At 40.8% G+C, this 57,671-nt stretch carries 44 protein-coding genes (2 of these 44 running past the window's edge); 25 read left to right on the top strand and 19 right to left on the bottom strand.

Going from position 1 to position 57,671, the window contains the following annotated elements; translation table 11 throughout:
* Window positions 1–928, bottom strand: the 5' portion of a protein-coding gene (locus PSH48_RS08875) for a COG3014 family protein (RefSeq protein WP_273611375.1). 437 nt of this gene lie to the left of the window's left edge; only the first 928 of its 1,365 coding nucleotides appear in the window; it begins with the start codon at window positions 926–928; its stop codon lies beyond the left edge, outside the window.
* A gap of 383 nt (window positions 929–1,311) precedes the next feature.
* On the opposite strand from PSH48_RS08875, the gene PSH48_RS08870 reads away from it, so the two are divergent.
* Window positions 1,312–2,184, top strand: coding sequence for a DMT family transporter (locus tag PSH48_RS08870; protein ID WP_273611374.1), 873 nt, complete (start codon window positions 1,312–1,314; stop codon window positions 2,182–2,184).
* A 19-nt stretch (window positions 2,185–2,203) separates the two neighbouring features.
* Here PSH48_RS08870 and PSH48_RS08865 read toward each other — a convergent pair whose 3' ends face one another.
* The 7 genes from PSH48_RS08865 to PSH48_RS08835 all read right to left on the bottom strand — a co-directional run bounded on the left by PSH48_RS08865 (window position 2,204) and on the right by PSH48_RS08835 (window position 8,859).
* Window positions 2,204–2,890 carry a M15 family metallopeptidase gene (locus PSH48_RS08865; protein WP_273611373.1) on the bottom strand — a complete coding sequence of 229 codons (687 nt, stop codon included), beginning with the start codon at window positions 2,888–2,890 and terminating at the stop codon, window positions 2,204–2,206.
* Window positions 2,890–4,020, bottom strand: a complete 1,131-nt coding sequence (dapE, locus tag PSH48_RS08860) for a succinyl-diaminopimelate desuccinylase (RefSeq protein ID WP_273611372.1) — start codon at window positions 4,018–4,020, stop codon at window positions 2,890–2,892. The genes PSH48_RS08865 and dapE overlap by 1 nt, the downstream gene beginning before the upstream one ends.
* Window positions 4,020–4,364 (bottom strand): ArsC family reductase, encoded by a 345-nt coding sequence (locus tag PSH48_RS08855; RefSeq protein ID WP_096041847.1) that lies wholly within the window; start codon window positions 4,362–4,364, stop codon window positions 4,020–4,022. Before PSH48_RS08855 ends, dapE begins: the two co-directional genes overlap by 1 nt.
* Before the next feature lie 4 nt (window positions 4,365–4,368).
* On the bottom strand, window positions 4,369–4,866 hold the full coding sequence (locus PSH48_RS08850; RefSeq protein ID WP_121637383.1) for a PTS glucose transporter subunit IIA: 498 nt from the start codon (window positions 4,864–4,866) through the stop codon (window positions 4,369–4,371).
* Complete coding sequence (locus PSH48_RS08845) at window positions 4,867–5,256, bottom strand: ACT domain-containing protein (protein ID WP_004587776.1); 390 nt, start codon at window positions 5,254–5,256, stop codon at window positions 4,867–4,869. It lies immediately after the preceding gene.
* A 226-nt stretch (window positions 5,257–5,482) separates the two neighbouring features.
* Window positions 5,483–7,642 (bottom strand): phosphate acetyltransferase, encoded by a 2,160-nt coding sequence (gene pta, locus PSH48_RS08840; protein ID WP_004587777.1) that lies wholly within the window; start codon window positions 7,640–7,642, stop codon window positions 5,483–5,485.
* Window positions 7,643–7,644: 2 nt separating this feature from the next.
* Window positions 7,645–8,859 (bottom strand): acetate kinase, encoded by a 1,215-nt coding sequence (locus PSH48_RS08835; RefSeq protein ID WP_273611371.1) that lies wholly within the window; start codon window positions 8,857–8,859, stop codon window positions 7,645–7,647.
* A 300-nt stretch (window positions 8,860–9,159) separates the two neighbouring features.
* Here PSH48_RS08835 and yfbV point away from each other — a divergent pair, with 300 nt between their 5' ends.
* Window positions 9,160–9,606, top strand: coding sequence for a terminus macrodomain insulation protein YfbV (yfbV, locus tag PSH48_RS08830; protein WP_024034026.1), 447 nt, complete (start codon window positions 9,160–9,162; stop codon window positions 9,604–9,606).
* 132 nt (window positions 9,607–9,738) lie between these two features.
* Here yfbV and PSH48_RS08825 read toward each other — a convergent pair whose 3' ends face one another.
* The 3 genes from PSH48_RS08825 to xthA are packed head-to-tail and all read right to left on the bottom strand — an operon-like array spanning window position 9,739 to window position 11,995.
* A complete protein-coding gene (locus tag PSH48_RS08825) occupies window positions 9,739–10,539 on the bottom strand; it encodes a putative RNA methyltransferase (RefSeq protein ID WP_029772082.1) in 801 nt (266 codons plus the stop codon).
* Window positions 10,536–11,183 (bottom strand): energy-coupling factor ABC transporter permease, encoded by a 648-nt coding sequence (locus PSH48_RS08820; protein ID WP_024034028.1) that lies wholly within the window; start codon window positions 11,181–11,183, stop codon window positions 10,536–10,538. The genes PSH48_RS08825 and PSH48_RS08820 overlap by 4 nt, the downstream gene beginning before the upstream one ends.
* Before the next feature lie 5 nt (window positions 11,184–11,188).
* On the bottom strand, window positions 11,189–11,995 hold the full coding sequence (xthA, locus tag PSH48_RS08815) for an exodeoxyribonuclease III (RefSeq protein ID WP_273611370.1): 807 nt from the start codon (window positions 11,993–11,995) through the stop codon (window positions 11,189–11,191).
* A gap of 241 nt (window positions 11,996–12,236) precedes the next feature.
* Here xthA and PSH48_RS08810 point away from each other — a divergent pair, with 241 nt between their 5' ends.
* The 4 genes from PSH48_RS08810 to rluB all read left to right on the top strand — a co-directional run bounded on the left by PSH48_RS08810 (window position 12,237) and on the right by rluB (window position 15,019).
* Window positions 12,237–12,668: an exonuclease III gene (locus tag PSH48_RS08810; protein ID WP_273611369.1), complete on the top strand. Its 432-nt coding sequence runs from the start codon at window positions 12,237–12,239 to the stop codon at window positions 12,666–12,668.
* 221 nt (window positions 12,669–12,889) lie between these two features.
* A complete protein-coding gene (locus tag PSH48_RS08805; protein ID WP_004587784.1) occupies window positions 12,890–13,411 on the top strand; it encodes an EF-hand domain-containing protein in 522 nt (173 codons plus the stop codon).
* Window positions 13,412–13,562: 151 nt separating this feature from the next.
* Complete coding sequence (scpB, locus tag PSH48_RS08800; RefSeq protein WP_273611368.1) at window positions 13,563–14,153, top strand: SMC-Scp complex subunit ScpB; 591 nt, start codon at window positions 13,563–13,565, stop codon at window positions 14,151–14,153.
* Window positions 14,150–15,019 carry a 23S rRNA pseudouridine(2605) synthase RluB gene (gene rluB, locus PSH48_RS08795; protein ID WP_004587786.1) on the top strand — a complete coding sequence of 290 codons (870 nt, stop codon included), beginning with the start codon at window positions 14,150–14,152 and terminating at the stop codon, window positions 15,017–15,019. The genes scpB and rluB overlap by 4 nt, the downstream gene beginning before the upstream one ends.
* Before the next feature lie 228 nt (window positions 15,020–15,247).
* Here the strand turns inward: rluB and PSH48_RS08790 are convergent, their stop codons facing one another.
* Complete coding sequence (locus PSH48_RS08790; protein ID WP_004587787.1) at window positions 15,248–15,994, bottom strand: YciK family oxidoreductase; 747 nt, start codon at window positions 15,992–15,994, stop codon at window positions 15,248–15,250.
* Between the two features lie 227 nt (window positions 15,995–16,221).
* Between PSH48_RS08790 and PSH48_RS08785 the strand changes: the two genes are divergently transcribed.
* Window positions 16,222–18,651 carry a VolA/Pla-1 family phospholipase gene (locus tag PSH48_RS08785; RefSeq protein WP_024034033.1) on the top strand — a complete coding sequence of 810 codons (2,430 nt, stop codon included), beginning with the start codon at window positions 16,222–16,224 and terminating at the stop codon, window positions 18,649–18,651.
* 100 nt (window positions 18,652–18,751) lie between these two features.
* Window positions 18,752–19,768: a protease SohB gene (gene sohB / locus PSH48_RS08780; protein ID WP_029772521.1), complete on the top strand. Its 1,017-nt coding sequence runs from the start codon at window positions 18,752–18,754 to the stop codon at window positions 19,766–19,768.
* Between the two features lie 62 nt (window positions 19,769–19,830).
* On the opposite strand, the gene PSH48_RS08775 is transcribed toward sohB, so the two are convergent.
* On the bottom strand, window positions 19,831–21,162 hold the full coding sequence (locus tag PSH48_RS08775) for a dicarboxylate/amino acid:cation symporter (RefSeq protein ID WP_004587790.1): 1,332 nt from the start codon (window positions 21,160–21,162) through the stop codon (window positions 19,831–19,833).
* Window positions 21,163–21,350: 188 nt separating this feature from the next.
* On the opposite strand from PSH48_RS08775, the gene PSH48_RS08770 reads away from it, so the two are divergent.
* The gene (locus tag PSH48_RS08770; RefSeq protein ID WP_138611149.1) at window positions 21,351–24,656 is read left to right on the top strand and encodes an Ig-like domain-containing protein; all 3,306 of its coding nucleotides are present in this window, start codon (window positions 21,351–21,353) and stop codon (window positions 24,654–24,656) included.
* Between the two features lie 249 nt (window positions 24,657–24,905).
* Window positions 24,906–27,602, top strand: coding sequence for a type I DNA topoisomerase (gene topA / locus PSH48_RS08765; protein WP_273611367.1), 2,697 nt, complete (start codon window positions 24,906–24,908; stop codon window positions 27,600–27,602).
* Between the two features lie 119 nt (window positions 27,603–27,721).
* Here topA and PSH48_RS08760 read toward each other — a convergent pair whose 3' ends face one another.
* Window positions 27,722–27,964 (bottom strand): hypothetical protein, encoded by a 243-nt coding sequence (locus tag PSH48_RS08760; RefSeq protein WP_004587793.1) that lies wholly within the window; start codon window positions 27,962–27,964, stop codon window positions 27,722–27,724.
* A gap of 235 nt (window positions 27,965–28,199) precedes the next feature.
* On the opposite strand from PSH48_RS08760, the gene PSH48_RS08755 reads away from it, so the two are divergent.
* Window positions 28,200–28,751, top strand: coding sequence for a TIGR00645 family protein (locus PSH48_RS08755; RefSeq protein WP_055253277.1), 552 nt, complete (start codon window positions 28,200–28,202; stop codon window positions 28,749–28,751).
* Between the two features lie 126 nt (window positions 28,752–28,877).
* Here PSH48_RS08755 and PSH48_RS08750 read toward each other — a convergent pair whose 3' ends face one another.
* Window positions 28,878–30,503, bottom strand: a complete 1,626-nt coding sequence (locus PSH48_RS08750; protein ID WP_273611366.1) for an alpha-glucosidase family protein — start codon at window positions 30,501–30,503, stop codon at window positions 28,878–28,880.
* 653 nt (window positions 30,504–31,156) lie between these two features.
* Between PSH48_RS08750 and PSH48_RS08745 the strand changes: the two genes are divergently transcribed.
* The 6 genes from PSH48_RS08745 (at window position 31,157) to PSH48_RS08720 (ending at window position 43,269) form a co-directional block, all read left to right on the top strand.
* Window positions 31,157–33,943, top strand: coding sequence for a TonB-dependent receptor (locus tag PSH48_RS08745; protein ID WP_273611365.1), 2,787 nt, complete (start codon window positions 31,157–31,159; stop codon window positions 33,941–33,943).
* Window positions 33,944–34,058: 115 nt separating this feature from the next.
* A complete protein-coding gene (locus PSH48_RS08740) occupies window positions 34,059–35,552 on the top strand; it encodes a tryptophan halogenase family protein (protein ID WP_273611364.1) in 1,494 nt (497 codons plus the stop codon).
* Window positions 35,552–37,408: a glycoside hydrolase family 13 protein gene (locus PSH48_RS08735; protein WP_273611363.1), complete on the top strand. Its 1,857-nt coding sequence runs from the start codon at window positions 35,552–35,554 to the stop codon at window positions 37,406–37,408. Before PSH48_RS08740 ends, PSH48_RS08735 begins: the two co-directional genes overlap by 1 nt.
* An 88-nt stretch (window positions 37,409–37,496) precedes the next feature.
* On the top strand, window positions 37,497–39,356 hold the full coding sequence (locus PSH48_RS08730) for an alpha-amylase family glycosyl hydrolase (RefSeq protein ID WP_273611362.1): 1,860 nt from the start codon (window positions 37,497–37,499) through the stop codon (window positions 39,354–39,356).
* Complete coding sequence (locus tag PSH48_RS08725; protein ID WP_273611361.1) at window positions 39,349–40,848, top strand: MFS transporter; 1,500 nt, start codon at window positions 39,349–39,351, stop codon at window positions 40,846–40,848. The genes PSH48_RS08730 and PSH48_RS08725 overlap by 8 nt, the downstream gene beginning before the upstream one ends.
* A gap of 9 nt (window positions 40,849–40,857) precedes the next feature.
* Window positions 40,858–43,269 (top strand): glycoside hydrolase family 15 protein, encoded by a 2,412-nt coding sequence (locus PSH48_RS08720; RefSeq protein ID WP_273611360.1) that lies wholly within the window; start codon window positions 40,858–40,860, stop codon window positions 43,267–43,269.
* Window positions 43,270–43,375: 106 nt separating this feature from the next.
* Here PSH48_RS08720 and PSH48_RS08715 read toward each other — a convergent pair whose 3' ends face one another.
* Entirely contained in the window at window positions 43,376–44,392 is a 1,017-nt protein-coding gene (locus PSH48_RS08715; RefSeq protein WP_055014988.1) for a LacI family DNA-binding transcriptional regulator, read from the bottom strand.
* Window positions 44,393–44,671: 279 nt separating this feature from the next.
* Between PSH48_RS08715 and glk the strand changes: the two genes are divergently transcribed.
* The 5 genes from glk to gap all read left to right on the top strand — a co-directional run bounded on the left by glk (window position 44,672) and on the right by gap (window position 50,560).
* Entirely contained in the window at window positions 44,672–45,664 is a 993-nt protein-coding gene (glk, locus tag PSH48_RS08710) for a glucokinase (protein ID WP_273611359.1), read from the top strand.
* Between the two features lie 36 nt (window positions 45,665–45,700).
* Window positions 45,701–46,714, top strand: coding sequence for a LacI family DNA-binding transcriptional regulator (locus PSH48_RS08705; protein WP_055017807.1), 1,014 nt, complete (start codon window positions 45,701–45,703; stop codon window positions 46,712–46,714).
* A gap of 325 nt (window positions 46,715–47,039) precedes the next feature.
* Window positions 47,040–48,890: a phosphogluconate dehydratase gene (edd, locus tag PSH48_RS08700; RefSeq protein WP_138540711.1), complete on the top strand. Its 1,851-nt coding sequence runs from the start codon at window positions 47,040–47,042 to the stop codon at window positions 48,888–48,890.
* A gap of 34 nt (window positions 48,891–48,924) precedes the next feature.
* Window positions 48,925–49,545, top strand: a complete 621-nt coding sequence (eda, locus tag PSH48_RS08695) for a bifunctional 4-hydroxy-2-oxoglutarate aldolase/2-dehydro-3-deoxy-phosphogluconate aldolase (RefSeq protein WP_055014984.1) — start codon at window positions 48,925–48,927, stop codon at window positions 49,543–49,545.
* Window positions 49,546–49,555: 10 nt separating this feature from the next.
* The gene (gene gap / locus PSH48_RS08690) at window positions 49,556–50,560 is read left to right on the top strand and encodes a type I glyceraldehyde-3-phosphate dehydrogenase (protein ID WP_055014983.1); all 1,005 of its coding nucleotides are present in this window, start codon (window positions 49,556–49,558) and stop codon (window positions 50,558–50,560) included.
* 69 nt (window positions 50,561–50,629) lie between these two features.
* On the opposite strand, the gene PSH48_RS08685 is transcribed toward gap, so the two are convergent.
* The 3 genes from PSH48_RS08685 to PSH48_RS08675 all read right to left on the bottom strand — a co-directional run bounded on the left by PSH48_RS08685 (window position 50,630) and on the right by PSH48_RS08675 (window position 54,608).
* Window positions 50,630–51,925 (bottom strand): leucine-rich repeat domain-containing protein, encoded by a 1,296-nt coding sequence (locus PSH48_RS08685; protein WP_273611358.1) that lies wholly within the window; start codon window positions 51,923–51,925, stop codon window positions 50,630–50,632.
* A 73-nt stretch (window positions 51,926–51,998) separates the two neighbouring features.
* Complete coding sequence (locus PSH48_RS08680) at window positions 51,999–52,712, bottom strand: YebC/PmpR family DNA-binding transcriptional regulator (RefSeq protein WP_055017806.1); 714 nt, start codon at window positions 52,710–52,712, stop codon at window positions 51,999–52,001.
* A 114-nt stretch (window positions 52,713–52,826) separates the two neighbouring features.
* Window positions 52,827–54,608 carry an ABCB family ABC transporter ATP-binding protein/permease gene (locus tag PSH48_RS08675; protein WP_273611357.1) on the bottom strand — a complete coding sequence of 594 codons (1,782 nt, stop codon included), beginning with the start codon at window positions 54,606–54,608 and terminating at the stop codon, window positions 52,827–52,829.
* 98 nt (window positions 54,609–54,706) lie between these two features.
* Here PSH48_RS08675 and PSH48_RS08670 point away from each other — a divergent pair, with 98 nt between their 5' ends.
* The 3 genes from PSH48_RS08670 to secF form a co-directional block, all read left to right on the top strand.
* Window positions 54,707–55,168: a hypothetical protein gene (locus PSH48_RS08670; protein WP_273611356.1), complete on the top strand. Its 462-nt coding sequence runs from the start codon at window positions 54,707–54,709 to the stop codon at window positions 55,166–55,168.
* 109 nt (window positions 55,169–55,277) lie between these two features.
* Window positions 55,278–57,116 carry a protein translocase subunit SecD gene (secD, locus tag PSH48_RS08665; protein ID WP_273611355.1) on the top strand — a complete coding sequence of 613 codons (1,839 nt, stop codon included), beginning with the start codon at window positions 55,278–55,280 and terminating at the stop codon, window positions 57,114–57,116.
* On the top strand, window positions 57,109–57,671 hold the 5' portion of the coding sequence (gene secF, locus PSH48_RS08660) for a protein translocase subunit SecF (RefSeq protein ID WP_273611354.1). Its footprint extends 370 nt past the window's final position; only the first 563 of its 933 coding nucleotides appear in the window; the start codon lies at window positions 57,109–57,111; its stop codon lies off the right edge, out of view. Before secD ends, secF begins: the two co-directional genes overlap by 8 nt.

The following is a 57,671-nucleotide window of genomic DNA, read 5'->3' as shown; positions in this document are numbered from 1 at the left end:
AAACCGGCATTGCTAAACTGTAAAAACGCGCATCGCCACCGGAGGTATAAATAGGCAAGCGTAATTTAAATTCATCTTGTTTAGGCACTAAGCCTTGTTCAACCAATATAACCACTTCACCGTGATTAGCACGAAGGGGCTTTAATGGGCTAAAGCGGCGCTCAAACTCTTCTAAATCTTGGTTAAAACCTTGCTTTTTAGCTAATCGCATTACATCTTGCTGTAAGTAGTGATTGTCAGGTTGAATCTCTAATGCTTTTTTATAATCAATGTAGGCACCATCGTATTGTTTATCACTTTGGTACAACAGCGCAGATAAATAAAACGTAAAGGCATTTTGAAAACCATTTTTAATACCGCGTGTCACATTACTCATACTTGGGTAATGCTGTTGTGCTTGCTCTATTGTGTCGTTTATTTGTGTTTTATTATCTGCAAGTGCATCGACTTGTACTTTGTTAGCGCGACGTATTTCAACCAAGGCGCCTTCTAAATCACTGTTGTATACATAATTAAGTGCTTTGTAGCTATGTAGCATGCTCATTTCATATGCCGGTGGTACATAAGTAATGGCAGAGTCGTTAGTAAATAAGGCGTTACTTTGTTCAAGCCCTGCACTTAATTGAATTTTTGCTGCTTCTCGTTTTGTTTGTACCTGGGCGTATACGTTTTCAAATTGTTGTTGTGAAAGACTTTGCTCGTTAGCAAGGTCTTTTAAACGGGCTTGCTCTAATTGGTTAAGTAAATAGCTACTGTGTAACTTACTATTGTTGGCAATAAGTGATTGAGCCTGTTCAATATTGTTATTTTGAATTGCGTTTCTTACAGGCGTCATTTGGCTTGCATAGTCGTTAAATAAATCATTAAAGCCTATGGTGCTGCATCCACTTAATATAAAACAAACACTTAAAATTATACTTTGGCGCACTGAGCACTCCTATATAGTTAGGTTTTAAAGATTAACATACTCTGGTTTTGGATTTGTGTGAAATAGTGTAAAAAAGCGTAGCCTACTTTAGGGCATATAGACCTGTGAGGATTTAAAAACTATTCTCCCTAAGGTCAGCGCGAGTTAGTTAAATTACGTGTATTTAAGGTAGGCAAATCATCATGAATAGCTTGTGAATACCAGAGGGTAGACGCGTAATTACAGCAATTTAGCAGTATATAAAGTTATAATGCTGCGAATAAGATTAGAGTAATTACAACAATGCCGCTTTACAGCTAAATGGCTCAGCTGTTTAAATACAGCGCTGGCTGAGCAAGCCAATTTAAAGCATCTCATTATAAGGTTTTAGTTAAGGAGCGATTTTGAAAGCCACTTTATACACCCTCGTTGCATTAATAGCCTTTGCGGCAAATTCTTTACTTTGCCGCATGGCGTTAGCGCAAGGTTATATTGATGCGTGGAATTTTACAATTATCAGGCTCGTAAGTGGTGCCGTGTGTTTAGGCTTAATTATGGCTGTATATACGTATAACCTTAAGCGTAAGGGCGCGCTTAATAACGCTATTTTAAGTGATACCGGAAGTTGGCGAAGCAGTATTAGTTTATTGGTATATGCACTTTGTTTTTCTATTGCTTATATAGAGCTAGATACAGGCACCGGTGCGCTTATTTTATTTTCGGCGGTGCAACTTACCATGATTGGTTGGGGCATATATAAAAAAGAGCAGCTGAGTAAATTGCAGTGGGGGGCTTTTTTTGTCGCGTTAGCTGGGTTTGTGTATTTAATGTTGCCCTCTGCCGCTGTGCCTTCTTTGTTAGGGGCATCGCTTATGGCGTTAAGTGGCGTTGCATGGGGCGTTTACAGTATACGCGGTAAAGCGTGTGTATCGCCGCTGCGGACCACCGCCTTTAACTTTATTAGAAGCTTAGTGGCTATTCCTGTTTTATTACTTGCAGCAATAGGCTATTTAAAAACAGTAAGTATGCAAGGGGTGTTACTAGCGTGCGCCTCGGGCGCCATTGCATCAGGCATTGGTTACAGTATTTGGTATGTGGCCATGCCGCTACTAAAAAGCACGCAAGCGGCGGTCGTACAGTTATGTGTGCCTGTACTGGCTGCTATCGCTGGTATGTTGTTTTTATCTGAGCAGGTAACAGTGGAGTTTATTATTGCAAGCTCACTAATACTCGGCTCGGTATTGGTGTTTATATTAAATAAGCATACAGCGCGGTAATGCCAAGAAAAGCCCGCTATTAAGGCGGGCTTACATTTGTTATAAAACGTTTATATAGCGCGGGTAAATTATCTAAAATAGCTGACTTACCCTCTAAATCGCTGTTGCTTATACATTCGTAAAGCATCGCTTCGCTCAATGTGTTTACTAACCGCTGAGACTGCTTAATATGGCTAATATGCCAAAGTTCAGGTGCAACGCCGCCTAAATCCTGTTTGTAGGGGCGATAAAAACCATATTTAGCTAGATTTTTATCAAGCCACTGGCTGAGTGGCGCAAATGGCCCACCATGTTGGTATTCATCAGGGGTAAGTTGCAGCTTATAGTCATCGTTAATTGCAGCGGCATCATACACATCAAGGTCGGTACCTAAATGATGCCGACTAGCCCCTGGCAAGGCAGAGTAGAGCATAATAGCCGTGCATTTTTCCAGCTCATTTAGCTTGCTTAAATCCACTATCTGTTGCTGTTTATTAAAAACAGGGCGTATACCTAAAAACTTGTTATTCCAAATCATAGCTTGGCGATTAAAATCGCGAAAACTTGAGGCAATAGTCAACTCAAAACCAGCATTTTTAGCGCCATTTTGCAGGGCTATAAAGTCATCAATAATATCAGTATGTAACCGATGCGTTTGAATCTCAGTGAGGTGTGTATCACTTTGTCCAGTGATACACATTGCTAATGTATTGGTATCGAGTGCCATTAGGTTAACAATTGTTCTAAAATTTGCTCGTAAATATCAGCTAAAGCGATTAAATCATCGGTGCTTACACATTCATCTACTTTATGAATAGTGGCGTTGCGGGGGCCTAGTTCAATCACTTTTGCGCCTGTTTGCGCTATAAAGCGCCCATCTGACGTACCCCCGGTGGTTTCGAGGTTAGTGGTTAAGCCCGTGACGGATTTAATCGCATTTACGGTGGCATCAACTAACGGGCCATGCTCGGTTATAAACGGCAAGCCATTTACTATCCAGCTTAATTCGTAGTTTAAGTCATGCGTTTGTAAAATAGCATTAACCCGTTCTTGCAGTTGCTGATGAGTTACTTCGGTACTAAATCTAAAATTAAATTGCACCTCAAGCTCGCCCGGTATGACATTACCGGCTCCCGTGCCACCCTTTATATTTGATACCTGAAAGCTGGTTGCAGGGAAAAATTCATTTCCGTTGTCCCACACGGTTTGGCTAAGTTCAGTAATGGCCGGTGCAGCCAAATGAATTGGGTTTTGTGCTAAGTGGGGGTAGGCTACATGGCCTTGCACACCTTTTACTTTTAAAAAGCCAGTAAGGGAGCCACGACGGCCATTTTTTACTACATCACCGAGTACATCTCGCGATGAAGGCTCACCCACTAAGCACATATCAATTTTTTCACCACGTGCTTCAAGCGTGTCTATTACTTTGGTTGTGCCGTTGATAAAGGGGCCTTCTTCATCGGAGGTAATTAAAAATGAGATAGAGCCTTTATGATCAGGGTTTTTAGCCACAAAGCGCTCAGTAGCAACAAGCATTGCCGCCAGAGAACCCTTCATATCCGCTGCGCCTCGGCCATGCAGCAAACCATCTTCAATTAAGCCTGAAAATGGCGGGTGCTGCCAGTTTTGTGCAGGTCCTGTAGGGACTACATCAGTATGGCCTGCAAAACAAAAGTGTGGCGACTGGTTTCCTTTTCGGGCCCATGTATTGAGTGTATCGGTAAAAAATAATGACTCAATATTAAAGCCTAGGGCTTTTAAACGCTCGTTCATCATTGATTGGCAACCCGCATCTTCAGGGGTTACCGACTCGCGCTGAATAAGCGCTTGTGCAAGTGCAATTACTTCATGTGTCATTATTTAAATATCTCATCGTATTGCGCTGCTTTAAAGCCTAAGTGGTAGCTGTTGTTATTAACAAGTACTGGGCGCTTGATCATAGCTGGTTGCTCTACAAGTAATGTTATAGCCGTGTCTTTGCTTAGGTTTTGCTTTTGCTCATCAGCGAGTGCACGATAGGTTGTGCCACGCTTATTAACTAATTGCTCCCAGTCAATATGCTCAGCAAATTCGCTTACAAGCTGCTCGTTTACACCGTCTTTTCGGTAATCGTGAAAGGTAAAATCTATGTTGTTGTCGGCGAGGTATTTTTTGGCTTTTTTAATGGTATCGCAATTACTAATGCCGTAAAGAGTGATCATAGGTTTAGTTCTTCTTAATAATAGTTAAAAGGGGGTCTACACCCGCATTTACGTGCGTGTGTGAATAATGAAAAGTGCCTAAGTTATGGCCATTTAATAGCACCAAGCTGGCTAGTAAGGGCGATTTAAGTTCGCGTAAATCAAAGTAAGCTAAGCGCTGCCCTTTACTTATTTTGCTGCCATTTAGCTGTGCAATATGTGTGTGTGTAATAGGCTGCTGCGCCGGTAGTGACAAGTTAATGAGAACCTTTAAACCGTTATTTGCTTGGAGAATAAATTCACATCCTGCATTTTTAACCTGCACTAAAGTGCCATCAAAGGGCGCTAAAATTTTATGATTACTTAGTGCAACCAACATAGTTGGCCCAAGGGTAGAAAATTTAAAAAAGGGCTCAGGGTGCAGGTTCAAATCAATGACTTTGCCGCTAAAGGGGCTGGTAATTTTTAATGCGCTGGCGGGGAGCTTATTTTGCGCTAAAAATTCGATAGAGGCTGCTCTCATTTATTGATCTACTACTAAATTGTAGCCATCGTTTTTAAGTGCAGTGATGGCTTGCTGCGCAGTGTGTTTTTTTACCAAAATATAATCTGTGTCGTAGGTTGAGATAGAAAAAATAGAAATATTAGCCTTTGCAAGCACGCCAGATATATTGGCCATAATCCCCGTTAAAGAAAACCCCAACGGGCCAACCACTTCAAGTGCTTGCCAATCAGGCTCTGTATCTAAACACTCAATAGCAAAATGACTAGGGCAAACAATAGAAAGCTCATCGTGAGTTTTAGAAATAAAAAATAGGGGTAATTTTAATAGCGCTACAGGAATGTCTGCATCCACTTCTAAACTATGAATTGACAACAGCGTGCTGTGTAATTGTAATGTTTGTTTTGACATTAATAACCTGCAAACAGCGTATAGAGTCAGTTAATAGTATAGATTATTGGCTTTAAATTAAAGGTGTAACAGCCACTAAAATAAAGGCTGTGTGACTGTGGGTAATAAGGATTTAAAACTTACCCACAATTTCTGTGGATAAGTATGGGAATTGGTAGGTATAAATAGCCTAACTAACTAATTAATAAGTAAATATTAGCTAGGCTATAAAAAGCACTAGTTTGATTTAGGCGTTTTCGAGCGCTTCAACTTGAGCTGCTTGAATAGCCGTAAGTGCAATGGTGTACACTATGTCATCGACTAATGCGCCACGGCTTAAATCGTTAACGGGCTTTCGCATACCTTGTAGCATAGGCCCTATGCTGATTAGATCGGCACTACGTTGTACGGCTTTGTAGGTTGTGTTACCGGTATTAAGGTCTGGGAAAATAAATACCGTAGCTTTACCGGCTACTGGGCTATTTGGTGCTTTTTTAAGAGCAACATTTTCCATAATCGCAGCGTCGTATTGCAATGGCCCATCAATAATTAAATCAGGACGTTTTTGTTGAGCAATTTGCGTGGCTTCACGCACTTTTTCAACATCGGCGCCAGAGCCAGAAGTACCTGTGCTGTAGCTTATCATGGCAACACGTGGCTCTATGCCAAACGCGGCTGCAGAGTCGGCTGACTGAATAGCGATATCTGCTAATTGTTCTGCATTAGGGTCGGGGTTAATTGCACAGTCGCCATATACCAGTACTTGGTCAGGCAGCAGCATAAAAAACACAGACGATACAAGTGATGACCCTGGAGCGGTTTTAATTAGCTGTAGCGGTGGGCGAATTGTATTAGCTGTTGTGTTAACAGCGCCAGATACTAAGCCATCGACTTTACCTTGCTCAAGCATCATAGTGCCCAGTACAACATTATCTTGTAATTGCTCTTGTGCTACGACTTCTGTTAAGCCTTTGCTTTTACGAATTTCGACCATAGGTGCAACATAGTCGTTAATCACCGATTTTGGCTCAACAATACTTACATGTTCGTTAAGCTCAATACCTTGTTGCTCGGCAATACGCATTATTTCATCGCGATCGCCAAGTAATACTGTTTTTGCAATTCCACGTTGTCCACAAATAGCCGCGGCTTTAATAGTACGCGGCTCATTTCCTTCAGGAAGTACCACTGTTTTAGCTGCTTTACGGGCTTTATCTGTAAGTAAATAACGAAACGCAGGAGGAGAGAGCTTACGTGTTTTGCCAACATTTTTTGCAAGCGTATCGAGCCAATCAGAATCGATATATTCTGCGTTGTGATCTTTTACTTTTTCAATACGTTGGTCATCATCGCTTGGTACTTCCATATTAAAATTATGCAGTAGTAATGATGTACGCCAAGTATCGGCCTCTGTGGCTAAAATAGGCAAGCCTGTTTGCATTGCTTGTTCACACAGCGCCATTATACGCGGCTCTGGTTCAAAACCACCGGTAAGTAAAATAGCACCAATTTTAGTGCCGTTCATGGCCGACAAACACGCAGCGACTAAAATATCTGAACGATCGCCCGGGGTGACTAATAATGCGCCCGGTGTAAAGTGGTTCAAAATGTTTGATACGGTACGCGCACAAAACGTAATACGGCGTAAGCGACGGTGTAGCATGTCGCCTTCGTTAATTATGGTGGCTTTTAAATACGCGCTTAAATCTTTAACGCGCGGCGCAACTAAATCAAAGTCCCACGGGATGGCGCCTAACAGCATAAATGGGTTTTTTCTAAAAATAGGTAAAGAAGCTAAACGGTTTAATTCGTTATCGAGCTCTTCTGCTTTGTATGAATCGACCAAATCAGCGCGGGCGCGGCCTTCTTCATCAAGCGGGGCATTCACTTTGTTAAAAATACAGCCTAAAACACGCGGGTGATCAATGCCACCATAATACCCAGCAGCAATTTCTAAACGGTCTTCAATTTGCGTAATGGTGTAATTACCAGGGGTTAATACAAATACAATATCGGCACCCAGAGTTTGGGCTATTTCGCGGTTTACACGCCCAGCATAAGGTTGGCGGCGAGTAGGCACCATACCTTCAATAATAGCTACCTCGTCATCGTTAATTTTACTTTCAAAGCGCTCTACTATTTCTTCTAGTAAATCATCGCCTTTACCATCGCCAATCATTTGCTCTGCATAGCTTAATGCAAAGGGAGTTGGTGGGGTAATTGATGAGCCTTGCATAATAATTTGAGTCGACTTTTCAGGGCCTGTTTCACCCGTACGTGGTTGGGCAATTGGCTTGAAAAAGTTAACTTTCACGGTTTTTTGCTCAAGCGCACGCACTAACCCGACAGAAACAGATGTTAAACCAACACCCGTAGAAACCGGAATTAACATAATACGACGTGCCATAATTAAAGCTCCTTCACAATGTTAGCGGCATCAAGGGCAATTACCCATTCTTCATTAGTTGGCATTACAACCGCTTTAGTGATCGCGTTGTCAGAGCTAATAATGCCTTCATTACCAAATCGCGCATCTAAGTTGGCTTGTTTATCGCAATCTAGGCCTAAAAACGTTAGTTGTGTGATTACTTTTTCGCGGATAATATCTGAGTTTTCGCCTATACCACCGGTAAAAATAAGCGCATCTAACTGCTGTAATGGCACCATGTAGGCGGCAATTTGTTTAGCAAGGCGGTAGCAAAAAATGTCAAGTGCAAGGGCGGCTTTTTCATGGCCAGCTACAGCGGCTTCTTCTATGGTTCTGCAGTCGTTAGACAGTTCACTAATACCTAACAAACCACTTTCTTTATTAAGTAAGTTGTCGATTTGTTTTGCATCGTAATTAAGTTGTGTTGTTAAAAAGTTAAATAAACCAGGGTCGATATCACCACTGCGGGTGCCCATTACTAACCCAGCAAGCGGGGTTAAGCCCATGCTAGTATCTACACTTTTACCGCCTTTAATTGCACACACAGAACAACCATTACCTAAATGCGCACTAATAAAATTGCTTTGCTCAACAGGCTTATTAATTAATTTAGCGGTTTGGCCTGCTACATAATAGTGGCTTGTGCCGTGCATACCGTAACGGCGAACACCGTGCTCTGTGTATAGCTTGTAAGGGAGTGCATATAAGTAGGCTACTTTATCCATGGTTTGATGAAATGCAGTGTCAAAAACAGCAACCTGTGGCAAACCAGCAAACGAAGCCTGCGCTGATGAAATACCCAGTAAGTTTGCATGGCCATGTAAAGGGGCAAGGCTTGAAGCATCTGAAATACCCGCAATGACTTTTTCATCCACTAATGCAGATTGAGTAAAGTGCTCACCACCGTGTACAACACGATGGCCTACGGCAATTAAATGCTCATCTAAGTGGTGATCTTTAATTAGGCTTACAAGCGTATTAATGGCTTCACCATGCGCTTGATTAGCAGCTAAGGTGATAACGGTTTTATCACCTTGGTATTTATATTTAATAGATGGATTTTCTGAACCTAGGCGTTCAGCTAAGCCCGAAATAATTTCATGCCCGTTATCAGCATCAATAATGGCAAATTTTAAACTCGAACTACCACAGTTTAATACTAAAACGTGTTGTGATTTAGAGGGCGTAGTTGGCATAGATACAGTTTCCATAAACAATAAATTTAGTAAGTGTACGTTAAGATATGAACAATACACTTATGGTGCAAATTAAAGGTAAACTTAGCCACCATATAGGTGATAAAAAAGCGACTAAAGTCTAATTTATAAGATGAGTATTTTAACCCAGTTAATAAATTTAGTTTAGTGTTTAGTTGCTTATATATACAAAAACAATAACTTTTACTGCTAAAGTGTGAAGCTATTTATTTGTGTTACACTTACAGGCAGTGGCAAGCAGGCGCTACGGGTTTAAAAGTTTAGATGTGAGGAGTCATGATGCAAAAAAGTGTGATGTCACAATTACAAACGGGTAGGGCATATGCAAAAAAATGGCCTATGCGTAAAGAGTTAGCACCGTTGTTTAACGAATTTAAAGTAATTAAGGCAACCGAGCTGGCAATTACTGTAATGCCAATATTAGCCATGCTTACGTTATTTTTTCAGCTTAACTATTTAGGCCCCGATTTTTTACCGCAAGCGATTGCCAGTGCATTGTTTTTTTTATCGTTGCCGTTGCAAGGCTTGTTTTGGTTAGGTAAGCGAGCCGAAACACCATTAGAACCGAGCATGCAAAAATGGTACAACGAGTTATATACCAAAATGGTGGCAAATGGCTATCAAGCCCAAATAAGCGAAAACAAGCCCCGTTATATGGAACTTGCACACTTATTAAAAGACATGTTTGATAAAATGGATAAAGCGTTTACTAAAGAGCAATTTTAGAGCGCATTTATCTATAAGTGTATGAGCAGAGCGCACGCTTTGCTCTATTTATTTATAACACTCCCTCTGGCATATGAGCTGACTCAATATAGCCTGTTAGTAATTTCCTCACAAACACTCGTTATTAAAACATCAATCGGCTTTACTAAACTCGGTAATGTAAAACGATAGGGTGACGCTTTGGGCGCCTTTTTCTTCAAGAGTTTGCCAATGTTCAGGTCTAAATTTCCACGCAAATGGTGTCATCATTATTAAATTTTTAATATCTGAAAAATTAAGCGTAACCTGCTCTGTAATGAGCTTTTGATCTGCTTTTATAAAGCCGCTTGGCGTGTCAATTTCAGTGTGTTTTGCTACATCTGCATAAATATATTCTTTAAGCTCTTTTAAATGCCACGGCCCTGGGCTTGCAACTACTAATGTGGCATTTGGCGCTGCTAAACGCGCCAGCTCTTGCTCAAACAGAGGCGCAAAAACACTCAGTAATACGTCAGCAGTGCCTGACTTAAAAGGCGCCTGGCTAATTGATGCAACGCTAAAATGACATTGTGGGTATCGCTTTGCTGCATATTTTACGGCTGATTTAGAAATATCGACGCCGTATACCTGCGCCTCTATTTTATCGGCAATGGCATGAGTATAAAATCCTTCGCCGCAGCCTAAATCTATTAGCACGTTTGGTTTGCGCTCACTAATTATATTACTTAGTGCGCGCTGTAAAAATGCGTAAAAGCCTTGCTCTAAAAAAGCACGTCTTGCTTGTACCATTTCAAGCGAATCACCCGGTTGCTTTGAGTTTTTGTGTTGCACCGGTAATAAATTTACATAGCCTTCTTTGGCAAAGTCGAAGGTGTGATTATTGTCACATCTAAGTGATGAATTATGTTTTAAAAGTGCGTGGTTACATAAAGGGCATTGGTATTGCAGACTCATGAGTCTAGGTAGTCCTTATCATAAAAAGTTTTGACCCAGTGTGGCCGATAAGTGATCAAAAGCGTAATGGCCATACCGTTAAGCATTGCCTCAGGAAACCAAATGATAGCACTTAAGTATACGTAATTATCTGCCAATTCTTGCCAATTATATTGCCCTATAAGCAAATAAAACAAAGCCCCTAAGCTTATTTTTAGACATGCAATAAAGCCTGCCAATATAAAAGAGCATACAAAAATATAAACAAAAAAGTGACGCGGTAAATACTGATAACTCATTATAAAGCCAAGGTAGCTTAATAATGTAGGAATAAATGCACCAAACAGTATTTGCATGGGCAAAAGGTTAAGATCAATGTTTGCAAAAGCCGCCAATAGGGCACTGGCCAGCAGGCTACTTAAAATAGCAAGGCGCCACCCTAAAATTAGCGTTGCGGCAGTTACACCTAAAATGTGTAAATCAAGACCGCTTAAAATACCCGCTTTAATTTGCCATAACATGGCAAACACTAACGCACACGCAAGTACCCCTATTTGCCGTGCAGGCGTTTTATAAAGTGCTTTATAGGTATTTTTTTCTACGCTTATAAAGGTAATAATTAAAACAAGGGCCCAAAGTAGCCCTTGCATTTTAAGCGTTAACATAGCAATTATTTAAAAGTTGACCAAATAGGGGCATGGTCAGAGGGCTTTTCTATGCCGCGTAATTCGTAATCTATGCCGGTATCAATACAGCGCTCGGCAAGGGCATGGGTAGCAAGTACAACATCAATACGTAGGCCACGATTATCCACAAACCCTTTAGAGCGATAATCAAACCACGAGTATTTGTCGCTTGTATCAGGGTTTTGCTCTCTGAAGGTATCTTTAAAGCCCCAATTTAATAATTTAGCAAGCCATTCGCGCTCCTCTGGTTGAAACGAGCACTTACCTGTTTTAAGCCAGCGTTTAGCGTTTACTTCACCAATACCAATATCTAAATCGGTAGGCGAAATATTGATATCGCCCATAACGATAACGTCTTCATCGGGCGTGTGGTTTGTTTCTAAATGGGACATTAAATCTTTGTAAAACTGGCGCTTATAAGGGAATTTTGTTTCGTGATTTATATTATCGCCTTGTGGGAAATAACCATTCATTACTGTTAGGTCGCGGCCATTTTCTTGCTCAACTGTCACACTTATCATGCGTTTTTGTGCTTCTTCAGTGTCGCTGGCAAAACCTTTTAAGACCGATTTAGGCTCATTTTTGCATAACATTGCCACACCGTAGTGCGCTTTTTGACCATGAAAATAAACGTGGTAACCCATTTTTTGTACGTCCTCGAGAGGGAACGCCTCATCATGAACTTTAATTTCTTGCAAACCAATAATGTCTGGCTGGTGTTTATCTATAATTGCTTGTAACTGGTGTAAGCGAGCTCGCAGACCATTGATATTGAAAGAAATAACCTTCATAAAATTTACCTTTAATTAGACTCTGTTTTTATAACTAAATTGTATCAGCAAATAAGCCTACATAACATGATCGAAATGAGAAAATAGCTGCGTAAATGTTGATCAATTGGTGCGTAAAGTTTAAACATTGTAAATGCTTTATTAATTATTTAAATAAATAAAAAATTCAATTGATCTCGTAATTATTGAATATATAATGCGCAAAAATTACTTGTTTAGCCGTTCAAATAGGATCTCTCTCATGAAAACACAATTACTTTTAGCTACTGCTTTATTAGCCTCTGCGTCTGTATCAGCAAAAAGCAACACTTACTTTAGCCAAGATAATAAACTTGAATCTAAATTATGTGTATTAAGTGCAAATGAAGGCTTTAGCGTAGCGCGTAAAGAAGCAGCACAACACGGTGTATACTTATCGCGTTTTTCTAAAAGTGTTTTATGTAATGGTCAAGATATTCGCGACATTGCTAAAAAAGTAACGTCTAACCAAGCTGCTGAATCAAAAGTTGAAGTGTTTGCAAAAGATACACACCAAGAAACACAGTTATGTATCACAGCGTTAAAGCAAGGCCTTGCGCCTGTTCGCCAAAAAATTGGTAACTTAAACTCGTTAAAGTGTAACGGACAAAACGTAACTGAATTTGTAAAGCGTTACCAAAACGCAGCAATCTAATTGCGCGGTAACTTGTAGATTAAAATAATGCCCAGTTTGTACTGGGTATTTTTTTGCAAAAATTACAAGGTATGCAGCAATCATTGCAAAGCTAAGTAATTGATTAATGTATATAAAATAATCTAAACTCACGTAACTTATTGATTGTTGGCGGCTTGTGCACTTTGGCATTGGACTTGTATTAGTTAAAGTGACATTTACTAACTACAAGGATACGTCTTATGAAAAAGTTAACACTCGCAACAACTATTTTAGCTTCGTTAAGTTTAGCCGCATGTGCCTCAAACCAAGGCCTTGAAAAAATCGATAGCGATTTTGCAAGTTTAGATAACGACAGTGATGGTTATATTTCAAAAGTAGAAGCAGATGACGATAGCATCTGGGGCCACTTTTCAAATATTGATACCAATATGGATAACGAGATCAGTCGTAAAGAATTTAACACTTACATGCAGTTAAATACCGGTAAGGTAGCGACTGATAGCGAAGTAAGTGAGTCGGCATTTAAGGCTAAGATAGCTAAATTTGATAAAATCGAAAATGATTTTAGAAGTTTAGATAACGACAAAAATGGTTACATCTCAGTAGAAGAAGCTGACGATGATGATATTTCAAACCATTTTGGTTACATGGATGGCAACAATGATAAACGCATCAGTAAAGGTGAGTTTAAAGGCTACATTAGCAAATACGGCAAAGCCGTTGCTGAAGATGATGCACTAAAGCATTATAAAAATAGCTAATATTAGCTAAATACGCTACACATAAGAGCCAGCATTAATTGCTGGCTTTTTTGTGCATTTAATTTGTTTTAAAAGCAGATATATTTTCCCCCTTTTGCGATGTTCTGTCATAATAGATGGCTACGTATTTTAAAGGGCAAAGCAAAATATTATGGTGGGTCGTCGAATTAGTGATGAACAATTAATTGAGATCATTGAAGCGGCTATATTTGTCGCAGACAAACCTGTTAGCAAACGCCACTTAAAAGATACTGTATTGGCTGATTTAGCTATTTCTATGTCACGAATTAACACTGCGATAGACGCTATACATACCCACTATCAAACACGTGGCATTAAGCTAGTTGAAGTAGGCAGTGGCTATCGCTTTCAAGCGTGTAGTAGTTTAAGCCCTTGGCTTAGTAATTTATGGCAAGAACGGGCACCTAAGTACTCTCGCGCACTACTAGAAACATTGTCGTTAATTGCCTACAGGCAACCAATAACGCGTGGTGAAATAGAGCAAGTACGAGGCGTAACAACCGGAACAGCAATTATTAAAACCCTCCTTGAGCGAGAGTGGGTTAAAGTAGTAGGGCATAAAGAAGTACCTGGTAAACCAGCGCTTTATGCAACAACAAAATTATTTTTAGATTATTTTTCGTTAACCGGTTTAGATGAACTCCCTGCATTGCCAGCGCAACAGGAAAGTAAAATAAACCAGTTATTAAGTGATCCTTCTGTGAGAGAACCATCCGAATGAGTATTCAAGGTGAAAAGTTACAAAAAGTCCTAGCCCGTGCAGGGGTAGGCTCACGACGTGAAATGGAAAAATACATTGATGCAAACCGCGTAAGTGTTAATGGTAAAGTGGCTAAATTAGGTGACCGTGTTGAGGAAACAGACTTAATACGTGTTGATGGCCACAGCGTAAAAATTGAAGAAAAAGCCGACCGTATTTGTCGTGTAATTATGTACAACAAGCCAGAAGGGGAGTTAAGTACACGTAAAGACCCAGAAGGACGTCGTACTGTTTTTGACCGTTTACCACGCATAGACGGTGAGCGTTGGATTGCTGTTGGTCGACTAGATATTAACACAGCAGGTTTAATGTTATTTACCAACGATGGTGAGTTAGCGAACCGCTTAATGCACCCAAGTTATGAAGTTGAGCGTGAATATTCAGCCCGTGTATTTGGTGAAGTGACCAATGAAACCATTAAAAACTTAACGCGTGGCGTAGAGCTTGAAGATGGTCCTGCTAAATTTTTAACGGTTAAATCTTTGGGTGGTGAAGGCATTAACCGCTGGTACAATGTAACGCTAAACGAAGGACGTAACCGCGAAGTTCGCCGCTTATGGCAATCGCAGGATGTAGAAGTATCGCGCCTTATTCGTATTCGTTACGGAAAATTAGAGCTAGATAAGCGCCTTCCTCAAGGTGGCTGGGCTGAACTTGATTTAGAAACCGTTAACTATTTACGCAAAACCGTTAAATTAGGCCGCGAAACACAAACTAAACTGTCGGTTATGCCTGAAAAACGCAAAGACAAGCGTGCTAAAATTAACCAAATTCGTAAAGCGGTTAAAAAGCATAACCAACGTGTTAAGCAAACTAAGCGTAAGTAATACTAACCCGCAATAATACTTAATCATTTTGCGGGGCTAAACGTGTCGCTACCTAGGTAAAAAAATGCTCATTTAGCACAGCTAAATTGTGAATTTTTTGCCTAGCGATCAACACGTTTTTCTAGCCTTAAAATAGATAATTTAATTAAGCTAATTGGTATAATTACCAAAAATCACCGACAAAAAAGCCGCAATGTATGCGGCTTTTTTTATAATTAAAAATGTAGTTTATTTTTTTTGTTGCGCATCGAGAGATTCACCGTTTACATCACTCGAGTCATCACTCATTAAATATAAATACGTTGGCATTAAATCTTCTGGGGTAGCAAGCTTATCGCGATCCTCCCCTGGATACGCTGATGCACGCATAGAGGTACGCGTTGCGCCAGGGTTTATACAATTTACACGGATATTGGTTTTACCTACTTCGCAGGCCCATGTTTGCATCATGCCTTCAACTGCAAATTTAGATATTGCATAAGGCCCCCAAAATTCGCGCCCTTTACGGCCAACGCTTGATGAAGTGAAAACAATAGAGGCATTTTCTGATTTACGCAGCACAGGGAATAGCGCTTTGGTGATCATTGCTTGCGCAGTAACATTTACTTTCATGATATTTTCAAACGTAGAAGAGCAAAAGTGCTCAAGTGGCCCGAGCGAACCTAAAATACCGGCATTATTTAATAAGCCGTCTAATCGGCCAAATTGACTTTCGATAGTGGCTGCTAAATCGCGGTAGTTTTGTTTTGTCGCGCCTTTTAAGTCCATTGGCACAATAGCAGGCTGAGGGTAACCAGCATTGACAATCTCATCGTAAACGCATTCGAGCTTATTTGTAGTTTTACCAAGTAAAATAACTGTCGCGCCATGCTTTGCATAGGTAATTGCTGCTACGCGGCCAATACCATCGCCGGCACCTGTAATTAAAATTACTTTATTTTGAAGTGCATTTGGAGTTGCTTGATAAGTTTGCATATAAATACCAATTTATAAAATTTTTTTGATTTTAACATAGCAAATCGTCAAGTAATCGAATTTATTGAAAATTTAGGTGGCGGAATTATAAACTTTACGTTAAGTTTAACTGGTCTAATGTCTCATTAATAAACTGATTACATTGTTTTAACTTTACTACACTGATTAAACACACTTACTTTGAACGAACACACTATAAAAATAAAGATATGTGCGGAGCCAACAATATGAAAAAAATGCTACTCTCACTCTCGGTTACAGCTGCGTTAGCAGGTTGTGGCGGCGGAGAAACATTAGAAGATGTTAAAAACGATACTGCAACCATAATACCTAATGCCACGGTGACCTTTGACCCTGCGAATGGGGTTTTATCTGTCCCTAACGATTTATTAATGAGCGGCACTCAAGACGGCACAATTAATATTCCAGGTGAATTAGACGATGATAACGTCTCTGTGCCTCGCACTGCTTATGCAGATCCGCAATTAGCGCTAGGTGCGTTAGATGGCTGGTCATCGCAAGTGCCTTACAAAATTGATTTAACTTTCCCTACAGGTGTATCGCTTGATGAAACCTCTGCAGCGTCGCCTGGTACAGTAAGAATTTTTGAAGTGGTTATGGGCGCAAGCTTAACTGATGCCGAATGTGCTGTTGTTACAGCTGGTTCAGCGTGTAAATTGGTAGGTGAATTAACCTACGGCGTAGACTTCATTTCTCAAGCCTCTGGCGATGCAGTTGCTATTATCCCATTAAAACCTTTCACACCAGGAAGTTCTTACATAAATGTATTAACTACTGGATTAAAAGACTCTCAAGGGCGTTCTATTCAGCCTTCTTCTACTTACGCTTCTGTAAGTGAAGAAGCGCCATTGATTACTGATGCTCAGCTTGGTCTTCAAGCGGCAGTAAATAGCTATGAGAATGTGGTTGTAAGCTCAGGTGATATTACTAAAGATGATATTATATTTTCTGCTGCTATGACCATTCAATCAGCAGGTCCTGTGCTTGGCACAATTAAAAACTTACTGGCAGCTAGCTTACAAAATGATGCTTTGCCAACACCAATGGTAAGTGTACCTGAACAAGCAATGGTAAATGTGCAGCAAGTATTTGCAGCTGCGGGTGTTAGCGTATCGGATGCGTTCTCTGGTGTGCAATATTTAAAAGGTAGCGTTATGTTACCTATGTATTTAGGCACTCCAACAGGCACTGAAATAAGTGATTTAAATGATACATATTGGCAAGGTATGTGTGACAACGCGGTAGCTGTTTTAGGTTACAAAGCTGCAGCAGGCGAGGCTTTCCCTGCAGAGCCAATTAGCGATAATGATGGGCTTTGTGCTGCGCTAAGTGACGGACAGTTGCGTGATTTAGGTTTAGACACTACGCGTCATTTAACTAAGTATAACTCTATTCCTAAAGTGCAAAGCATGGCGAATGTGCCAGTGCAAATAACCAAACCTATTTTACCGGTTATTAATTTTATTCGTGATTCACAAGGTCTTGATCCAATTGAAATGCCAGAAACTGGTTGGCCAGTTGTTATTATGCAACACGGTATAACAACCGACAAAGAAAGCATGTTGGCACTCACTGCACAACTTTCAATTCAAGGTTTTGCCACAGCGGCGATTGACCATCCTCGCCATGGTGAGCGTGGTGTAGATGTTGATGCTGATGGAACAGATGACTTTAATGCAACGACGGGCTCAGTACTAAGTTACATGAACTTAAACTCATTATTAGTGGCTCGTGATAGCTTGCGTCAATCATCAGCAGATTTATTAGGCTTACGCTTAGGTTTAAACTTTATTAATGATGCGACGATTAACGCACAAGATGTAACCTATGTAGGGCATTCTTTAGGCTCTATTGTTGCACCTGCATTTATAGCTCAGGCTAATACTCCGCTTGCAGATACAGTTGACCCATTATTTAAGGTAAACACGGTAGCACTTGCCAGTGGCGGTGGCGGCATAGCAAGCTTTTTACTTGAATCGGCTGCGTTTGGGCCATTTATTCAAGGCTCTGTATTATCGCAAGCTGGTACAGCAGAATCGCAAGAGTTTAACGAGTTTTTACAAGCGGATGCTATTTCAAACTGTGGTACATTATTACCAGATATGGAAGCGTTTTTAACTTGTGGCTATCAGGCGTATGTAACCTCACTTACTACGGCAGGGGAAACTACAAAACTTGCCAACATCCAAGCGGTAATGACCGAGTTTGCTTTTGCAGCGCAAACAGCACTTGATAGCGGAGACCCAACAAATTACGCAGCAGCGGTAAATGCTTTAGGTACCCCTGTATACACTAATGTAGTTGTAGGCGATGGCGCAGATAACAAACCAGACCAGGTTATTCCGCCAGCGGCAGCAAATAATCCTATATCGGGCACAATTCCGTTAGCAACATTTATGGGGCTTGAAACAGTAAGCACTTCACAAGCACTAAGTGAAACCCCGGCGAGTTATTTGGTGAAATTTACAAAAGGGCACCATGGCTCAATTTTAACGCCAGCACAAGACGATGCCCAAGCGGCAACAGTTGAGGGCAGTGCAGCAGCAAACGCTGAAATGCAGCTCCAAGTAGCTACTTATTTAGCTGCACGCGGGCGTATGTTATTAGTCAGTAACCCAGAGGTTGTGACTGATTAATCAGCAAATACCTTATTAACCTTGAAAAGCCACTGTTTAGTGGCTTTTTTTTGTTATAAAGCATGATAAATTAGCTTAAATTTATAAATGGAGAGACCAGTTGGAATTTTTATACGAATACGGTTTGTTTTTTGCTAAAACGGTTACCTTTGTTATTGCTATTGCAATTATTTTAACCCTTATTGTGGGTTCAGCAGTAAAGCCTAAAGCTAAAAAAGGAGCCATAGAAATAGACGATTTGTCTGAGCAACTAGATGACTTAAAACACAGCTTTTTAGAAAATACTTTAACTAAAAAAGAGTTAAAAGCGCATCATAAAGCGCAAAAAGTCGAGTCTAAAAAAGCGGCAAATGATGAGCCGAAGCCACGCCTATATGTTATTGACTTTATAGGTAGTATGGACGCTCATGAAGTTGAAAGCCTACGCGAAGAAGTGACCGCAATTATTGCCATTGCTAATCCTGAGAAAGATAAAGTATTAGTTCGCTTAGAAAGTGGGGGCGGCGTGGTGCATGGCTATGGTTTAGCTGCATCGCAATTACAGCGTTTTAAAACTGCAGGTATTAAGCTTTCGGTTTCTATTGATAAAGTAGCAGCGAGTGGCGGTTACATGATGGCCTGTGTGGCCGATGAAATATTAGCGGCTCCTTTTGCTATAGTTGGCTCTATTGGTGTAATTGCACAAATACCTAACTTTAATAAAATTTTAAAGAAAAACGATGTAGAGTTTGAGCAAATTACAGCAGGCGAATTTAAACGTACGTTAACCTTGTTCGGCGAAAATACAGATAAAGCCCGCGAAAAGTTTCGTGATGAAATAGAGCAAACACATGGTTTGTTTAAAGAGTTTGTAAGCAGCCAACGGCCAACACTTAATATTGATAATGTGGCAACGGGCGAGCACTGGTTTGCAACACAAGCAATTGAAAAGGGCTTAGTTGATGTAATTAAAACCAGTGATGATGCGTTATTAGAGCAACAAGCTGAGCGTCAAATATATAAAGTAAAATACAAAATTAAGAAAGGGTTAAGTGATAAGTTAGCAATTGGGCTTAGTAGTTCTGTAAATAAAGCAGGCGTTAATTTAATGTCGCGTTTTAAAGCAATGAACCCATAAAACGTTATTAAAGGTAATAAAAAACCCTTGCTTAGCAAGGGTTTTTTTATGGGCTTAAATAATTACTCAGTAGATTTGTGGTAATCTTCTAAGTCTTTAGCTGCGTTCGGGTCGTTAAATATTGTTTCATCTAATTGACCTTCTGATTTAGCAACCACACAAGTTACCATACAGTCACCCGTTATATTAACGGCTGTGCGCGTCATATCGAGTAATCTGTCAACACCAATAATAATTGCAATCCCTTCTACTGGTAAACCTACTTGGTTAAGTACCATTGCAAGCATGATTAAACCCACACCAGGCACACCCGCAGTGCCTACCGAGGCAAGCGTTGCGGTTAGAATAACCATTAAGTAATCAGAAATCGTCAAATCAACAGCAAACACTTGTGCAATAAATACTGTTGCCACGCCCTGCATAATGGCTGTGCCATCCATGTTAATGGTAGCGCCTAGTGGAATAGTAAAAGAGGCAACCGAGTTATTAGCGCCTAGTTTTTTGGTCGCAGTTTCAAGTGTAATAGGCATAGTCGCGCTTGAGCTTGAAGTGCTAAAACCAAATAAACACGCATGTTTCATTTTAGCTAAAAAGGTAAGCGGGTTAAGGCCTGTTAATACTTTTAAAATAATACTGTAATTAATAAACGCGTGAATTAATAACGCCGCCACTACTACAAGGAAGTACTTAGCTAGGCTGAGTATTAATCCCATTTCGATAGTGGTAAAAAGTTTAGCCATTAAAAAGAACACACCGTAAGGCGCAATGTTCATTAGTAGCGTTACTAGTTTTAAAATAACCGTGTTTAAATCTTCAAATACTGCGGCTACACGTTTACCTGCTTTGCCACTTAGCGCCATTGAAACACCAAATAAAAGCGCAAACACAATAACTTGCAGCATGTTCCCTTTAGCCATTGCTTCGAATGGGTTAGTAGGGAACATATCGATAATCACTCGCGCTAAGGTAGGGGCTTCTTTAGCATTGAAGCTTGCATCTGATGGCAGTGCAATGCCTTGACCTGGGTTAAATAATAACGCCAGTGAAATAGCTACGGTAATTGCCACGGCAGTTGTAACTAAATATAAGCCAATCGATTTACCACCTAAACGGCCTAATTTTTTAGGATCGCTCAAGCTACACGTACCACATACAAGCGATACAAATACCAGCGGCACAACCAACATTTTTAAGCTGGCAATAAAAATTTGTCCGCCAACATGGAAAAGGCCATCTACAAAAAAAGCTTTAATTGGCAAAGAGAATAACCCAAGAGGAATTAGATAATCGTCTTCACCAGCTAATATAGCCTGAAATAAAAAGCCTACTGCAATACCCAGTGCCATGCCAATCATGATACGGGTAGTTAAACTCATTGAACGTATTTTAGACATATTCCCTAATCTATTTTTTCAAATTTGCCATAGACTACCAGCAAGGAAATATTTACTACAGAAAAAAATAGCCTTTGCGGAATTATTTACATAAAAAAGTGACAAAAAACTGTGATATTAGACTAAGTTATAGGTTAATATTAGGTAAACAACTATTAGTAAATAATAACAACGCTAGGGAGAGGTCCATGCCTTTAACGCGACTACTCAGCATTACACTATTTAGCATTTTGCTTTGCGCTTGTGGTGGTGGTGGAACAATCGAAAAAGACGGCACCATCGGAGATGATGACGATTCTACTACAGAAACATCCACTTTCACGGTAACTTTAAAAGGTTACTTACAATCTAGTGACACTGAGTCAAACACGGTCACAGCGGCTGCTCCTTTAGAGCTTAGAGCTACTTTAGAAGATGAAGATGGCGATGCAGTCTCAGGTGAGCGTATTACTTTTACCCTTGCTGACTCAATCGGTGAACTAAACCCTACAGCAGGTACAGCGTTAACCCAATCAGATGGTATAGCGATACTGGAACTTACCGCGGGTGAAAATGCAGGAGCTGGTGAAGTAACAGCAACCTATACAGTAGATGGCGAAAGTTACACCGATACGTTTGCATTTGAGTCGGATGGCGCACAATCAACAGATCCACAATTGAGTGTAACGCTTGTTGATTCATCTGGGGCTACGACTCGAAGTGTTGATTATTTAAACCCTGTTACCGCGCAGGTTGAACTATTAATTGATAATGAACCCGCTGCTTACCAATTAATTGAGTTTGTACTTACTGGTTTAGGTAGTATAAATCCTACAAACGGTACAGCTTTAACAAACGAACAAGGCATTGCAACAATTAGCTTGCTTGCAGGGACTGAAGCTGGGGCTGGCTCTATTGTGGCCACCTACACCGATAACGAAAATACTGTTTATAGCTCTGAAGGTTATACATTTACAACTGAAGGGGATGCGCCCATTCAAGGTGAATCATTAGACTTTTCTATCGGTTTAAGCCTTACCTCTTCAACGACGTTATCAGAAATTAGCACAATCAGCGCCGCAGATAGCGCAGTTGTTAAAGCAACTATTCTTGACGGAGATGGCGTTGAAGTTGAAGGGGCAGTTGTAAACTTCTCATCAACTTTAGGTAACTTAATCCCAAGTATTGGTACTGCACTAACGAATGAGAGTGGTGTTGCATCAATTAACTTAACTTCGGGTACTGTAGAAGGTGCAGGCGTTATAACAGCCCAGTACGAAGGTGTTGAGCAAACGCTGGGTTTTTATACAAAAGGTGATGCTGTAAACCCAGACCAAAGTACTGCAGATATTAGTTTTTCAATCCTAGAAAATTGTCCAGCAGACTTTAAATCTCAAAGAGATGCAAGCCAGTGTGATCTTGTAACTAGTATCTCAGGTGATTCAACGGCGATTCTTTATATCGAAGTGACTAACGAGAATTCGACAACTCCTCTTACGCAGACCCTAGTAACAGCGAGTACAACAATTGGCTCAATTACACCTTCAACTGGCACGGCTATTACCGATGCAAATGGTATCGCACTTTTAGATATAGTTCCTGGTCAAGATGTAGGCGCCGGTGAAATTACTGTGTCAGTGCTCGATAGCGATTTAACTAAGGCATTTCAAATTGCTGCTGTAGATGTTGAAATTGCTATTAGCAGCTCGGTTGCAGACGATGAGCTATTAGCTGCAGGTGCAACAGCACTTATCTCAATTGAAATCTCAAAAGACGGTGAGCTATATACCACACCACTTACTGTTGAATTTTCATCTGGTTGTGTTGGCTCTGGCCAAGCACTTATAGATGAAACAGTAACCAGTATTGGCGGCTTTGCACGCTCTACATACCGTCCGCTTACTTGTGTGGGTGGGGATATAATTACGGCTACCGTGATCACCGGTGGCGATACGGTTTCTGCTAGTACTACTATAAATGTATCACCTGCCAATATTGGCTTTTTACAATTTGTAGAAGTGACTGAGCCAGTAATTGCATTAAAAGGTACGGGTGGTGCTGACAGAACTGAAATCTCTGAAGTAACATTTAAACTTGTGGATTCAAATGGCAATGATTTAGCTTCAAGAACGGTTAACTTTGAGCTGTCAACGGCAGTCGGTGGTATAACGTTAGGCACAGCCAGTGCAATTACTAATGCCAGCGGTGAAGTGACTACCTCAGTTCAATCAGGTTCAATTGCTACGCCTGTGCGTGTTATCGCATCTAGCGAAGAAGACGTAGATGGCGACACGGTTATTGTAACCGCCCCTTCAGATATTCTTGTAATTAGTACAGGCATTGCGGATCAAAATAGCTTTTCGCTATCTCGTTCTATATTTAACCCTCATGCGTTAAATGTTGATGGTAATACCGTATCGGTTAATGCCCGCCTAGCTGATCACTTTAACAACCCTGTGCCAGATGGAACAGCTGTTAGCTTTATCACAGAAGGGGGCGTAATAGAGCCAAGTTGTACAACAACCAATGGTACGTGTAGCGTAACGTGGACCAGCAGTAACCCACGCCCGTTTACTGACTCTATGTATGAAAATACCATTACGCAAAAGTGTGATGGTGGCTTACCATGTCCATTAGGAATTTTAAATAATGACTTAACGGTAGATTTACCGTTAGGTGGACGTGCCACTGTACATGCTTATGCAATTGGTGAAGAAACGTTTTCTGATTTAAATGGCAACGGCTACTTTGACAGTGAAGACTTTTTTGATGATTTATTTGATATTCCAGAAGCCTTTATCGATAACAATGAAGATGGCACCTATGGCGGTAAAGACTGTAATGATGGAACCGACCCCTGTTCACGTGATAACTCAACCGGTGATGAGTTTGAAGAATTTGTCGATTTTGATGGCAATGGTACATGGACCACAGAAAACGGCCTATACAACGGCTTACTGTGTCGTGAAGAAGACGAAGCCGCAGGTATTTGTAGTCGTCAAATGGTTAATGTATTTCAAAACCAAGAAATCGTAATGTCGGGTGATACTGCATTCTTTAGGCTAGTTACATACGCGGATGATTGTTCTGCTATCGCGGGTGCAACCGCTTCAGAGGTACGTGTAAACAGCGACCCTGCAAGTCCACTTGTTCGCCGTGTGCAAAACGACCCCACTAGCGCAATAATGTGTCAGGTTGATGCAATAGATTTAACACAAACTGCATCAGGCACTGCTAGCCTAGGGCTTACGGTATTTATAGCAGATATATATAACAACCCAATGCCTGCTGAAACAACCATCTCTATTGACACAGACAACGGTATTTTAACAGGTAGTGATAATTACACTTACCCTAATACAACAAGTATTGTGCCTGTTGGTTTATCATTTGGTATTACGCGTGAAGACTTAGATGGAGGAAATGAGCAGTTTAGTGGTATTTTAACCGTTACTGCCGAAGCGCCTTCAGGGTTAGAAAGTACGCTTTCTGTTAGCGTAACCGACGATTTATAATCGGTAGAATGTAAAAAATGCCAACCTTAAGGTTGGCTTTTTTATTTGTGTTCTATATATTCCACAGCAATTATTTTAAAAACACCGGTTTGTATAATTTAACAACAAAAATTGTTTGTTTATTCAGTAAATACTGAAAAGTTTGTATTAAAAGCTTGTAACAATAGGTGTTTGTAGATATACCTATAAATATTCGCGCCGTTTATGTCGGCAAAACACATTTAAATATTTGGTTAGAAATAGGCAACTATGGGCAAATCGCTAGTAATTGTAGAGTCACCTGCTAAGGCTAAAACAATTAATAAATACTTAGGTAAAGACTTCATCGTAAAGTCCAGTATTGGACATGTGCGTGATTTACCTACTTCAGGTTCGAACAAAGCTAAAGTACCGGCGACTAAAACGCCAGCTGAAGTTCGTAAAATGGAGCCTGAAGAAAAGGCAGTGTATAAACAGCAACGAGATTACACTAACTTAGTTGCACGTATGGGTATTGATCCTGAAAAAGGGTGGGAGCCACATTACGAAATTTTGCCAGGTAAAGAGAAAGTAGTTCAAGAGTTAAAAAAGCTGGCCGAAAATGCAGACCAAGTTTATCTCGCAACGGATTTGGATAGAGAAGGGGAAGCAATTGCTTGGCACCTTCAAGAAATTATTGGTGGTGAGCCTGAAAAATATAAACGCGTTGTATTTAACGAAATTACAAAAAATGCGATTCAACAAGCGTTTGAAACACCTGGTGAACTAAATACCGACATGGTATATGCACAACAAACACGCCGCTTCTTAGACCGTGTAGTTGGCTTTATGGTATCGCCATTATTATGGGCTAAAGTAGCGCGCGGGCTTTCTGCTGGGCGTGTGCAATCGGTTGCGGTACGTTTATTAGTAGAGCGCGAACGTGAAATTAAAGCGTTTATTCCAGAAGAGTTTTGGGATATACACGCCGATGTTAAAAATACTGAGTCACAATTACGCTTAGAAGTCACCAAACAAGCAGACAAGCCATTTAAGCCGGTAAATGAGGCTCAGGCTACAGCCGCAGTTAAGAGCCTTGAGACAGCCGAATATAAAGTAATAAGTGTTGAAGAAAAACCCAGCAAAAGCCGCCCAAGTGCGCCTTTTATTACTTCAACCATGCAACAAGCCGCCAGTACACGTTTAGGCTATGGCGTTAAAAAAACAATGATGCTTGCACAACGCCTCTACGAAGGCGGTTACATTACTTATATGCGTACCGATTCAACTAATCTGTCAAAAGATGCAGTTGAAATGTGTCGTGATTATGTAACCCAAGAGTTTGGCGCAAAGTACTTACCTAAAGACCCAATTAGCTACAGCTCTAAAGGCAACGCGCAAGAAGCGCACGAAGCGATCCGTCCTTCAAGTGTCACTGTACTTTCTGGGCATGTTGAAGGTGTTGATGCCGATGCCAAAAAACTGTACGAATTAATTTGGCGTCAGTTTGTTGCCTGTCAAATGGTGCCTGCAGAGTACGATTTAACAACGCTTACTGTGGCCGCTGATGAGTTTCAATTAAAAGCAAAAGGGCGAGTACTTCGCTTTGATGGTTGGACAAAAGTGCAACCTGCGGTACGCAAAAAGAATGAAGAAGATCAATCTCTGCCAGCAGTAAAAGAAGGCGAAGTACTTAGTTTAATTGAGCTTGACCCTAAGCAGCACTTTACTAAACCGCCAGCGCGCTTTAGTGAAGCAAGTTTAGTAAAAGAGCTTGAAAAACGTGGTATTGGTCGTCCATCTACCTACGCATCAATTATTTCAACAATTCAAGACCGTGGTTATGTACGGGTAGAAAACCGTCGTTTTTTCGCTGAAAAAATGGGCGAAATTGTTACCGACCGTTTGGTTGAAAACTTCACTGATTTAATGAACTTTGACTTTACAGCAAAAATGGAAGGTCGTTTAGATGATATCGCCGAAGGCGAGCGTGTATGGACCCAAGTGCTTGATAAGTTTTATGCTGATTTTTCTACGCAATTAAACATAGCCAAAGATGAGCCAGAGCAAGGCGGAATGCGCCTTAATCAAATGGTCGAAACCGACATTGACTGCCCTACGTGTGGCAGAAAAATGGGTATTCGCACGGCATCAACGGGTGTTTTCTTAGGCTGTACAGGATATAACTTACCGCCTAAAGAGCGTTGTACAACCACTATGAACCTAGTATCAGGGGATGAAGCGGTTGCGGCAGATGTTGAGGACATTGAAACTGAAACATTAATGCAAATGAAGCGCTGTCCAATCTGTGAAACGGCTATGGACTCTTACCTAATAGACGAAACCCGTAAATTACATGTTTGTGGTAATAACCCTGCATGTGAAGGGTATATCGTTGAGCAAGGTACCTTTAAAATTAAAGGATACGATGGGCCTATTATCGAATGTGATAAATGTGGCTCAGACATGGAGCTTAAGTCGGGCCGCTTTGGTAAGTATTTTGGCTGTAACAACGAAGAGTGTAAAAATACGCGTAAGTTACTTAAAAACGGCGAAGCTGCGCCACCAAAAGAAGATCCTGTGCACATACCTGAACTTGAATGTGAAAAGTCAGAAGCTTATTTTGTTTTACGTGACGGGGCTGCAGGTATTTTCTTGGCGGCTAACACTTTCCCTAAATCACGCGAGACGCGCGCGCCTAAAGTGGCTGAGCTAAAGCGTTTTAGAGAGCGTATTTCACCTAAGTTTTATTACTTAGCTGATGCGCCAGAAAAAGATCCTGATGGTAATTTAGCCGTAGTACGTTATAGCCGTAAAAATAAAGCGCAATACGTGATGACTGAAGTTGACGGAAAAGCCACAGGCTGGACCGCTCACTACGAAGCGGGTAAATGGGTAGAAGAAGCGAAGAAAAAAGCAGCGCCTAAAAAGAAAGCGGCTGCAAAAAAATCGCCAGCTAAACCTAAAGCAAAAAAAGAAGCTGAATAAACCTTAAAATTTATTTAGCCTAAGATAAACAAAAACCGGAATGCACAGCTTGTGTCATTCCGGTTTTTTTATGATTATATGCGTCGCAATGGCTTTATTAGCCGCATATTTTTTATTGTTTAGATTTGTACAGTAGATACTTTTTTGTAACCTTCAGACTCTAATTCATCATTAACGCATTGAAGAACATAGCCAAATAGATCGTCGTTACTTACATCATCATCTTTAGCCCAATTTACACACATATCTGTGTATTCTTTAATTGTTTGTGCAGAAGCTACTGGTGCATCGTCTGCGATTGCAACCGTTGCAGATACAGCAAAAAGTGGTGCAACTATTAATGCTAGCAATGCTTTATTCATTTGTTGATTCCTAAATAAATGGTTTTACGATTTAAATACATTTTAAAGCTGTATTTAAATAGTGCCCAATGCAGAACAACTCTGTTGGTGTAGTGATTTTTAATCGAAATTAAAATAAAAGATAACGAAAAATTTTTATCGTCAAGATGAGTAAATTACGCTTAAATAATTATATAAGTAATTGTGTTGTAATAAATTATAAGCTAAGGTCGCTTTTTTATAAAAAGATAAGTTAATGTCAGAACACCAAGCAAAACCAACCAGTACGCCTCGTAAGATACACAAAGTAGAGCAGGGCTTAGAGTCGTTTATATTTAAAGGGCGCTGGTTATTAGCCCCGTTTTTTGTAGGCCTACTATTTGCTGTAATATTGCTATTAATAAAGTTTTTTAAGCAACTTTATTTAATGGGTATTGCCACTTTTAGTGCAACAAACCAAGAGTTATTAGTGGGTATACTTACCCTCGTTGATACCGCTTTACTGGCTGGTTTATTACTTATTATTATTTTTAGTGGTTATGAGAACTTTGTTTCAAAGCTTAATATTGAGGGCCACGAAGATAGGCCGTCATGGATGGGAAAAGTAGGTTTCTCTGGCTTAAAAATGAAGCTTATTAGCGCAATTGTTGCCATATCTGCAGTTGAGCTTTTAAAGGTATTTATTAATTCTAATATTCATTCAAGTGAGGAGCTATTTTGGAAAGTGATTATCCATGTCACCTTTGTAAGCTCTGGCGTGTTATTTGCGCTCACTGATTATTTAAATAGTAAAACACAATCACATTAGAAAGGTTAAGTTAGTGGTTTGGAGGTCGGTATTTCGTCTTAATACCGGCTATAGCAGCCCCACTATTTGAGCGCACAAAAAAGCCCGATAAAATCGGGCTTTTGAGCATCATACGTCAGGGCATTCTTATTTTACAAAAGCAAAGTAACAGTCAAAACCATTCATGTTTAGCTTATTACCATCTAAAGTAGCATTACAATGAGATAGTGAGTCATGCGCCTCAGTCACTGTTTTAGTCAACTCAAATGTTTGATTGCTATCAGCTAAGTTAAACACACATAACATAGTTTGCTCGTTTAGCGTTCTGTAAAAAGCGAGGATAGGCTCAGCAGTATCAATAAACTTAATATCGCCTGCTAATAACACAGTATGCTGTTTACGCCATGCCATAAACTCACGGTAGGCATTAAGTATAGAATTTGTATCTTTATCTTGTACAGACACAGCCTGCTGCGTATGCGCGCTATCAACCGGTAACCAGGGTTTAGCAACACTAAATCCTGCGTTTTGTGTGTTGTTACCTTCCCATGGCATTGGCGTTCTACAGCCGTCGCGACCTTTAAAGTTTGGCCAAAAGGTAATGCCATATGGGTCTTGTAGGTCTTCAAATGCTACAGAGGCTTCACCTAGCCCCAGCTCTTCACCTTGGTACATACATACGCTACCACGCAAAGAAGCTAATAAAGCTGTAAGCATTTTGCATTGTGCTGGGTTTATTTCACCATTTTGGCTCCAGCGGCTCGCAACACGCTCTACATCATGGTTGCTAAACGCCCAGCACGGCCAACCTTCAGTCATGCGTTGCTCTAGAGTCTGTACGGTTTCTCTTATGTATTCACTTGAATAATCATCCGTGAGTAGTTCAAAACTGTAGCCCATATGCAGCTTATCACCGCCTTGGGTATATTCTGCCATTGTTGCCAATGAATCTTCCGATGAAATTTCGCCAAGTGATACAGTACCCGGGTATTTATTAAGTAATGCACGTATGTCTTGCATAAACTCAATGTTTTCTGGCTGGGTATTATTATAATAATGGTACTGAAAAGCATATGGGTTATCTTCACTAAAGCCACGGCCTTGGCGTTTATCTTTAGGCTTTGCTGGGTTGTCACGTAATTGTGCATCGTGGTAGCAAAAGTTAATAGCGTCTAATCTAAAACCATCTACACCTTTTTTAAGCCAAAACTCTACATTTTCTAAAACAGCTTTTCTTACATCTGGATTATGAAAGTTTAAATCAGGCTGTTCGGTTAAAAAGTTATGTAAATAGTATTGACCGCGACGAGGCTCCCATTGCCAAGCACCGCCACCAAAAATAGATAACCAGTTATTAGGCGCTGTGCCATCTTCTTTAGCATCTGCCCATACGTACCAGTCAGCTTTATCATTGTTTTGGTTTTCGCGGCTATCTAAAAACCATTGATGTTGGTCTGATGTATGGCTTAACACTTGGTCAATAATAATTTTAATGTCGCGTTTATGTGCTTGATCTATTAACTCATCAAAGTCGTTTAGGTCACCAAATATCGGGTCTATATCGCGATAGTCACTTATGTCGTAGCCAAAATCTTTCATTGGAGATTTGAAAAAAGGAGAAATCCAAATAGCGTCAACGCCTAAGCTTTTAATGTAATCAATGCGATTAATTATCCCTTTAAGATCACCAATACCATCGTTATTGCTGTCTTGAAAGCTTCGCGGGTAAACCTGATAAATAACCGCACCTTTATACCACTGCTGTTGGGCCATACTTTTCTCCGTCGTTCCACACAGTATTTATATTGTTATTAGTTTGATTGAAACAATCACTAAATTTTCAAAAAGCATACGTGAAGGGTGCTGCTCTGTAAAAAGTCTGCATACGTATGCAGCTAATTTACTTACATAAAAGCGGTTTTAGCTAAGCAGAAAGTTACCCATAAAAACCGCTGCAGCACTTTTACCAATCATGTTTATTTAAGTGTAACTAAAACAGCTGACTATTTTGGTGCTTATTTTTAAAGGGCTGCACAGCTTTGGTGATTCCACTCTTTGGTCAGACCAATTTGACCTGGTAATCTTTACAAAAGATATGCGCGTAAATTTATAAAAAACCTTTAATTAACGCTATTTACAAATAATGACACAGGGATTTCAGTTAAATAATTGATGTATTTTTATAATGATAATAAATCACTAGGTTGCACCAATATAAAACTATTTAAAACAGTGGGTTAAAGTTTTATTTGTGAACTCATTGTTAACTTTTAGCGTTTTGCATAGTACTGAATACGTATGCATAAAGTTGTTAATAAAATAATTCGAGCGTTAATATTGATGCTGACAACAAAATTAGCTCGCCTGTTTGACTATCACTCAAATAAAGAAGCGAGTATCACAATATGGGTAACGGGAAAAACATCATGTCTATGTTCAAACCAAGTATATTAACGTTGGCAATGGCTACTGCAGGATTAGCAAGCTTTGCCTCTGTAGCAGCACAAGAAGATACAGTTAAAAATGATGACGTTGAGGTTATCGAAGTAAAAGGCTTTCGTGGCAGTGTTGTAGAATCAATCAACACAAAGCGTTTTTCTACTCAAGTCGTTGAGTCAATTTCAGCTGAAGATATAGGTAAACTTCCTGATTCATCTATTGCTGAGTCTATTGCACGCTTACCAGGTTTAACGGCGCAGCGCCTAGATGGTCGCGCAAGTAGAGTATCAATTCGTGGTTTTGGTGAAAACGAAAGTGGCACTACATTTAATGGCCGCGAGCAAGTATCTATTGGCGATAACCGCGGCGTAGAGTTTGACCTTTACCCATCAGAAATTATGAGCGGCGTTACCGTTTATAAAACACCTAATGCAAGTATTGAAGCAGAAGGTATTGCCGGTGTTATTAACATGCAAACCGTACGTCCTTTAAGTAAAGGCGAGCGTGTATTTCAAGTTAATGGCCAGTACGAGCAAACTAGCTTTGATAAACTAAACCCAGACGGTAACGACGATGGTTACCGCGGTACTATTTCATACATTGATCAATTTGCAGATGACACCATAGGTGTTGCGTTTGCACTAAATACCATGAGCTCTCCAAATCAAGAAAAACGTTGGAACTCTTGGGGTTACCCTGAATTTACTGCTGATGATGGTCAAACGTACTCTATATTAGGGGGTGCAAAACCATTTGTACGTTCATCAACCCTTGAACGTGACTCAGCGATGCTCGTACTAGAGGCCGCGCCTACAGACAAATTAAACATGACGTTTGATGCGTTATATGTTGATTTTACAGATGAAAAAATCTTACGTGGTATCGAAATCCCATTCGCATGGGGTCAAGGTTCGATTGACCCTGCAAGCGTAGCTGTAGATGACGCAAGTGGCTTTATTACCAGTGCGGTAACAAATGGCCAACGTGTGGTTGTTCGTAACGACTACGAAGAGCGTGAAGCAGAACTAACCGCGTTTGGCTTTAACACTAAATACGATATTGATGACTCGTGGTCAGTAGAGTTTGACGCAAGTTACTCTCAAGTAGACCGTAAAATTTGGAGCCTTGAGAGTTACTCTGGAACAGGCCGAGGCGATGCTCGCGGTGTTGCAGATAACCTAGGTTACACATTTAACGGTGGTAATACAGGTGCTACGTTTACTCACGATTTAGATTACAGCGATTACAGCTTAATGCAATTAGGTGGTCCTTTATCATGGGGTGCAAGCTCTGCTTTAAATGATAAATATGGCTTAACGGGCACCGAGTATGAAAACCAAGCGCAAGATGGTTTCATTAATGCACCTACAATTGAAGATGAGTTATCTACGTTAAAACTAGCGGCATCTAAAGTATTAGAAAACGAATACTTCAGCTCAATTGAATTTGGTATGTCTTATAAAGAGCGCGAAAAAACCAAAGATTCGCAGGGCTTCTTTATGACGTTATCTGGGTTTTCACTTGATAACCCGGGTTTAGTTACCGTGCCAGAGCAGTATCGAATGGGCAGCGTTAATTTAGACTTTATTGGCATGGGCGATATGATTGCCTACGATGTAAATGGTCTTGTTAATGACGGCTACTACGACTTACTAGATGAAAGCTTAACAAATACGAGCCACTTAACTAAATCGTGGACCGTAAAAGAAGAAATTACCTCTGCATTTGCACAAGCTAATATTAATGCCGAAGTAAGCGGCTTAGCGTTAACGGGTAATATCGGTGTACGTTACGTTCACACTGATCAGTCATCGCAAGGTAATGCATTTAGTACTGTAGATGGCATTGTTGTGGCATCACCTACCAATATTAGCCACGATTATTCACACGTTTTACCAAGTTTGAACTTATCACTTGCGATTGATGAGCAGCAAACAGTACGTTTTGGTGCAGCTAAAACAATCTCACGCGCCCGTTTGGACGAGATGAACTCATCTATTGATGCATCATACAACACAACGCCTGATGAAAACGGTAACTTTTGGTCTGTATCGGGTGGTAACCCTAACCTAGAGCCTAAAGAAGCAACTGGTTACGATTTAACGTACGAAAACTACTTTAGCGATGAAGGTTACTTCTCTGCTGCGTTTTTCTATAAAGACTTAACCCAGTGGATTTTTGACGGCACATACGAAATTGATATGTCGGGCGTTGCTGACCCATCAACAGGTGAAATACCAGCTACTTCTGAAGGTACTGGCAGTGGTAAAGTAAATGGCGGTGGCGGCGACCTATACGGTTACGAGCTATCTCTCGCATTGCCATTTAAAATTTTCCACCCATCACTTGAAGGTTTTGGTTTAATTGCAAGCCATACCGGTATTGAATCAGACATTGAAGATCAAAACGGTAATGAGTACGAGCTACCGGGTCTGTCTGACAAAATTCAGAGCTTAACGGTTTACTACGAAATGAATGGTATTCAACTGCGTACCAGCATGCGTAAACGTAGTGCCTTTAAAGGTGATGTATACGGGCTAGGTTTTGATACCGAGCAAGTGGATATCCTAGGCGAAACAATTTGGGACATTCAAGCTGGCTACGACTTTAGTGAGGCCGGTGTTGAAAGCCTTGAAGGGTTATCAATTCAGTTCCAAGTTCAAAACTTAACAGAAGAGCCGTTTACATCGCTTTCTGGCGATAACGCGCTACAAGTTCGTGACTACCAAGATTACGGACGTACTTACTTGTTAGGCTTTAGCTACAAGCTATAATAAAGGTTGTGTGTAGGAGCCCTTGTAATTTGTTTTACAAGGGCTTTTTTATAGCTACTTTATCTAAATTTTATCAAACTTAACAAAGCTTTAAACTGTAAACGTGGACAATAATATGAAACCAATAAAACACGTCGTAATCGCAGGCGGGGGCACGGCAGGGTGGATAACAGCCGCCTTGCTTAATAAAGTGTTAGGTAAAGTAATTAAAATAACCCTTATTGAGTCAAGTACTATTGGCACTATAGGCGTGGGTGAAGCAACAATTCCGCCTATTATTCAACTTAACAATGCACTGGGTATAAACGAGCAAGATTTTATAAACGCTACAAATGCATCTATAAAATTAGGAATTGAGTTCGAAAATTGGAAAACCCCCTCTCATAGCTACATGCATGCTTTTGGCTCATTTGGAAAAGACTTCCCCTTTTGCGATTTTTACAATTTTTGGGTAAAAGGGCATATTAGCGGTGCAGAAGAAAGCTTATGGGACTTTTCTCTTAACTACCAAGCGGCTAAGCAGCATAAATTTGCACCCTTAAATACCATACCTAATACACAATTGCCTGGCTTGAGTTATGCGTATCACTTTGACGCAACGTTATATGCTGAGTTTTTAAAAAACCTCGCAACATCACGCGGTGTTGAGCATATTGATGCCAAAATAGAGCAGGTTGAACAATGCCCTCTATCAGGAAATATAAAATCATTAACCCTTGATAACACACAACAGATAAATGGCGACCTTTTTATAGACGCTACAGGGCAGCGCGCCTTACTCATAGAGCAAACCCTTAACACAGGTTTTGTCGATTGGTCTCATTATTTACCGTGTGATAGCGCCGTGGCGGTGCAGTCTCAAGGTACTAGCGAGCTAAAACCTTATACGCGTTCAATTGCACACAGCGCAGGCTGGCAGTGGCAAATACCGCTGCAAAGCCGAATAGGAAATGGCTTGGTGTACTGTAGTCGTTATTTATCTGACGATGCGGCAACGCAGTTATTAATAGATAATTTACCCGCTGAGCCAATGACTGAGCCGCGGGTGATTAAATTTAAAACAGGGCGGCGGTTAAAGCAATGGCATAAAAATGTGGTATCGGTTGGCCTTGCCAGTGGCTTTTTAGAGCCGTTAGAGTCTACCAGTATTCATTTAATACAAAGTGCCGTAACCCGTTTAATAAAGCTGTTTCCACACAATGGCATAAGCGAAGCTTTAGTTACTGAATTTAATAAGCAAAGCGTGATAGAAATAGAGCACATTCGTGATTTTATAATATTGCATTACACACTAACAGCGCGAGAAGACTCCCCATTTTGGCGACAATGTAAGCAAATGGACATTCCTGAATCATTGGCCCATAAGCTCAAACTATTTAAGCAAACCGGCAAAGTAGTGCGCGAAAACGACGAATTATTTGCCGAAGTTGCCTGGCAACAGGTGTTTATTGGCCAAGGGCTTATCCCCGAAGATTACAACAGCATTGTTGACTCACTCAGTAGTGAACAACTAAACGATTTATTCTCAACACTAAAAACGCTTATTACCTCAACGGTAGATCAATTACCCACTCATAAAGATTTTTTAGCAAAAATTAAAAAGGCCTGATGATGCAACTTTTAAAAAAACTTTTACTTGTAAGTGCCTGTACTTTACCAACCATTAGCTACGCACTTGACGTTGAGCCAGCTAATTGGTGGGTTGGCATGAACAAAAACACGATTACCATCATGGTTCATGAGCAAAACATTGCAAACGAGCAAATTAAATTAGCTAAATACAACGGCGTTAAGTTAAATAAAGTAACCCGTACCGACAATCCAAATTATGTATTTTTAAATATTACCATTACCGACGCCGCTAAAGCCGGAACGCTTGAATTTAATAGCAGCGAAACAAGCAATAACTTTGAGTTTCCACTTCTTAAACGAGATAAAAACAGCGCTCAGCGTCAAGGGTTTACATCAGCTGATACGCTTTATTTAATTAACCCTGATCGCTTTGCTAATGGTGATAAACAAAACGATACCGTCCCAAGCATGTTAGAAGCGGCAAACCCGAGTATAAAAGGTGGGCGCCACGGTGGTGATATTCAGGGCGTTATAAACGCGCTTCCCTATTTAAACGATTTAGGCGTAACACAGCTTTGGTTAACCCCAGTGCTTGAAAACAACATGCCTAACTATTCTTATCATGGCTATGCAATTACAGACTTTTATAAGGTTGACCCACGAATGGGCTCAAACCAGTTATATAAAACGTTATCAGTAAAAGCAAAAGAGCAGGGTATAGGGCTAGTAATGGATATGGTCCTTAACCATTTTGGCTCTGAGCATACTTGGGTTAAAGATAAGCCAACTAAAGATTGGATTAACTTTAATGGTGAATTTAATAAAGGCAAAAATGCCACCAGCCATGCGCGCCAAACCATACAAGACCCACACGCCAGTGAATACGACAAGCGCCAGTTTAACGATGGCTGGTTTGTAGAAACCATGCCTGATTTAAATCAGCGCCAACCACTGTTAAGTGAATACTTAATTCAAAATGCGATTTGGTGGATAGAATACGCCGATTTAAGCGGCATACGTGTTGATACCTACTCTTACTCAGATAAAGCATTTTTGAGTGATTGGACAAAAGCCATAATGCAAGAGTACCCAGATTTTAATATTGTTGGAGAAGAGTGGACGTCTAACCCTGCTATTGCCTCTTACTGGCAACGTGGCAAGCATAACCAAGATGGCTATATATCAAGCTTACCAAGCGTGATGGACTTTTCGTTGCAAGAGTCGGTAATTCAAGCGCTAAATGAAGATGAAAGCTGGAACACGGGTTGGGTTAAAGTATATGAATCGTTAGCTAATGACTTTTTATACCCTGATACAAATAACATTATGGTATTTGCCGATAACCACGATATGAGCCGTGTTTACACTGAGCTTGGCCAAGATGTTGCCAAAACAAAAATGGCGATGACCTTGTTTTTAACCACACGTGGCATAGCGCAAATGTATTACGGTACGGAAGTACTATTAGATAACACCCCAAGTAAAGACCATGGTGATATTAGAATCGACTTCCCGGGTGGGTTTGAAGGCCAAACTCGTAATGCCTTTACCAAAGAGGGCTTAACAAAACAGCAAAAAGAGATGCATAACACCATCAGTACGCTGCTTAACTTTAGAAAAAACAGCTCAGCATTAGATAAAGGAAAGCTTGTACATTTTACGCCTCAACAAGGGGTTTATAGTTATGCGCGTATTAGCGATGAGCAAACTGTGTTGGTATTTATGAATAAAAACACACAAGCGTTACAAAAAAATATTGAGTTTATGCAAGAGGTAATGCCTAACAGCACAACAGCATTTAATTTATTTACTCAAAAAACACAAAAGCTTGGCAAAACCATTGAATTACCAGCGATGAGCGCAACGGTACTCGTTATAAATACGCCACAATAGTGACCTGAATACGTATGCAGCAACTGTATGGTTGCTGCAGTAATCTTTAGTATAAAGTTAATAACAATACTGACAAAAAAGACACACAATGAAAAAATCAGTTTATGTACCCGCAGTACTGTGTAGTGCACTTATTGCTACAGGGTGTTCAGAAAATAGTAAACCTGAACAACAGCAAGCACCTGCCCACACGCAAAATGAGCTTACCAAGCCGGTTGTATATCAAGTATTTACGCGTTTGTTTGGTAATACTAAAACAGCCAATGTGCCATGGGGCACTAAAGAGCAAAACGGCGTAGGTAAATTTGCCGACTTTAACGATGCAGCCCTCAAAGGCATTAAAGAGCTAGGTACCACGCACGTTTGGTATACCGGTGTGTTACACCACGCGTTAGTGGGCGATTATACCGACTACGGCATTTCACAAGATGACCCCGATGTAGTAAAAGGCCGCGCAGGTTCACCGTACGCAATTAAAGATTACTACGATGTTAACCCCGATCTGGCCGTTAATGTAACAAACCGCATGGGAGAGTTTAGCCAGCTTATTGAACGTACACATAGCCACGGTATGAAAGTCATTATTGATATAGTGCCTAACCATGTTGCCCGAAACTATCAATCACTTGGAAAGCCTAAAGGCGTAGAGGATTTCGGCGCACAAGACGACACCAGTAAAACGTACGATAAAAATAACAACTTTTATTATGTGCCTGGGCAGTCATTTCAAGTGCCTACCTCTACAACTTATACCGTGTTAGGGGGAAAGGCTCACCCACTTGCGGATGGCTTTTTTGATGAAACACCTGCTAAATGGACAGGTAACGGTGCCCGTGCACCAAAACCCGATATTAATGATTGGTACGAAACAGTAAAAGTAAATTATGGCGTAAAGCCAGATGGGAGCTACGATTTTGCTCAGCTGCCAAACGACTATAAAGACAAAGATTACCGTGCTCATTATGCATTTTGGCAAGATAAAGAGCTACCAGATAGCTGGTACAAATTTAGAGACATTGCGCTTTTTTGGCTAGACAAAGGCGTTGATGGCTTTAGATACGACATGGCCGAAATGGTACCGGTTGAATTTTGGAGCTTTTTAAATTCGTCAATAAAAATGCAAAAAAGCGATGCCTTTTTATTGGCCGAAGTATATAACCCGTTAATGTACCGCGCGTATATTCAGCAAGGTAAAATGGATTACCTTTACGATAAAGTCGGCTTTTACGATACCTTAAAAGCGATAATGCAACTTAAACAACCTGCCAATAGTATTTTTGATGCGCATCAAAGTGTGCTCGATATAGAGCAACACATGCTGCATTTTTTAGAAAATCACGACGAGCAACGAATCGCAAGCCCAGACTTTGCAGGTAATGCCCAGTGGGGTAAACCTGCTTTAGTTGTTTCTAATTTAATTAGCCGCGCGCCAACACTTTTATATTTTGCTCAAGATGTGGGAGAAGATGGCTCTGAAAACGCGGGGTTTGGAGCGCCGACACGTACCAGTATTTTTGACTACATTGGCGTTCCAGCGCACCAAGCATGGATGAATAACGGAAAATTTGATGGCGCTAACTTAACCGCAGAGCAAGTAGCACTTCGTAATTACTACAAAGCGGTTATGTCACTTAATAGTTTACCTGCTGTAGTAGGCGGAGAAATGTCGGCACTTAACCTTGTAGGAAGTGAGCGTGTTGTTGGTTTTACCCGCTCTTTAGGCCAGCAAAGTGTGTATGTGTTAAGTAACTTTAGCGAGCAGCCACAAACAGTTACGGTTAATTTATCAAAGGCACAATTAGCTGCAATGAGTGAAAAAACGCTATTAAATGATTTACTTGAAAATCACACCACCGAGCTTAAAGCTCACCCGCAAGGCGCTACATTTAACCTCACACTTGATGCATTTAGCAGCGCAGTATTAACAAATAAGGCTAATAATGAATAATCAAAATAATAATACCGATAAGCCAAATTTAAGTTTTTGGCAAATATGGAACATGTGCTTTGGCTTTTTAGGCATACAATTTGGTTTTGCCCTGCAAAACGGCAATGTGAGCCGAATATTTCAAACATTAGGCGCACAAGTTGATGATATTCCCATTTTATGGGTTGCAGCCCCGCTTACAGGCTTAATTGTTCAGCCTATTATAGGCTATTGGAGCGATAAAACGTGGGGGCGCTTTGGCCGTCGTCGTCCGTTCTTTTTTATAGGTGCAGTGTTAACAACGCTTTCACTATTTATTATGCCGCATTCACCAACGCTTTGGATTGCCGCGGGTATGTTATGGATCATGGATGCGTCAATCAACGTAACCATGGAACCGTTTAGAGCACTTGTTGGTGATAACTTGCCAGAAAAGCAACGCGCGACAGGTTACGGTTTACAAAGCTTTTTTATTGGTATTGGGGCGGTGTTAGCCTCAGCGCTACCATGGATGATGACCAACTGGTTTGATGTAAGTAATACCGCAGCCCCAGGGCAAATTCCTGAATCTGTTAAATACTCATTTTATTGGGGCGGGGTGGTGTTACTTGTCGCCGTGCTTTGGACCGTAGCACGTACTAAAGAATACAGCCCTAAGCAATTAGCGGCTTTTGAAAAGCAAAGCGCTCAACCTACAACAAGCAAAGTGGTTGATATTAACTTTAATAAAGGTGCCATTATTTTTGTGGTACTGGGTTTAGCAACTCTTGCATTAGTCATGGGCTTATCCCTTGAAAAAGAATTATACCTACTTGCTGGTGGTTTATTAGCGTTTGGTATTGTGCAGTGGATTGCAGCGGCGCTTAAAAGTGCGAATAAAACCCAAGGTGGTTTTTACCAAGTAGTACAAGATGTATTTACTATGCCGGAGGCCATGAAGCAGCTTGCCTGGGTGCAGTTTTTTAGCTGGTTTACTTTATTTGCTATGTGGATTTATACCACCGCTGCAGTAACAAGCTTTCATTATGGTAGTAGCGATGCAACTTCTAAAGCATTTAACGATGGTGCTGACTGGGTGGGTATTTTATTTGCCGCTTACAATGGATTTGCCGCAATAGCCGCTATGTGTATTCCGTTTTTAGTTAAAAAAATGGGATTAAAAGGCGCGCATTGTTTTAATTTATTGCTGGGCGCATTAGGCCTTGCAAGCTTTATGTTTATTCAAGATCCTAAAATGTTACTTATTCCTATGATTGGTGTGGGCTTTGCGTGGGCGTCTATTTTATCGCTGCCTTACGCCATGTTAAGTAATGCTCTACCGAGTAACAAAATGGGCGTTTACATGGGTATTTTTAACTTTTTTATAGTTATACCTCAGTTACTTGCCGCCAGTATTTTAGGGCTTATTTTACGCCATGCATTTTCAAATCAGCCTATTTACGCATTATTAATTGGTGCAGCCTCGTTTGTTGTTGCCGGCATTGCTGTAATGCGCGTTAAAAATTCAAATTAAGGACACACAATGAAAAAATACAACCTTATCACCGCCTCACTTTTAACGTTAGGTTTAACGGCTTGTGGCGCTCAAAACACAAGCACGACTGATGAAACTACCGCTGCACAAGTTACATCGGCACCTGGTGCCCCAGGCGCAGAGCCGTTTTGGGCTTATGCAGGTAAAACAGGTATTGGTACATCTTTTGAACAATACCAAAACGGACAATATACGGATGCAGCTGCAACGGGTGATGTATCTAAAGTATGGTTTTCAATTGCTAAAGGTATGATCACCGAAACCATGTTTGGGCTTATTCATCAAGCACAAATTAAAGACATGCAATTTGTTGTTACAGGTAAAGACTTTACCGTTAGTGAAGCCGATGAATTAGATGTCACCATAGATTACTTATATAAAGATGCACAAGGTCGCCCACTTTCGCTTGCTTATAAAGTAACAAGCACTGACAAACAAGGCCGCTTTAGCCTAGAAAAACACATATTTACCGACCCTGACGGGCAAACCCTGTTTATACGCAGCATATTTAATACTGAGCTTGAAGGGCTAAAAGCGTATGTGTCTGTTAATCCGTACATTAACAACAACGGCTTAGGTGACTTTGCTAAAACAACAGATCACGGCCTCGTTGCATGGGAAGACGATAACTATTTATCACTTCAATCAGCAACCCCTTTTAAAGCTAAAACAGTGGGCTTTACAGGGGAAAGCGATGGTATTAACGCACTTAAAACAACGCAATCTTTAAAAAACCAATACACAAATACTGGCGAAACTGCAGGTAACGTAAGTATGTTGGCAGAGCTTGGTGAAATAAGCGCAAATACCACCTTTGATTTGGCTCTAAGCTTTGGCAAAACGCAGCAGCAAAGTTTCAATGAAGGTAAAAAAAGCTTAGCGAAAGGGTATCAAACAGTACTTGAACACTATAACGGAAAAGGGGAAGCGCTGGGCTGGCAAGATTACCTACAAAGCCTAAAACCGCTTAATAGCATGGTTGAGCAAACCGCCGATAACGGCAAGCTTTTATACACCAGTGCCATGGTATTAAAAGCACAAGAAGATAAAACACACGCAGGGGCATTAATTGCTTCTCTATCTAATCCGTGGGGCGAAACGGTATCTGCTAAAGAGGGTTCTACAGGTTATAAAGCAGTGTGGGTGCGCGATTTTTATCAAGTAGCTATGGCATTTATGGCGCTTGGCGATACTGCCACAGCAAAAACAGCATTCGAATACCTTGAAAAAGTACAAGTAAACAGCAAAACACCGGGCAATAATGGCGATACAGGCTGGTTTTTACAAAAAACACATGTAGATGGTGAACTAGAATGGGTAGGCGTACAGCTTGACCAAACTGCTATGCCTATAATGCTTGCTTGGAAGTTACACAAAGCCAATGTACTTAGCGATGAAGAGCTAAAAAGTTGGTACGGTAAAATGTTAAAACCTGCGGCTGATTTTTTAGTGGATGGCGGGCTTGCTAAAATCTTGTGGAACGACACACAAATTACACCACCGGCAACACAGCAAGAGCGCTGGGAAGAGCAAGAAGGTTACTCCCCTTCAACAACTGCAGCAATAGTCGCTGGCCTTATTACCGCAAGCGATATCGCAACGCTTAGTGGCGATGATAAAAACGCAAAGCGCTACCTTGTTACGGCTAAAAAATACAGTAATGACATCGAATCGCACATGTTTACTACCGAAGGTAACTTAAAAGGCGAGAATAGCGATGGCGAATACTTTATTCGTATAGGCCAAGATACCGATGCAAATTCAGACACTAAAATTAACGCTAATAATGGCCGCGAAGGGTTTAATAAAAAGCAAATTTTAGATGGCGGGTTTTTAGAGCTAGTACGCTACGGCGTTCGCGATGCTAACGACGAAAGCATTGTTAAAACACTGCCAGAGTACGATGACGAAACGCTTGAAGATAACTTACAAGTTAGATACAGCTTTAGCTTTGACGATGGCAGCGGCACATTTGCAGGCTACCGTCGATATGGTAACGACGGCTACGGTGAAGATGAAGTAACAGGCACCAACTATGCAGAAGGTGGTAGCAACACACCAGGTCAACGCGGTCGTGTTTGGCCATTTTTCACCGGTGAGCGCGGGCATTACGAAATCGCAGCTGCGAATGCAAACAACGCTCTGGATGATGATAAACAAGCACAAATTAAAAACAGCTATGTAAAAGGCTTAGAGCAATTTGCTAATAACGGCCTTATGTTACCCGAGCAAGTATGGGATGGCGTAGGCGTAAATAAAGCAGGTTATGAGCTAGGCGAGGGGACTAATTCAGCAACACCACTGGCATGGACACATGCTGAGTACGTTAAACTGGTACGTTCATTAAGCGATAAACAAGTATGGGATCATTACCCTGTTGTTGAGAAAGCTTTGAAATAAGGCTAGTTCAAAATCTAAAATTAAAGCCACGGTTAATAGGCCGTGGCTTTTTTGTATTTAAGTGGGGTTAGTGTTTAATAAGCACATGAAGTTGAGTTATAAACCCTTAACTAGACCCTCTGGCAATTAACACTGGCGGTAAAAGGGTGCTTTGCACTTCTTCCTCGCGAATTAGCTTTAGAAGGTTTTCTACCAGCATTTGTCCTGCAACGGTGGTGTCTTGCGCTATTGTAGTAAGCGGTGGGTTTATATAGCTTGCTATGGCTATGTTATCAAAGCCGACCACAGCCACTTCGTTAGGAACATTAATATTGGCTTCTTTTAAAGCGCGAATTGCACCAATGGCTATTAAATCACTGGCGGCAAATAAGGCGTTAAATTTAATGTTATTTGCTATGAGTGAGCGTGTAGCATGGTAACCCGACTCTTCAGTAGAAATAGCATTGGCCATTTTTCGCTCATTAATGGTTATACCACTAGTAAGTAGCTCATCTTTAAACCCCTGAAAGCGGGCAAAAAACTCTGGACTGTGATCAGAAGCATCACCGATAAACGCACAATCAGTACGGTTATGGGCAATTAAATGGCCAGCAGCTAGTTTACCACCGCCGTAATTATCGCAACATACGGTTAGATCCGGGCGGTTATCGACGGTGGCCCCCCAGCATACAAATTTTGTGTTTTGCTCTAGTAAGGTTTTAAACTTTGGTTGAAAGTCTATGTAATCACCGTAGCCAAGTAAAATTATGCCATCGGCTCTGTGGCTGTCTTCGTAATCAGCTTGCCAATCGGCGCTGGCTGATTGAAACGAGACTAATAAGTCATAACCTTCTTTTGCACAGGCACGGGTAATACTGCCCAACATAGACAAAAAGAAAGGGTTTATTTGTGATTCATCTGATGTTGGGTCTTCAAACAATAATAGCGCAAGGGTACTACTTTGCTGAGTACGCAAGTTGCTGGCATTTTTATCCACTTTATAGTTAAGTTGCTTAGCTATGTCGTGAACGCGTTTGCGTGTTTCTGCATTAACAAGGGGACTATTACGTAAAGCGCGAGATACCGTTGATTGTGAAACGCCAGCATAATGGGCTATGTCAAATGAGGTGGCTTTACCTTTCATTGTTACAACTTAAATAAATGCTAAATAATTGTGCCATTTTCGACTATTAGTGAATTATTTCAAGCTTTTTACGATTTATTATTGATCTAGTCATGACACCGGTGTCATAATGTCAATGTTTTATCATTTTGTTGTCAAAACGTATTAGCTGCTATTTTATATAGCAGCCTTTTTTACTGTGATAGCTACTTTGAGGTGATAGCTCAAAGTGTATAAATAACAACGCATGGTCGTTGTAAAATAACAAGCATAAGCCGCTTACACAAAAGAGATAATACCATGAGCCAAAATTCTTCTGCCCATTTTAGCCCCACCCTTGTTGCCGATATTGGGGGCACCAATGCGCGCTTTGCATTAATTACCGATTTTAACGAGCAATCAAACCAATTTGTTATTGAGCATATTAACATATTTCCTAGTGCAAATTTTGGTTCTTTAGAAAGCGCGCTTGAGCAGTATTTAACAACTATTCCTCACGTAACACCAACTCGCGCATGTTTGGCAGTCGCAGGACCTATAAAAGCAGGTCAAGTGCATCTAACAAATTTAGGTTGGCACTTTAGTGTTAACGAGTTTAAAGCGCATTTTAATCTAACCCAATTAGAAGTAATTAATGACTTTGCTGCATTTGCTTATGCAGCGCCTTATTTAGATGCAACTCAAAACATTACTATTAAGCCTGGTCAAGCCGATGCAAATGCAAATATTGGTGTTATGGGCCCAGGTACAGGTTTTGGCGCAGCGTGTTTGGTGCGTACGGCGCAATCTTGCGCTGTATTAAGCTCTGAGGGCGGGCACATGTCGCTTGCGCCTGTTAATGAGCTAGATGCTTTATTAATTAATGAATTGCGCAAAGAACACCCACATGTTTCAATCGAAACGGTTTTTTCAGGCCCAGGTATTGCCCATTTATACAAAGCAATGGCTGCCGTGAAGGGGGTGACAGCTAAAAACTTAGATGCAGCACAAATTAGCAGCCTTGCCAACAGTGGCGAATGTGAAGTGTGTGATGCAACGCTTAATCAGTTTTGTGATTGGATAGGCAGTGTGGCAGGTGACTTAGCTGTGGTATATGGCGCATTAGGTGGCCTATTTATAGGTGGTGGTATTTTACCACGTATGCAGAGCAGATTATTAGAGAGCCGTTTTGTAGAGCGTTTTTCGCAAAAGGGCGTTATGTCGCAATATGCAGGGCAAATACCGGTAACCTTAGTAACCCAAGATAACATACCGCTTATTGGCGCGGGTGCGTGTTTATATAACAGCAAATAGTTTTTTGCTTAATGGTTGTATTTGGATAATGAACAAATGAAAAAAGTAACCATAAATAGTGTAGCAAGCCATGCGGGCGTTTCTAAAAAAACGGTATCGCGGGTGTTAAATAATGAGCCTAATGTAAGTGCGGCTACGCGCGAAAAAGTGCTTAAAGTATTTAAAGAGCTTGATTATACACCAAACCCAATAGCACGCGGACTGGCGCAAAATCGTAGTTTTATTATTGGTTGTTTGTACGATAACCCAAGTAAAAGTTATATAACACGCGTACAAACTGGCGCACTTGCTGCTTGTAAAGAGAATAATTATAACTTACTAATACACCCTTGCGAACTACGTGGCGACGATTTAATTAACGATATAGAGCAATTACTACAAACCTCGCGTTTAGATGGTGTAGTACTTACTCCGCCATTTGGTGATTTTGAAAAACTCGCTAATTTTTTAAAAGCTAAAAACATACCGTATGCACGGGTTGCATCGGCACTGCTTGAAGATGATTCAATTTCGGTGCGTAGCAACGATGAGCAGGGCGCCTATGAAATAACCGAGCACTTAATTTCACTTGGTCATAAATCAATTGCCTTTATTAAAGGCCACCCTGATCATAGTGCTACGCAGCAACGTTTTAATGGCTACAGACGTGCTTTGGCAAGCCACGGTATAGAATTTGATGAGCGTTTAGTTGAAGAGGGTAACTTTAGTTATCACTCAGGTGTAGACAGCGCACGCAGTATTTTAGATTTGTCACCAAGGCCTACGGCAGTATTTGCATCGAATGATTACATGGCGGCGGCGGTACTAAAACTTGCCACACAGCGTCAACTAAGAGTGCCAGATGATATCTCTATAGCTGGGTTTGATAACGCTCCTATAGCACGCCATATTTGGCCTGGCTTAACCACTATTGCACAACCTGTAGAAGAGATGACTAAACAAGCTGTAACGCAGCTTATATCGCATATCGCGCAGCCACAAGAGCAGCCTTATCAGGTTACCCTAGAATCCCGGTTAATAACGCGCGAGTCTACTGCCGCAATTAAATAAAATTTCACTTTGCTTTTCACAGTAACCCGAATTTGAGTGACGCTTATTCGGGTTTTTTTTGGGCGGATTTTAGCAAATAAACTAAAATTAGCATGTTCATTAATTGGTCACGTTAAAATTTTACACTAATTTTGTTACTCAGGGTTGACACCGGTGTCAATGCTATGCGTTAATACAGTGACACCGGTGTCAGGGTTGTTGTGAGAGGCTCCCTGGTAGCGTACCTTTGAACGGGTAAATCAAAGATGCTCAGTGCAGTTATTTACGTGGAGTCTGTAATTGCTACTGAGCCTTTTTCCTCTAACTAATAGAGATGAGCTAAATTATGTTGCACCCTCGCATTGAAGAAGTCACCCAACGCGTTATTGAACGCAGTAAACAAACCCGTCAAGATTATTTAGATCGTATTTCGCATGCAAAAAAACAAACAAGAGTTCGTGCTGGACTAGGTTGCGGAAACATCGCTCACGTAATGGCTGCGTGTAGCAGCGACGACAAAGCGCGCTTAAAGGCTGATGAGCAGCCAAATCTTGCTATTATCAACTCATATAACGATATGCTTTCGGCCCATGTGCCATACAAAGACTTTCCTGATTTAATTAAAGATATTGCCACTAAGTACGATGCCACTGCCCAAGTTGCAGGCGGCGTACCAGCAATGTGTGATGGTGTTACGCAAGGGCGTGACGGTATGGAATTGTCACTTTTTTCTCGTGATGTAATTGCTATGTCTACGGCGGTTTCATTATCGCATGACGTATTTGATGGCGTATTTTGTTTAGGCGTATGTGACAAAATTGTCCCTGGTTTATTAATTGGTGCCTTATCGTTTGGTCATTTACCAGTGTTCTTTTTACCTGCTGGCCCAATGCAATCTGGTATCCCAAATAAAGAAAAGGCTCGTATTCGCCAAAAATTTGCACAAGGCTTAGTTAGCCGTGATGTATTACTTGAGGCTGAAAGCGCGTCATACCATAGCGCTGGTACATGCACGTTTTACGGTACTGCTAACTCAAACCAAATGTTAATGGAAATAATGGGCTTACACCTTCCAGGTAGCTCGTTTATTAACCCTTACACTGAGCTTCGCGATGGTTTAACAGGTAATGCTGTAGAAACTATGCTTAAACAGCTTACAGGCGATAAAGAAAGCCCATGTTTAGCAGATGTGATCAGCGAAAAAACCATCATTAATGGTTTAGTTGGCTTGTTATCTACAGGTGGCTCTACTAACCACGCTATCCACATTGTTGCTATCGCAAAGGCAGCAGGTGTACAAATAACGTGGAAAGACATGTCTGATTTATCAGAAGTTGTACCACTACTTACGCGTATTTACCCTAATGGCTCGGCTGATGTTAATCATTTTCAAGCTGCCGGCGGTATGGGTTTCTTAATGCGTGAACTAGCCGGTGCTGGTTATTTGCATACTGACGTTAAAACTATGCTTGGTGAAGGCTTAGCCCCTTACATGATGGAGCCGCGTTTAGATAAAGACGACAGCTTAATTATGAGCGATTCAACAGGTCCTTCAAAAGTTAAATGGGTAGATTGCCCAGAAAACTCACTTGATGAAGAAGTACTTCGTCCTGTTAACAATCCGTTTAGTAAGCAAGGTGGCCTGCAACTTCTAACAGGTAACTTAGGCAAAGCCGTAATAAAAGTGTCTGCTGTCGCAACAGAGCATCAAGTAGTAACAGCCCCTGCTAAAGTGTTTAGCTCACAAGGCGAATTGCAAGAAGCTTACACCCGAGGCGAGTTAAACCAAGACTTTATAGCCGTGCTTAAAGAGCAGGGACCTAAAGCGAAAGGTATGCCAGAGCTTCATAAATTAACGCCAGTAATGGCAACCCTCCAAGACGAAGGCTTTAAAGTAGCTATAGTAACTGATGGCCGCATGTCGGGTGCATCAGGTAAAGTGCCTGCTGCTATTCACTTAGCGCCAGAAGCCGTTGAAGGGGGCATTATTGCAAAAATTCTAGAAGGCGATTTAGTAACCTTAGATGCGCCAAACGGAATCTTAAAAGTACACGTTAGCGACGAAGAGCTTGCTAAGCGTGAACTACAACTTAGTCAACCAAGTTTAACATTTGGTACCGGCCGAGAATTATTTACTGGATTTAGAAATATTGTAAGCAGCGCCGATTTAGGTGCGAGTGCTTTTGGACTTGAATAATAATTGCCACACACTGGGTAATGAGGAACAAGTAATGAGTATTGAAAAAATCTTAGCGTCGGCACCTGTGGTGCCAGTGGTTGTAATCGAAAAATTAGAAGATGCAGCACCACTCGCTAGAGCGTTATACAACGGTGGCCTAAAAGCACTTGAAATTACGCTACGTACGCCTGTTGCAGTTGAAGCTGTGAAACTAATGAAAGCAGAAGTTCCAGAAGCTTACGTTGGTACAGGTACAGTGGTTGATAAAGCAAGCTTTGATGCCTCAGTAGAAGCAGGCGCTGATTTTATGGTAAGCCCAGGTGTAAGTGATGAATTATTAGCGTTAGCTAAAAATTCAGATACGCCATTTTTACCTGGCGCAGCAACTGCAAGCGAAGTAATGCAGTTAGCAAGCCATGGCTTTAAGTATTTAAAGTTCTTCCCAGCTGAAGCTGCTGGCGGAACAGCCATGCTTAAGTCGATTGGTGGCCCATTACCACATATTACTTTTTGCCCAACCGGTGGCATTAGCCTAGCAACAGCCCCTAATTACTTAGCGCTTAACAACGTAATTTGTGTTGGTGGTACGTGGATGCTAGACAAGCAACTAATTGAAAACAAAGACTGGCAAGCCATTGAAGCGCTTGCTCGACAAGCAAGTGAAGTTAAATAGGAGTCTAAAAATGATTAATGTAGCAATTAATGGCTATGGCCGTATCGGTCGCAACGTATTACGTGCACTTTACGAGTCAGCACAAAACAGTGAGATTAAAATTGTAGCAATTAACGATTTAGCACCGGCTAACGTAAATGCGCATTTAACACAATTTGACTCAGTTCATGGTCAATTTTCTCAAAAAGTAACACTTGAAGATAACACCATGTTAATTGGTGACGACGTAATTACTTTGACGCAAGAGCGTGACCCTGCAAACTTACCGTGGAAAGAGCTTAACGTTGATATCGTTTTAGAATGTACTGGTTTTTTCACTAAGCGTGAAGATGCCGCTAAACACATTACAGCAGGTGCTAAAAAAGTAATTGTATCTGCACCTGGTAAAGACCTAGACGCAACTGTAGTGCACGGTGTTAACAGCGATGTAATTAACGCGGATAGCAACATTATTTCTAATGCATCTTGTACTACTAACTGTTTAGCGCCAATTGCTAAAGCAATTAACGACACAGTTGGTATTGAGCAAGGTAGCATGACTACAATTCATGCTTACACAAACGATCAAAACTTATCTGACGTTTATCACCCAGATCTTTACCGTGCACGTAGTGCAACTCAGTCTATGATCCCAACTAAAACAGGTGCTGCAGCAGCTGTTGGCTTAGTACTTCCTGAGCTTGCGGGTAAATTAGACGGTATGTCGGTACGTGTACCTACTATCAATGTTTCTTTAGTTGATTTTACGTTTATCACTAAGCGCGACACAACAGCTGAAGAAATCAACGAAGTAATGAAAGCCGCAGCGACAGGTTCAATGAAAGAAATTTTAGAGTACAACGAGCTTCCGCTTGTTTCTATTGATTTTAATCACAACCCTGCGTCATCAATTTTTGATGCAACGCAAACTAAAGCTGATGGCAAATTAGTTAAAGTAATGGCTTGGTACGACAACGAGTGGGGTTTCTCAAACCGCATGTTAGACCAAGTTAAAGCATTAGGTCAGTACTTATAATTGACCGTGTAAAAGTTTAGCTTTATCCAACCAAGCCTGCATTATGCAGGCTTTTTTAGTTTTATTGATTTATAGCCGTTCGTTTAATAAAGCGCTTAGTGCTTTAAAACTAGGGCGCCAGGCAATAGCAGTATTTATAGCACGCGCTACTATATCGGACATTTTAACAAACAGTTCGGTTTTCTTATCTGCTTCGCTAACCGTACTTAGTAAGTCGTCAATTAAGCAACCAAAAGCACGTACTTCTATAAGCTCTATGCATTTTTGTTCTTGATGGGTAAGCATGGCTAAATTAGTAGCCGCACCAAAATCGCCAAATAAAACATCATATTGCTCATTTATCATGGTGTTGTGTGCGTAAATATCGCCATGACTTACGTGATTATCATGCAGGTGAGCAAGCGTATTAGCCATCTGTTTTGCTATTTTATAAACAGCTTCAATAGGGTAATTACAATCATCATTGAATGTATCGCGGGTGCAGGTTTGTAAGCTCGGCGGTAAACCTAAATTTGTATAACTGGTACCTATTAGCTCCATCACTAAGCCAAGCTGCGTGCTTTGCTCTATGTAACTTAATACGTTAATTAAATTTTTATGATTCCCCGCCTGTAAGCAGCAGTTTACTTCATCAAGTGGGTAGCCATCACTCGTTATTGCCCCTTTAAATAGTTTTACCGCCACATTGTTATTTTCTGCTTTTGCTAGGTGTATAACGCCCGATGCACCTTGGCCTATTACTTTTTTAAGCTGAAAATTTTCAAGCGGGGTATTTTTTAAAGTACTTTTTGTTAAGCACTGCGCTTTATTAAATTCGTTACCTGCAAATGCAAGCCAAGCAAGTTTTGGTAATTCTAGTAGCCAATTATCAATTTTTGCTAAGTTATTAGCAGAGAGCCTTACAAGCTCTAAATTAGTACATTTAGCCATACTCGCGGGTAGTTGTTTTAGGTTATTTCCTGCAAGGGCAAGCTTTTTAAGCTGTGTGTAATTGCCAAAGTCACCTGGTAACGCGCTCAATTTGTTATCGGTAAGTATTAACCATTCAATATTTTTAGGTAAGCTGTTAAGAGCAAACTCTGTTATTTGATTGCCTTTAAATGCAACCATAATTAAAGCAGGGCACTTAGCGAGTACTTCAGGTATATGTTTAAATTGGTTGAACGATAAAAACACCCGCTTTAAACGGTGCAAGCAGGCAAATTCCGCAGGTAAATCTGATAACTTGTTATTTGATAAATCGAGTACTTCGAGGGTGTCTGCAAGGGTAAAAATTTCTGAGGGGAGCTCTGTTAATTCTTCAACGAGTTGTACGCGTGTAACGCCATTTAACTTACCCGCTTTAAGCTCTGCAAGGGTATTCATAAAATTTAATAAGCCTTTTAAAATAAAAAAGCCAACATCGCTGTTGGTTTAAAATAAATGCGTTCAGTAAAATTTAAAATTGCGCGTTATGGTAAACGTTCTGTACATCGTCACAATCTTCAAGCATGGCTAAAAAGCGCTCCATTACTTCTACGTCTTCACCTTCAATAGGGGCCTCAACTTGAGGTACAAACGAAATTAAGTCTACGTCAAAATCTGTAATACCCATTTCTTCAAGTGCTGTACGTGTGTTGTTGTATTCGGTATGGGGGGCAAAAACCGTCACTTTACCGTTTTCTACTTCTACATCGGTTACATCAACATCGGCCATCATAAGGGCTTCTAGTACAGCTTCATCGTCGTCGCCGTCAAAAACAAAAATAGCGAGGTGATCAAATAAATGTGATACCGAATTTTGTGCGCCTATTTTAGCGTTTGCTTTGGTAAAACAAATGCGCACATCAGCAAATGTACGTTTATTGTTGTCAGTTAAACAGTCAACAATAATCATACAGTTACCAGGGCCGTAACCCTCATAACGTGTGGCTGCGTAATCTTCACCGCCGCCGCCTTTGGCTTTTTCTATTGCGCGTTCAATAACGTGTGCAGGTACTTGGTCTTTTTTAGCGCGTTCAATTAAACGACGCAGTGCAAGGTTGCCGTCTGTATCTACGCCACCGTTTTTAGCACAAATGTATATTTCTTTACCGTACTTAGAATAAACTTTAGTTTTAGCACCCGCAGTTTTAGCCATTGAATCTTTTTTGTTTTGGTAAGCTCTTCCCATCTGCGTTTCGCCTTAATATATGTAAATTATTGAATAAAATTTCAAGGCCGTATTCTAAAGGTAAAGCGGCAGTATCGCCAGTAAATGGCTGTAATTAACCAAAGTTCAAGATAATTAATCTTCCTGCTGTTGTAATTGCCACATTTGAGCGTATTGACCTTTTTTTGCTAAAAGTGTTGCATGTGTGCCTTGCTCAACTAGTTCACCGTTGTTAAATACCAGTATGTTATCGGCATCAACGATAGTAGAAAGCCTATGAGCAATCACCACGCTAGTATGGTTTTGAGTAACAGCACGCATTGCGTTCAATATAGCTTGCTCGGCATGCGAGTCGAGCGCTGAGGTTGCTTCATCAAATATTAAAATAGGGGAGCATTTTAAAATAGCGCGTGCAATGGCAATACGTTGCTTTTCGCCGCCAGATACTTTTAAACCGCGCTCGCCAACCAGTGTTTTATCGCCTTCGGCTAATGTTGAAATAAAGTCTTTTAAATGGGCCATTTCTATTGCTTTATCTATTTCAGCATCGCTTGCTGTGGGTCTGCCATAGGCTATGTTTTCTCGTATGCTGGTATTAAATAGCACAGTGTCTTGTGGCACTATAGCAATAGCACTGCGTAGGCTATCGAGGGTGACGGAGTCTATTGCTTGGTTATCTATAGTAATAGTGCCTAAGCTCACATCGTAAAAGCGATAAAGTAATCGTGCCAATGAGCTTTTACCTGCACCACTTGCACCTACAACGGCGACTTTACTGCCTGCTTTTATTTTAAAGCTAATGTTTTTTAAAATTGGACGATTGGCACTGTAACTAAAGCTTACATTATTAAACGCTATGTCGCCGCGAGTAATTATGAGGTTTTGGGCACGGGGTCGCTCAATGACTTGTGGCTTTTTATTGAGTAAGCCCAGCATATTTTCTAAATCGGTAAGCGCGCGCCTTATTTCTCGATATACAAACCCTAAAAAATTAAGCGGTAAAAATAATTGGATCATGTAGGCATTTATCATTACAAGTTCACCAATTGTTAGAGCACCTGTTACTACATCTTTGGCGCCTAACCACATTAGCGCTGTAATAGCGCTGGCAATAATCAACGCTTGGCCAGAATTAAGCGCAAGCAATGACATTCTATTTTTTAAACGAGCGGTTTCCCACTTTGCTAAAAAGGAGTCGTATGTTTTTGCCTCAAATTCTTCGTTATTAAAATATTTTACGGTTTCAAAATTAAGAAGGCTGTCTATAGCGCGGGTATTACTTAAATTATCGGCGGCGTTTGCCTCGCGTATAAATCGGTTTCGCCACTGCGTAACTGTTACGGTAAAAGTTATATAAATAGCAACCGCTAATAAAGTAATTAACGCAAACCACACAGAAAATAGCGACCCAAAAATAATAGCAACGGTGAGTATTTCAAAAAGGGTGGGTACAATATTAAACATTAAAAAGCGCATTAAAAAGCTTAGCCCACTAGTACCGCGCTCTATATCACGGCTTATTCCGCCTGTTTGTCTGTCTAGGTGAAAGGCAAGCTCTAACGAATGTAAATGCTTAAATACCTTTAAGCCAATGTCACGCATAGCGTGCTCTGTTACACGAGAGAACACTGCATCGCGTACTTCACCTAAAAAAACGCTGGCAAACCTGAGCCCACCATACATTAGCAGTAGTAGTGCTGGGATAACTAAAACAGGATTAATTGATTTATCTACCGAATCGATAATCTCTTTTAATGCCCAAGGCATTAAAAGTGTCGCGCCTTTAGCACCTATAAGCGCTAAAAGTGCAATAAATACTCGCCCTTTAAATTTAGTAATGTAAGGCCACAGTGTTTTAATGCTTTGCTTTAAGGTCATGGCATCGGCGCGTTTTTCTGTACTGTGCTTGGAGCGCATTAAGGGTCTCAGTTATATTAAATACGTAATTAATAAGCATTGTATTTTAAATACTTGCCCATATATACTACGCATCCCTTATTTAGTTTGAAATAACCATGTTTAACGTCCGTGTGTTTATAACTGCTTTTTTGCTGTTTTGTGCGTTTTTTAGTGTGCAAAGTAGTGCGCAGTGCGCCACACATAAATTAAACACGGCAACCAGCTCATTGAGTATGCTTGCTGACAGTGTTGATTTAGCTAAAACGCTGCCTATATCAAAATCGGTAAAGGGAAATGAGCACAAAAGAACACACCAAACAGGGTTTGACGCGCATCAACCAAGGTTAACGGCTAGTAATTCTTCGCTATTTTTACATGCCGCTCAAAGTGAACCAGAATACGATGTTGTTTTTGAGTTTTTTGCGCAGCGCCTTGTTAGACAAATATTCATACGCCCTCAAGCTGTAAATGCTATTCAGCCTTGGTATACGCTTGTGTACCATAGTAAAAAGTCTCGGTTAAGTGGCTGGAAAGATGCCAACCTACTCTATAGAGCCGTCACTACTTACCACGCTTAATTTTTCTTATTTAATTTTTATTAGGTTTTAACGTTTTACGTTTAAGCCTTGAGATTAGTTGTGCTTTAAAAAGCACATTGCCAGTAATTTACTGGCAATAAGGAAAATTATGTTAAGTGTAAAAAAAGATCAAAAGCCATTTATGGCTAAATTTAAATTGAGCTATATAGCCATGCTTATTGTGCTGATTTTATTAGCTATTAGCGCATTACCCAACTTATACCCTAATAAATCGTGGTTGCATGTAAGCAATACACCACATAGCGAAACGCAAGCTGTGCCAAGTACTAACGCATTAGTTACTTTGTTAAATAACCAAGGCTTTAACGTTGAACAAGGACTTGATAAGCAATCAACTATCAATATTTTATTAAACGAGCCAACTAAAAGCGCCCAAGCGCAAGCGGCTATAAAGGCGCAGTTCCCAAATACGCAAGTTAAAATTGTAGAACATGCAACAAGCCCACTTTGGCTGCAAGAATTTGGTTTATCACCAATAAAGCTTGGCCTTGATTTAAATGGCGGTGTGCTATTTGTACTCGACGTAGATTTAGACAAAGCCGTTGATGAGCAATTAGTGAGTGCATATCAACAAGCTAAATCAATCATCATAAAGCAAAAAGCGCACGGCCTTAAAGCGTTGAAAACGGATCATGGCTTTGAAATTAGCGCGCTGCCAAATGCGGTGCAAAAACTTAACCCCGTTATTGAAGAGCTACAGAGTCGCTTTGCTAATTTAGCAGTTTCAACAACCAGTAATGGTGATATTAAAAATGCAAAATTCACCTATTCAGAGCAAGGGCGCAGCAGCTTTGATAAAGAAGTAATGAGCCAAACACTCACCACACTTCGCTCACGCATAGAAGAATTAGGCATTACCGAAGCCGTCACTCAGCGCCAAGGTAAACAACGTATACGAATAGAGCTGCCTGGAGTGCAAGACCCAACAGAGGCTAAGCGCATCATAGGTGCAACTGCATCACTTGGGTTTTACCAGTTAAAAGAAGTGGGTGGTAAAACATTTAACATGCAGTCGGGTGGGACCATAAACCTCGACCCTGTACCTATTTTTACCGGCGATCACATTAATAATGCCAACATAGGGCGCGACGATTGGGGTAAACCACTTGTACAACTTAGCCTAGATGGGCAAGGTGGCGATGCTATGTCGGCGTTTTCAAAAGCCAATATTGGTAAGCCTATGGCGACTGTTTACTCTGAGTACTCTCAAAACGCGAAGGGCGAAACCGTTAAAAAAAGTGAAGTAATAAATGTAGCCAATATTGCCCAACATTTAAGTTCACGTTTTAGCATTACTAATATGAAAAGCCAGCAAGCCGCGGCCGATTTAGCCCTATTATTGCGTGCAGGTTCACTTACCGCGCCTGTAACAATAGTGCATGAGCAAACAATTGGGCCAAGCCTTGGCAGCGAAAACATTAGTAATGGTTTAGCCGCATTAATGCTGGGCATGGGTATGACACTTGCCTTTATGGCAATGTGGTATCGCCGCTTAGGGCTTATTGCAAACGTAGCGCTGTTATTAAATTTAACGTCGCTTGTGGGGCTAATGTCGTTATTACCAGGGGTTGTGTTAACCCTGCCGGGTATTGCTGGGCTTGTGCTTACTATTGGCATGGCGGTAGATACCAACGTTATTATATTTGAGCGAATTAAAGAAGAGCGCAGAAAAGGCCGCTCTGCATATCAAGCTATGCAAGAAGGTTACAAGCAAGCCGCTAACACTATATTTGATGCCAATATAACCACTATGATCACCGCACTTATTTTATACGGAATAGGTTACGGCCCAGTTAAAGGCTTTGCCATAACATTGGCACTTGGTTTAATAACCTCTGTATTTACAGGCGTGTACGTATCAAAAGTACTCAGCCAAACGTTGTATTTAAAATTAGCTAAAAAAGCAGGAGTAAATGCACATGCTTAACACTTTTTTAAAGGGCGAGGCGGGCACTCGTCTGCGTTTTTCAGGCATGCTTTTGAGCGCCATACTGGTATTGCTATCGGTATTTACGCTTAGTCAAAAAGGGCTTAATTTTGGACTCGACTTTACCGGTGGCTACCTAACAGAGTTTACCACCAGTGAAAGTGTTGAGTTAAAGCAGCTTGAGCAATTTATTACTAAAAATCACAATGGCGAGTTTGAGCTAACTGCGCAAGGTAATAACCACTTTCAACTTCGTGAATCGCCCAGCGATTCAACTCTAAATAGTCATGATTGGCAAAGCGCCATAACTCAAAACGCAGATATAAACGCAGAGGTTTTATCGTCAGCGTATATAGGCTCACAAGTGGGTGATGAACTGTTTGAGCAAGGCTGTTTAGCACTGTTTTCAGCTATGGTTGCAGTAATGCTTTATTTAGCGGTGCGCTTTGAATGGCGTTTAGCTGTAGGCTCAGTGGTTGCGCTAGTGCATGATTTACTACTCGTACTGGGGCTATTTTCGCTATTACAACTTGAGTTTAATTTAACCGTACTGGC

Source organism: Pseudoalteromonas sp. Angola-4, assembly GCF_028599265.1.
Lineage (GTDB): Bacteria > Pseudomonadota > Gammaproteobacteria > Enterobacterales > Alteromonadaceae > Pseudoalteromonas > Pseudoalteromonas atlantica.
Note: the sequence above shows the minus strand (reverse complement) of the source record. Positions and strands in the feature narration are given on the sequence as shown.

Bases quoted from the DNA above. Each gene is read 5' to 3' on its own strand.
- PSH48_RS08865 (WP_273611373.1), bottom strand. From the start codon at position 2,890: ATGGCACTCGATACCAATACATTAGCAATGTGTATCACTGGACAAAGT.
- dapE (WP_273611372.1), bottom strand. From the start codon at position 4,020: ATGACACATGAAGTAATTGCACTTGCACAAGCGCTTATTCAGCGCGAG.
- PSH48_RS08855 (WP_096041847.1), bottom strand. From the start codon at position 4,364: ATGATCACTCTTTACGGCATTAGTAATTGCGATACCATTAAAAAAGCC.
- PSH48_RS08850 (WP_121637383.1), bottom strand. From the start codon at position 4,866: ATGAGAGCAGCCTCTATCGAATTTTTAGCGCAAAATAAGCTCCCCGCC.
- PSH48_RS08845 (WP_004587776.1), bottom strand. From the start codon at position 5,256: ATGTCAAAACAAACATTACAATTACACAGCACGCTGTTGTCAATTCAT.
- pta (WP_004587777.1), bottom strand. From the start codon at position 7,642: ATGGCACGTCGTATTATGTTAATTCCGGTTTCTACGGGTGTTGGTTTA.
- PSH48_RS08835 (WP_273611371.1), bottom strand. From the start codon at position 8,859: ATGCCAACTACGCCCTCTAAATCACAACACGTTTTAGTATTAAACTGT.
- yfbV (WP_024034026.1), top strand. From the start codon at position 9,160: ATGCAAAAAAGTGTGATGTCACAATTACAAACGGGTAGGGCATATGCA.
- PSH48_RS08825 (WP_029772082.1), bottom strand. From the start codon at position 10,539: ATGAGTCTGCAATACCAATGCCCTTTATGTAACCACGCACTTTTAAAA.
- PSH48_RS08820 (WP_024034028.1), bottom strand. From the start codon at position 11,183: ATGTTAACGCTTAAAATGCAAGGGCTACTTTGGGCCCTTGTTTTAATT.
- xthA (WP_273611370.1), bottom strand. From the start codon at position 11,995: ATGAAGGTTATTTCTTTCAATATCAATGGTCTGCGAGCTCGCTTACAC.
- PSH48_RS08810 (WP_273611369.1), top strand. From the start codon at position 12,237: ATGAAAACACAATTACTTTTAGCTACTGCTTTATTAGCCTCTGCGTCT.
- PSH48_RS08805 (WP_004587784.1), top strand. From the start codon at position 12,890: ATGAAAAAGTTAACACTCGCAACAACTATTTTAGCTTCGTTAAGTTTA.
- scpB (WP_273611368.1), top strand. From the start codon at position 13,563: ATGGTGGGTCGTCGAATTAGTGATGAACAATTAATTGAGATCATTGAA.
- rluB (WP_004587786.1), top strand. From the start codon at position 14,150: ATGAGTATTCAAGGTGAAAAGTTACAAAAAGTCCTAGCCCGTGCAGGG.
- PSH48_RS08790 (WP_004587787.1), bottom strand. From the start codon at position 15,994: ATGCAAACTTATCAAGCAACTCCAAATGCACTTCAAAATAAAGTAATT.
- PSH48_RS08785 (WP_024034033.1), top strand. From the start codon at position 16,222: ATGAAAAAAATGCTACTCTCACTCTCGGTTACAGCTGCGTTAGCAGGT.
- PSH48_RS08775 (WP_004587790.1), bottom strand. From the start codon at position 21,162: ATGTCTAAAATACGTTCAATGAGTTTAACTACCCGTATCATGATTGGC.
- PSH48_RS08770 (WP_138611149.1), top strand. From the start codon at position 21,351: ATGCCTTTAACGCGACTACTCAGCATTACACTATTTAGCATTTTGCTT.
- topA (WP_273611367.1), top strand. From the start codon at position 24,906: ATGGGCAAATCGCTAGTAATTGTAGAGTCACCTGCTAAGGCTAAAACA.
- PSH48_RS08760 (WP_004587793.1), bottom strand. From the start codon at position 27,964: ATGAATAAAGCATTGCTAGCATTAATAGTTGCACCACTTTTTGCTGTA.
- PSH48_RS08755 (WP_055253277.1), top strand. From the start codon at position 28,200: ATGTCAGAACACCAAGCAAAACCAACCAGTACGCCTCGTAAGATACAC.
- PSH48_RS08750 (WP_273611366.1), bottom strand. From the start codon at position 30,503: ATGGCCCAACAGCAGTGGTATAAAGGTGCGGTTATTTATCAGGTTTAC.
- PSH48_RS08745 (WP_273611365.1), top strand. From the start codon at position 31,157: ATGTCTATGTTCAAACCAAGTATATTAACGTTGGCAATGGCTACTGCA.
- PSH48_RS08740 (WP_273611364.1), top strand. From the start codon at position 34,059: ATGAAACCAATAAAACACGTCGTAATCGCAGGCGGGGGCACGGCAGGG.
- PSH48_RS08735 (WP_273611363.1), top strand. From the start codon at position 35,552: ATGATGCAACTTTTAAAAAAACTTTTACTTGTAAGTGCCTGTACTTTA.
- PSH48_RS08730 (WP_273611362.1), top strand. From the start codon at position 37,497: ATGAAAAAATCAGTTTATGTACCCGCAGTACTGTGTAGTGCACTTATT.
- PSH48_RS08725 (WP_273611361.1), top strand. From the start codon at position 39,349: ATGAATAATCAAAATAATAATACCGATAAGCCAAATTTAAGTTTTTGG.
- PSH48_RS08720 (WP_273611360.1), top strand. From the start codon at position 40,858: ATGAAAAAATACAACCTTATCACCGCCTCACTTTTAACGTTAGGTTTA.
- PSH48_RS08715 (WP_055014988.1), bottom strand. From the start codon at position 44,392: ATGAAAGGTAAAGCCACCTCATTTGACATAGCCCATTATGCTGGCGTT.
- glk (WP_273611359.1), top strand. From the start codon at position 44,672: ATGAGCCAAAATTCTTCTGCCCATTTTAGCCCCACCCTTGTTGCCGAT.
- PSH48_RS08705 (WP_055017807.1), top strand. From the start codon at position 45,701: ATGAAAAAAGTAACCATAAATAGTGTAGCAAGCCATGCGGGCGTTTCT.
- edd (WP_138540711.1), top strand. From the start codon at position 47,040: ATGTTGCACCCTCGCATTGAAGAAGTCACCCAACGCGTTATTGAACGC.
- eda (WP_055014984.1), top strand. From the start codon at position 48,925: ATGAGTATTGAAAAAATCTTAGCGTCGGCACCTGTGGTGCCAGTGGTT.
- gap (WP_055014983.1), top strand. From the start codon at position 49,556: ATGATTAATGTAGCAATTAATGGCTATGGCCGTATCGGTCGCAACGTA.
- PSH48_RS08685 (WP_273611358.1), bottom strand. From the start codon at position 51,925: ATGAATACCCTTGCAGAGCTTAAAGCGGGTAAGTTAAATGGCGTTACA.
- PSH48_RS08680 (WP_055017806.1), bottom strand. From the start codon at position 52,712: ATGGGAAGAGCTTACCAAAACAAAAAAGATTCAATGGCTAAAACTGCG.
- PSH48_RS08675 (WP_273611357.1), bottom strand. From the start codon at position 54,608: ATGCGCTCCAAGCACAGTACAGAAAAACGCGCCGATGCCATGACCTTA.
- PSH48_RS08670 (WP_273611356.1), top strand. From the start codon at position 54,707: ATGTTTAACGTCCGTGTGTTTATAACTGCTTTTTTGCTGTTTTGTGCG.
- secD (WP_273611355.1), top strand. From the start codon at position 55,278: ATGTTAAGTGTAAAAAAAGATCAAAAGCCATTTATGGCTAAATTTAAA.